42 protein-coding genes, 1 tRNA gene and 1 pseudogene are annotated in these 45,728 nt (G+C 70.4%); 29 read left to right on the top strand and 15 right to left on the bottom strand.

Annotated features, from left to right (window positions below):
• Positions 1-786: 786 nt before the first annotated feature.
• A complete protein-coding gene (locus AC07DS_RS44785) occupies positions 787-2,739 on the top strand; it encodes a hypothetical protein (protein WP_479154484.1) in 1,953 nt (650 codons plus the stop codon).
• Positions 2,740-2,751: 12 nt separating this feature from the next.
• On the opposite strand, the gene AC07DS_RS44780 is transcribed toward AC07DS_RS44785, so the two are convergent.
• The 3 genes from AC07DS_RS44780 to AC07DS_RS44770 all read right to left on the bottom strand — a co-directional run bounded on the left by AC07DS_RS44780 (position 2,752) and on the right by AC07DS_RS44770 (position 6,827).
• On the bottom strand, positions 2,752-3,861 hold the full coding sequence (locus AC07DS_RS44780; RefSeq protein ID WP_479154483.1) for an MmyB family transcriptional regulator: 1,110 nt from the start codon (positions 3,859-3,861) through the stop codon (positions 2,752-2,754).
• Between the two features lie 280 nt (positions 3,862-4,141).
• Complete coding sequence (locus AC07DS_RS44775; RefSeq protein WP_479154482.1) at positions 4,142-5,206, bottom strand: helix-turn-helix transcriptional regulator; 1,065 nt, start codon at positions 5,204-5,206, stop codon at positions 4,142-4,144.
• 1,060 nt (positions 5,207-6,266) lie between these two features.
• Positions 6,267-6,827 carry a hypothetical protein gene (locus AC07DS_RS44770; RefSeq protein ID WP_479154481.1) on the bottom strand — a complete coding sequence of 187 codons (561 nt, stop codon included), beginning with the start codon at positions 6,825-6,827 and terminating at the stop codon, positions 6,267-6,269.
• A 666-nt stretch (positions 6,828-7,493) separates the two neighbouring features.
• Between AC07DS_RS44770 and AC07DS_RS44765 the strand changes: the two genes are divergently transcribed.
• On the top strand, positions 7,494-7,646 hold the full coding sequence (locus AC07DS_RS44765; RefSeq protein ID WP_479154480.1) for a hypothetical protein: 153 nt from the start codon (positions 7,494-7,496) through the stop codon (positions 7,644-7,646).
• A 286-nt stretch (positions 7,647-7,932) separates the two neighbouring features.
• Here the strand turns inward: AC07DS_RS44765 and AC07DS_RS44760 are convergent, their stop codons facing one another.
• Positions 7,933-11,382 carry a hypothetical protein gene (locus AC07DS_RS44760; RefSeq protein ID WP_479154479.1) on the bottom strand — a complete coding sequence of 1,150 codons (3,450 nt, stop codon included), beginning with the start codon at positions 11,380-11,382 and terminating at the stop codon, positions 7,933-7,935.
• A gap of 375 nt (positions 11,383-11,757) precedes the next feature.
• Between AC07DS_RS44760 and AC07DS_RS44755 the strand changes: the two genes are divergently transcribed.
• The 8 genes from AC07DS_RS44755 (at position 11,758) to trpA (ending at position 19,966) form a co-directional block, all read left to right on the top strand.
• Positions 11,758-11,931: a hypothetical protein gene (locus AC07DS_RS44755; protein WP_479154478.1), complete on the top strand. Its 174-nt coding sequence runs from the start codon at positions 11,758-11,760 to the stop codon at positions 11,929-11,931.
• A gap of 12 nt (positions 11,932-11,943) precedes the next feature.
• Entirely contained in the window at positions 11,944-12,894 is a 951-nt protein-coding gene (locus AC07DS_RS44750; protein ID WP_479154477.1) for a hypothetical protein, read from the top strand.
• Positions 12,895-13,290: 396 nt separating this feature from the next.
• Positions 13,291-14,454, top strand: a complete 1,164-nt coding sequence (locus tag AC07DS_RS44745; protein WP_479154476.1) for an MFS transporter — start codon at positions 13,291-13,293, stop codon at positions 14,452-14,454.
• Positions 14,454-15,146 (top strand): HAD family hydrolase, encoded by a 693-nt coding sequence (locus AC07DS_RS44740; protein ID WP_479154475.1) that lies wholly within the window; start codon positions 14,454-14,456, stop codon positions 15,144-15,146. The genes AC07DS_RS44745 and AC07DS_RS44740 overlap by 1 nt, the downstream gene beginning before the upstream one ends.
• Before the next feature lie 302 nt (positions 15,147-15,448).
• Positions 15,449-16,246, top strand: coding sequence for an AfsR/SARP family transcriptional regulator (locus tag AC07DS_RS44735; protein ID WP_479154474.1), 798 nt, complete (start codon positions 15,449-15,451; stop codon positions 16,244-16,246).
• 469 nt (positions 16,247-16,715) lie between these two features.
• Positions 16,716-17,792, top strand: coding sequence for a GNAT family N-acetyltransferase (locus AC07DS_RS44730; RefSeq protein ID WP_479154473.1), 1,077 nt, complete (start codon positions 16,716-16,718; stop codon positions 17,790-17,792).
• A 15-nt stretch (positions 17,793-17,807) separates the two neighbouring features.
• Positions 17,808-19,073, top strand: a complete 1,266-nt coding sequence (locus tag AC07DS_RS44725; protein WP_479154472.1) for an ATP-grasp domain-containing protein — start codon at positions 17,808-17,810, stop codon at positions 19,071-19,073.
• On the top strand, positions 19,073-19,966 hold the full coding sequence (gene trpA, locus AC07DS_RS44720; RefSeq protein ID WP_479154471.1) for a tryptophan synthase subunit alpha: 894 nt from the start codon (positions 19,073-19,075) through the stop codon (positions 19,964-19,966). The genes AC07DS_RS44725 and trpA overlap by 1 nt, the downstream gene beginning before the upstream one ends.
• Positions 19,967-20,014: 48 nt before the next feature.
• On the opposite strand, the gene AC07DS_RS44715 is transcribed toward trpA, so the two are convergent.
• Complete coding sequence (locus tag AC07DS_RS44715) at positions 20,015-21,007, bottom strand: hypothetical protein (RefSeq protein WP_479154470.1); 993 nt, start codon at positions 21,005-21,007, stop codon at positions 20,015-20,017.
• A 223-nt stretch (positions 21,008-21,230) separates the two neighbouring features.
• On the opposite strand from AC07DS_RS44715, the gene AC07DS_RS44710 reads away from it, so the two are divergent.
• The 4 genes from AC07DS_RS44710 (at position 21,231) to AC07DS_RS44695 (ending at position 25,017) form a co-directional block, all read left to right on the top strand.
• The gene (locus tag AC07DS_RS44710; RefSeq protein WP_479154469.1) at positions 21,231-22,271 is read left to right on the top strand and encodes a competence protein CoiA family protein; all 1,041 of its coding nucleotides are present in this window, start codon (positions 21,231-21,233) and stop codon (positions 22,269-22,271) included.
• 668 nt (positions 22,272-22,939) lie between these two features.
• Positions 22,940-23,413 (top strand): MarR family transcriptional regulator, encoded by a 474-nt coding sequence (locus AC07DS_RS44705; RefSeq protein WP_479154468.1) that lies wholly within the window; start codon positions 22,940-22,942, stop codon positions 23,411-23,413.
• Positions 23,410-23,718: a replication initiation protein, RepL2 gene (locus tag AC07DS_RS44700; protein WP_403826085.1), complete on the top strand. Its 309-nt coding sequence runs from the start codon at positions 23,410-23,412 to the stop codon at positions 23,716-23,718. Before AC07DS_RS44705 ends, AC07DS_RS44700 begins: the two co-directional genes overlap by 4 nt.
• Positions 23,719-23,925: 207 nt before the next feature.
• Positions 23,926-25,017, top strand: a complete 1,092-nt coding sequence (locus AC07DS_RS44695; RefSeq protein WP_479154467.1) for a hypothetical protein — start codon at positions 23,926-23,928, stop codon at positions 25,015-25,017.
• A gap of 294 nt (positions 25,018-25,311) precedes the next feature.
• On the opposite strand, the gene AC07DS_RS44690 is transcribed toward AC07DS_RS44695, so the two are convergent.
• Positions 25,312-25,443, bottom strand: coding sequence for a hypothetical protein (locus tag AC07DS_RS44690; RefSeq protein ID WP_479154466.1), 132 nt, complete (start codon positions 25,441-25,443; stop codon positions 25,312-25,314).
• Positions 25,444-25,754: 311 nt separating this feature from the next.
• On the opposite strand from AC07DS_RS44690, the gene AC07DS_RS44685 reads away from it, so the two are divergent.
• Positions 25,755-26,354, top strand: coding sequence for a hypothetical protein (locus AC07DS_RS44685; protein ID WP_479154465.1), 600 nt, complete (start codon positions 25,755-25,757; stop codon positions 26,352-26,354).
• Between the two features lie 40 nt (positions 26,355-26,394).
• Complete coding sequence (locus AC07DS_RS44680) at positions 26,395-26,547, top strand: hypothetical protein (protein ID WP_479154464.1); 153 nt, start codon at positions 26,395-26,397, stop codon at positions 26,545-26,547.
• Between the two features lie 122 nt (positions 26,548-26,669).
• Here AC07DS_RS44680 and AC07DS_RS44675 read toward each other — a convergent pair whose 3' ends face one another.
• Positions 26,670-27,125 (bottom strand): hypothetical protein, encoded by a 456-nt coding sequence (locus AC07DS_RS44675; RefSeq protein ID WP_479154463.1) that lies wholly within the window; start codon positions 27,123-27,125, stop codon positions 26,670-26,672.
• A gap of 368 nt (positions 27,126-27,493) precedes the next feature.
• On the opposite strand from AC07DS_RS44675, the gene AC07DS_RS44670 reads away from it, so the two are divergent.
• From AC07DS_RS44670 to AC07DS_RS44650, 5 genes are all read left to right on the top strand, one after another.
• Entirely contained in the window at positions 27,494-27,952 is a 459-nt protein-coding gene (locus AC07DS_RS44670; protein ID WP_479154462.1) for a hypothetical protein, read from the top strand.
• Positions 27,953-27,981: 29 nt separating this feature from the next.
• Entirely contained in the window at positions 27,982-29,124 is a 1,143-nt protein-coding gene (locus AC07DS_RS44665) for a hypothetical protein (RefSeq protein ID WP_479154461.1), read from the top strand.
• 455 nt (positions 29,125-29,579) lie between these two features.
• On the top strand, positions 29,580-30,725 hold the full coding sequence (locus AC07DS_RS44660) for a hypothetical protein (protein WP_479154460.1): 1,146 nt from the start codon (positions 29,580-29,582) through the stop codon (positions 30,723-30,725).
• Positions 30,726-30,772: 47 nt separating this feature from the next.
• Entirely contained in the window at positions 30,773-31,204 is a 432-nt protein-coding gene (locus AC07DS_RS44655) for a hypothetical protein (RefSeq protein WP_479154459.1), read from the top strand.
• Between the two features lie 97 nt (positions 31,205-31,301).
• Entirely contained in the window at positions 31,302-32,402 is a 1,101-nt protein-coding gene (locus AC07DS_RS44650; RefSeq protein WP_479154458.1) for an NYN domain-containing protein, read from the top strand.
• An 87-nt stretch (positions 32,403-32,489) separates the two neighbouring features.
• Here the strand turns inward: AC07DS_RS44650 and AC07DS_RS44645 are convergent, their stop codons facing one another.
• The gene (locus AC07DS_RS44645) at positions 32,490-32,975 is read right to left on the bottom strand and encodes a primase-like DNA-binding domain-containing protein (protein ID WP_479154457.1); all 486 of its coding nucleotides are present in this window, start codon (positions 32,973-32,975) and stop codon (positions 32,490-32,492) included.
• Between the two features lie 105 nt (positions 32,976-33,080).
• Between AC07DS_RS44645 and AC07DS_RS44640 the strand changes: the two genes are divergently transcribed.
• The 6 genes from AC07DS_RS44640 to AC07DS_RS44615 all read left to right on the top strand — a co-directional run bounded on the left by AC07DS_RS44640 (position 33,081) and on the right by AC07DS_RS44615 (position 39,157).
• Positions 33,081-33,154 (top strand) — tRNA-Met (locus AC07DS_RS44640).
• Positions 33,155-33,463: 309 nt separating this feature from the next.
• Complete coding sequence (locus AC07DS_RS44635; RefSeq protein ID WP_479154456.1) at positions 33,464-34,510, top strand: GNAT family N-acetyltransferase; 1,047 nt, start codon at positions 33,464-33,466, stop codon at positions 34,508-34,510.
• Positions 34,480-35,685 (top strand): aminotransferase class I/II-fold pyridoxal phosphate-dependent enzyme, encoded by a 1,206-nt coding sequence (locus AC07DS_RS44630; protein WP_479154455.1) that lies wholly within the window; start codon positions 34,480-34,482, stop codon positions 35,683-35,685. Before AC07DS_RS44635 ends, AC07DS_RS44630 begins: the two co-directional genes overlap by 31 nt.
• Positions 35,686-35,913: 228 nt before the next feature.
• On the top strand, positions 35,914-36,936 hold the full coding sequence (locus tag AC07DS_RS44625; protein WP_479154454.1) for a translation initiation factor 2: 1,023 nt from the start codon (positions 35,914-35,916) through the stop codon (positions 36,934-36,936).
• A 170-nt stretch (positions 36,937-37,106) separates the two neighbouring features.
• Positions 37,107-37,517, top strand: coding sequence for a hypothetical protein (locus AC07DS_RS44620; protein WP_479154453.1), 411 nt, complete (start codon positions 37,107-37,109; stop codon positions 37,515-37,517).
• Positions 37,514-39,157, top strand: coding sequence for a hypothetical protein (locus AC07DS_RS44615; RefSeq protein ID WP_479154452.1), 1,644 nt, complete (start codon positions 37,514-37,516; stop codon positions 39,155-39,157). The genes AC07DS_RS44620 and AC07DS_RS44615 overlap by 4 nt, the downstream gene beginning before the upstream one ends.
• A gap of 306 nt (positions 39,158-39,463) precedes the next feature.
• On the opposite strand, the gene AC07DS_RS44610 is transcribed toward AC07DS_RS44615, so the two are convergent.
• Positions 39,464-39,985 (bottom strand): hypothetical protein, encoded by a 522-nt coding sequence (locus AC07DS_RS44610; protein ID WP_479154451.1) that lies wholly within the window; start codon positions 39,983-39,985, stop codon positions 39,464-39,466.
• 382 nt (positions 39,986-40,367) lie between these two features.
• On the opposite strand from AC07DS_RS44610, the gene AC07DS_RS44605 reads away from it, so the two are divergent.
• Positions 40,368-41,135, top strand: coding sequence for a hypothetical protein (locus tag AC07DS_RS44605; protein ID WP_479154450.1), 768 nt, complete (start codon positions 40,368-40,370; stop codon positions 41,133-41,135).
• Positions 41,136-41,226: 91 nt separating this feature from the next.
• Here AC07DS_RS44605 and AC07DS_RS44600 read toward each other — a convergent pair whose 3' ends face one another.
• The 4 genes and pseudogenes from AC07DS_RS44600 to AC07DS_RS44585 all read right to left on the bottom strand — a co-directional run bounded on the left by AC07DS_RS44600 (position 41,227) and on the right by AC07DS_RS44585 (position 43,690).
• On the bottom strand, positions 41,227-41,907 hold the full coding sequence (locus AC07DS_RS44600; RefSeq protein WP_479154449.1) for a hypothetical protein: 681 nt from the start codon (positions 41,905-41,907) through the stop codon (positions 41,227-41,229).
• Positions 41,907-42,575, bottom strand: a complete 669-nt coding sequence (locus AC07DS_RS44595; protein WP_479154448.1) for an RNA polymerase sigma factor — start codon at positions 42,573-42,575, stop codon at positions 41,907-41,909. Before AC07DS_RS44595 ends, AC07DS_RS44600 begins: the two co-directional genes overlap by 1 nt.
• Before the next feature lie 2 nt (positions 42,576-42,577).
• Positions 42,578-42,889, bottom strand: coding sequence for a hypothetical protein (locus tag AC07DS_RS44590; protein ID WP_479154447.1), 312 nt, complete (start codon positions 42,887-42,889; stop codon positions 42,578-42,580).
• A 583-nt stretch (positions 42,890-43,472) separates the two neighbouring features.
• Positions 43,473-43,690 (bottom strand): annotated as a pseudogene (locus AC07DS_RS44585) (DUF6207 family protein).
• Positions 43,691-43,860: 170 nt separating this feature from the next.
• Between AC07DS_RS44585 and AC07DS_RS44580 the strand changes: the two are divergent.
• The gene (locus AC07DS_RS44580) at positions 43,861-44,586 is read left to right on the top strand and encodes a hypothetical protein (RefSeq protein WP_479154446.1); all 726 of its coding nucleotides are present in this window, start codon (positions 43,861-43,863) and stop codon (positions 44,584-44,586) included.
• 91 nt (positions 44,587-44,677) lie between these two features.
• On the opposite strand, the gene AC07DS_RS44575 is transcribed toward AC07DS_RS44580, so the two are convergent.
• Positions 44,678-45,055 (bottom strand): toxin Doc, encoded by a 378-nt coding sequence (locus tag AC07DS_RS44575; RefSeq protein ID WP_479154445.1) that lies wholly within the window; start codon positions 45,053-45,055, stop codon positions 44,678-44,680.
• The gene (locus AC07DS_RS44570; RefSeq protein WP_479154444.1) at positions 45,055-45,297 is read right to left on the bottom strand and encodes a hypothetical protein; all 243 of its coding nucleotides are present in this window, start codon (positions 45,295-45,297) and stop codon (positions 45,055-45,057) included. Before AC07DS_RS44570 ends, AC07DS_RS44575 begins: the two co-directional genes overlap by 1 nt.
• Positions 45,298-45,728: the final 431 nt, after the last annotated feature.

Below are 45,728 nucleotides of genomic sequence, written 5' to 3'. Positions count from 1 at the left end.
TCTCAGCGCTAGCGTGGGGGGGGGGTGCCCTCGCCCCCCCCCCCCCCCCCCCCCCCCCCCCCCCCCCCCACCCCCCCCCCCCCCCCCCCCCCCCCCCCCCCCCCGCTTCATGCCGCGGGCAGCTGACCAAGGGCGCCAGGGTCTATGCCGGCGGCTACCGGCAGACGGACATCATCAAGCAGCCTGGCTCTATATCAAGGTCAACTCCGGTGCCCACGCTGGTCAGCACGGAGTCAGTGATGGCCAGGCGGGCCGGGACAGCCCACACTGGCCCGTCTGCCGACCCTCTCAGCACACTGGCTGCCCGCCGGGCGGGAGTGAGACGGCCACCCCGTCAGACCGCCTTGGAAGCAGCCCGGCCTGCTGCTGAGATCGATCCCGTACCAGCCCGCTGCACCGCTGAACCCACGAGGAGTCCTCATGACCCGCCCGTGCAAGTCCCGCCCAGCCCTGATGTCCGTGCGTCCGGCGTCCGAGCGTGCGGTGCGTCTCGCCCAGCGCCCGTTCCGCCCGGAGTCGGAGCTCGACGCCCGGCCGTAACCGCCGCCGGCCTTCCCGGCCTCCCCCTGCGCCCGCCTGGTGCCCCGATCCCCGGCGGGCGCACCGCGTCGTGAGCCCTGGGTCGTACGCCCTGCCCAGTGGCCCGGCAGAAGCCGGCCAGGCGGGAGCCCAGCGCATCCGTAGCCCGCGTGCCGGGCTACGGGAGACAAAGACCTCGCGTCCTCTTGCAGCCGGTAGCAGGCGCCAGCCAGGCTCCACGGCACCGTCTGCCAAAGGAGCTCTGGCGTGCGCCCTTCCCCCGACCTCGCAGGCAAGATCGAGCGTGCCGACGCCGCAGTCATCACGTTCGTGCAAGCCCGTTCCCGGATGGAGGATTTCGAGGCTGCGAACCGGGCGGTGCGCCGCTATCCCGGCCTCGACCCGGAGAGCCGCACTCGCGCAGGCGGGGTGCGCCGCGACTACGCCGCGGTGGTGCTGAGCGATCTGCTTGCCGACCTGGCACTGTGGGAGGACCTCCACGGGCATGGCGGCCACGAGATGCTGCGCGAGCTGCGCATTAAGTGGCCCTTCGGCGAACTCGACGGGCCGGCGAGGCACCTCGCTGCCGAGCTCGTCTCCTTCGCCACCGAACACAACGTTTCCCTGCGTGAGGCAGTCGACAAGGCGCTGTCGGTCTACACCGAGGAATGGCGGGACGCCGAGAGCCACTGGAAACAGCAGGCTGCCCATGGAGCTGTTCCCGCTGATACCACCGGCCTGAGCTACACCGTTACACCCACCACTTCGGCCTCTCCCAGCGGGTCGGCGGCCGAGGAGCTCAATCTGCCCACTGCCGCGGCGGCGCTCGGTCTCTTCCTTACCCGAGATCGCCCCGACAGCCCGGTGCAGATGACTCAGCTTCAGGCCGACGGCAGCCACAAGCCGCTCGACCACACGGCACTGTGGGCGGACGTCCTCGAGGAGACAGGACCGACAGGGGAGTGGGACTACGTCCGCGCTGCCTGGTTCGATCAGGCACACATGACGTGGAAGGAAGCCGCCCACCGGGTTGATGAGCACTACCTCGACCGGGTCGAGCAGGCCACACGGGACGAGAGCCGCTACTCGCCGGTGATGCTCTTCCGCCTGCGGGCCGCGCTGATCGCCAGCCATCAGTACGAGTTCTGGCAGGAGGACTACGGCAAAAGCCGGGTCGAGGCCCTGGACGAGGTGCTGAAGAAGTTCGTGGAGCAGACCGGCCTGCCTCATGAGGCCGGAGAACTAGAGACGGCCGCTGCGCTCCTGGCCAACCTGGCGCTGATCCTCGACACCCAGGGGCTGCCCGGCCGTCTCCTTCTGCAGCCGGCCAACACCGCTGAGCCCGTGTGGCCGAAGCAGACCGGGCTCGCGGGCGACCTGGCTGTCCTGCTGCACGATCGCTTCCGCAGCCCTGCAGGGCTCTTTTCCTCGCTGCTTCAGCAGGCTCAGGCCATCCACGACGCACAATGGGGGGCCGAAGCCGACTATCTCGCCGAGCAGGTCCGCAGCGGCCACCTGAATGCCCGTACTCCCCTGCGGTACACCCTGTCCTCGCCCGCGCGCGCATCGAATCCGGCATTCGAGCAGGAATGTCCGAACGCGGCTGTGGCGTGGCTGGAGTTCCTGCAGCACGACACGCCGCAGCGGCCGGCCGAGATCACCGCCACTCTCACTGACGGCCGCCGGGCACCGGTGGACCTGGCTGCCCTGGCACACGATGCGCACATCGAACTCCACCACGAGGACGGGTGGAACTGGCTCGACGGGGATCTGGAGCAGGACCGCACCCGCCGGGAGGAGCAGGCCCAGGCCGTCTGGCTGCGCCGGCAGTTGGCCGACACGTCCGTGCGGCCCGACCGCGCCGCGCCACGCCGTGAGCGGATCGAAGCCGTCCTCGGCTCCTCCGGCCAGGCGCTGGCCTTCCTCCGTCGCCGAGCCGGACATGCCTCACCGGCCCCGTCGATTCGCGAGCAGGAGGCCCTGCGCCGGGCAGAGGCCGCCCTTACCCGCCTGTTCGCCCAGACACCCGACGCGGGTCGAACCGACCGCCTGCGCACTGCCGCCCTGGCGGCCATCGCCGAATCCGCCGCCCGGCAGGAAGATCTCGCCGCCGCGACGCCGCAGACCCCCTCCCTGCCCGCAGCCGCAGAACAGACCGACCACCCCCAGCACCACCATCAGGCGGCGCAGACGCCCGGCACCGCCGCGCAGCGCCCGTGACGGCGTCTGCCGTCACGACGCAGGAAGCCAGCAGAAGTCCAAAGCAAGCCCGGCGGCTGTCGAGGCGCCGCCACCACGCGTGACGGCGACGCTGGCCACCCAGCTGGCCACCAGTTCCCGGCGCGCGGACAGGGGCATCTGGTGCCGCCACTGATACAGCGCGTGCTGCACGGAAACCGGCGCGGGCAAGGCCGGCTCGTTGCCGCCGGCCATCACGACCTCCTGCAGCCGAGCCAGCCCAGCCAGTGCCCCCTCCGTGTACACGCGGGGCAGCACCACCTTGGCTACCTCATCCTCCAGGGCTGCCGCGTCCACGGCCTCGCAGCAGTCCCGTGGGCAGCGGTAGACCGGGCCCCACTCGTAGACCATGTCCGACTGGCAGGTGGCGCAGCGTGCGATGCCCGCCAGTACGGCTTCTGACCACTGTGCGGCGTCCGGGTCCTGGCCCGGCAGCAGCAGCGGCTCGATGTGCAGAGCAATCTGCCGCAGATCCGGGCGGCGTGCCGGCACGGACACGAACAGGGACACCATCTGGTAGGGCCCGCTCTCGGTGCGCCATACCAAGTCCAGTCCGTCGACGTCCGGCCGTCGGGTCCAGCCGGCCTTCCGCACGTCTCGCTCGATCTCGTCGGCCAGGGACCACAGGTCAGGGTCGAAGGGGGCCATGATGAGTGCGTCGTACAGCACTGCTGCGAAGGTTCCCGCGACGTCGGCGGCGTTGACCAGATGCCGACGGGCTTCGGGCGAGCACAGTACCCAGCGCAGCAGGCTCCGACCGGGCTGGAGGACTTCGGGCAGCAGGCGAGTAGCTTTTGGATTGGCCTCGACCACGCGCCAGCCGTGGTCCACCACGATGGCCGGCACGGTGAAGCTCCGCAGCGTGGCGGCGAGGGCTGTTCCGAGGGGCTTGCCGCAGAAGTTCAGGCCGGTGCGGGCCTCGGCCGGGATCTGCAGAGCCTCAAGTGCCGCCGTGTAGGCAGCGGCGCCCGGCCATCCTGAGCCCGTCTCCAGAGCTTCGTACTGCCGGGGTGTCATTCCTGCGGCGGACGCGACGTCCAAGGTGGACCGGCCGGATCTGGTGCGGTAGCCACGCAGGGTCTGCCCGACCGTCGCTCCATACATGCCCTGTTGTCCTTTTCCGGGTGCCATCCCAGCCTGCGGGGCCTGTTGGTGCACCACCATAAGGGCCGGTGCCACGCTGAGTCACAGGAGAAGGAGGGGTCGAGGCATGGAACCGGACACGCTGTACATCTGGTCCGGTCCGAGGCCTTGACGCTTCGGTGATCCATGCATGTATTGACGGTCTGTCACAAACGTGAATGTGGCATCTTCTTCGTCGGCCCGGCGGGCGCGGCCGTGCCCTGCCCGGGGCGGGAGGTGGGCTCGGCAGGCCCGCGTCTGCCTACTGTGAGGCGGGATGGGACCCCGAGAGCGTCCCGCTGGGGCCCGTCTCACGCGCGGGGCAGGCCCGCATCGGTGGGACGCGGCAGTCGGCGTCGGAGACGTCGAGCAGCCCGGAGCGGGCCAGCTTCCAGCCCAGCTGGAGACGGCTGTTGCTGCCGCCGACCGCGTCGCTCAGCTTGGCGATGTGGTTGCGCACCGTCCGTTCGTTGATGCCGAAGCGCTTGGCGATGATCGCGTCGGTGTGTCCGTCGACCAGCAGTTGAGCGATGGCCCGCTGGCGATCGGTGACTCCGTCGACGCTGGGCTCGGGTGGCGCGTACAGCGGGGTCGCGGTGAACCAGAGCTGGTCGAAGACCCCTGCCAGGTAGTCGATGAGCGCCGGCTGGCGGACCTCGAGAGCGACCTGGCGGTCCGCCTGCGCCGGGATGATTGCCACGCTCAGGTCGAACAGCAGCAGCCGCTCGGGCAGTTCGTCCAGGATCCTCGCCTCGGCCATGCCGTCGAGCGCGGAGTAGTACTCCACCAGGCCGCGGCCGTAGCGGGCGGAGGGCTGGTAGAGGGTGCGCATCTGCACGTTCCGCTCCGCCAGCTTGAGCGCGCGGGGAAGCGCGTCGGCCAGTGCGGACTCGGAGCGGATCCCGCCGGGCTGGATGGCCAGCATCCGCTCCTGCGCGTTGTCTACGGCCTCGTCGATGGCGGCCTTGATCCGCGGCAGGCCCTCCAGGATCGTGAACGGCCCGCCCTGAACGCACGCCACCTCCCGGCGCATCATCGGGTTGAGGAGCTCTGCCAGGCGGGCGCCGCGCTCGCGCTCGACCGCCACCCGGCGCTCCAGCGTGTCCAGCAGCCGAGGCAGCACCACGGCGGCCTCCACGGCCAGGAAGACGTCCTCGCGGTCGGGATCGGGGTGCAGCAGACCCAGGTCGATCAGGCAGGGTGCCCGCTCGGCCTCGGCCCGGGCAACGGATCCTCCCGACCGTAGAGCGCGCTCGTAGATCTCGGCACCGTCTGCACAGACGTCCTCTTGCTCGGGGTGCTGGTGCGGCGCTATGCCCCCTGCCACTGCTGCCCCTCTCACCGGTGTTGGTCAGGCCGGATGCGGAATCCTACGGCCCGCCAGGGTGCGGACTGCGAACCAATTTTCGGCTCCGAGAGGCGGAGTGCCTCCTGCGCACTGGCCCGTCCAGTATCCGAACAGCTCGCGACGGCGCGCGATCCCGGGCGTGTCCCCGCGACCCGGCGGCGCCTGTGTGCACGAAGATCCGCGCGCGGCCGTCCCCGTTCTTCGGTTGCCTCGCAGAGAGCCTCTCCGCCCCTCACCAACCCCGGCGGTGGCGCGGAAAGGCCCGCCGGATCCCGGCGTAGCTCGATTCCTCGGCGTTGTCCAGCCATCGGTGCACCGCTATCTCACCGGGGAACGAGAACCCACCTTCGCCGACCTGCAGCGCCTGCTCGCCGGTATGGGATGCGGGCTGGAACGCTGGTGCGCACTGGCTGTGTCAGTGCGCACGGGAGCCGTTTCGAGGCCACTTCGGATGCCGCTGCGACCCTTCCTGGCGGGCCGATTGTGGCCGTCGCTCGCCGCCCGTCCACGTCGTACGTCCTCGCTTCGCTGCGGGCGCTCCACCTGGGCCTGCGACTCTCCGACGGCAAGAGCCCGATGCAGTCGTGGAAGGGACCAGAGTGGTCGCAACCCGAGCTGCCCGAGCCTGGTCGGCATGACATCCACAGTCACGCATGTGCTCACAGGGCGCGAAGCCCGGCGTCCTCGGGTTCCCAGCGCACCGCGAGCTCCAGCTCCTTGCGCGCCTGCGTGTCTCCTCCTCGCCACGGGGCCAACGCCAGTTCCTGCGGCAGGACCCCAGCACGGCTCAGGGCGCCGGCCTGCTCGCTGCGCAGCGCCCTTCGGCAGGCGCAATACCGTTGGCTCCGACGGACCTGTGGTTGAGCAGGTCCCATTCGAGCAAGTCGTTGATGGAAGCGGCCAGTTGCCTCCACGGCAGCCACCCGCCCGTGCCTGGTGAGCGTGTGTGCGCACGGGCCACGCGCCGCAGCCCGTCCTCGGCAGAGTCGATGCTGACGTCTCAGCCTCTTCGAGCGGCCGATGCTGTCGGGCCGAGGGGTCATGACGAGGGCCTGTTAGTCCGCAGGTGAGCGGAACCCTGAGCGAGGTAGGTGCTGCAGAACTGGCTTTCCGAGGGTTCCCACACACCGTCCGCCAGGTCATGCCAGGCACCGGTAGCGAGCAGTTCGCCCAGCGTGGGTCGGAGCAATGCCACCGGCCCGTTCTGCAGATGCTCGTCCTCGTCGCCGTCGTCGATGAACGGTTCTTCGTACCGATCCACGCCCAGCCATCCCTGGGGGGTGCACAGCACGGCGGTGAGGCAGAAGTCACCGAGATCCTCGTTGCCCCGGCTGCGGTAGGCATGCAGGGTGACGGGCTGACGGCGCAACTGCCGCACAGAGCCTCCGTCGTTGGCGAGGTAATGGGCAGCAAACTCGATCTCGCTCTGGATGTTGCTCACCGCGAACGAGGCTTCGAGCCGGCGCCAGTCCGGGCCCGGGCTGATCAACCATTGGGTCCGGGTACTGTCCTCCCACCCCTCCGCGGACCCGAAGAGGTCCATGCGCTCCCCCTCCATGGCGGGATCCGGGCCCAGCCATCGTGGTGTCTCTTCGAGCATCGAACCTCCTGAGGGCTCCGGGCAGTTCGTCATGGCAGCCCCGTTCATACCGCTGTGGTCCCGGGCGTTGATCCGGGACCACGCCCACACTTGTGGGTAGGAGCCTCGTCATCACGCGTGCTCCCGGCGGGCGCACAGCAAGGTTCCGACTCTCCCGCCCGGCGGGCACTTTGCCGCCCAAGGGGGCACCTGTGGCGGGCAAGCCGCCGTGCTCCGTGGGCCGACTGAGGGGAACGTCGACAAGGGCCGTGTCCCGCCGGGCGGGCCGGTGGCGCTCGCGGCTGCCCGCGGGCAGGAGGCGGCGCGCCGCGGTGACCACCGCCGGATAGGAAGCAGGGATCTTGCCGCCGGTGGCCGCACTAGCTTCGCGCCTGACCACCGCCAGGCCGCGCGCCGCACACTCTCCAGGTGGCTGCCGAACCAAGGAGCCCCCGCACAGGCGCCTTCGCCCCGCTCGCGTCCGGCGTCCATCGCGGGCCGCCAGGTATGCGGGTCCACGGCGAATGGGAGACCTACTGCGCCGCCCGGAGAAGGACCGCGTGAGACCCATCAGCCGCCGCCTGGCTCGCTAACGAGCTGTGGTGGAGCGCCTTCCGGGACGAGATCCTCACCCAGCTCGGCACCGCACCCGCGCTGCGGGCGGATGCCGCCGCCGAAATGGACCGCATGCGCCGACGCGGGCTGAACGCCCTCCGGTACGGCCTGACCAGCGACCTAGCCCCGTTCTTCGTGAAGATCCAGGACGCCGAGCAGTCCGCAGAGTGCCTGCTGACCCTGCGCGTCATCATGCCTGCCCGGCGCGGGCCGACCACCGGGTGAGGCATGACGAGCCTGGCTGACCTCGCAGCCGAGAGACTCACGGCACTCGGCGTCCTTCGCGAGGGCAGGCGCGGTAGGCGCCCCCTGCGACGGCGCCGCCGACCGCGCCCGGCCTGAAGAGGGTCAAGGGACACAGCCAGGCCGGTGTCTCTTGTCGGCCCTCCGTCCTTGAGGAGATAACTCCTGGTCTAGGAGCTTTTGCCGGTGGGGCGGAGGGGCGCGCAGGGACACACAGGGACGGATTTCTCGGTCTTGCGCACGAAACCGGGTCCCCGGACCGGCGCGGTCAGCGGATCGTGGGCGACTGTGACGAGGAGGGCGGAAGGATCCCGGTCTGCTGCTGGGCGGCGTCGAGGGCCTGCCGAGGCTGTGCCGTCGGCGGCACAGCGGCGTCTGTGACCGCTCCGGGCTGGGTGTGCAGGTCGTGAACTCGTGACGCCGCTTGCTCCCGCGCAGCCTCCGCCACGGACTGCAGGAAGAACGCCTGGGAGGCATCGCGCGCAGCAGCAGCCCGCTCTTCCCTGACCCCCGTGGGGTAGTCGCCGTACAGAGGCTCTAGGACCTGATGGCCGACGGCTCGCTCCGCCGCGCGCAGGAGTTGACGGGCGGCATCGGGCTGTTCGAGCAGCCGTCTCGGCAGGGCGTCGAGCGTGGAGGAGAGTTCCAGCGGCCCAGGAGTGGGGCTGGCGACCTGGCTGAAGACATCCATGAGGTTGCCCCGCTCCAGCTCCCGGGAGAGGTACCACAGCCACGCGCCGTGCTGCCCCACCTGGTCCCCGGGGGCTGGCTTCGGGGCTGCCGGATCGAGACTGATGAGCCGGTCGAGCGCAGCCCGGGCGTAGGGCCGGGCCTCCTCTGTGTTCACGGACGCGCCGGCGAGCACGGCCCAGTGGCGGCGCATCTGGTGTTCCGACGTGGCATGACTGCCTGCATTCGCCGCCCGGGCGGCTCGCAGGGCGGCCGTCGTCTCCACGGTGCCTTTCTCCACCGCCTCCCAGGCGCGGATGTCCAGGTGATCGGTCACCAGTGACGGCAGTTCGTGATCGACACGAAGCGCCCACGCCGCTCCTGCTTGGCCCCAGGCCACCGGGTCATGCCCGGGTTCACTGTGTGCGGCAGCGCCACGGTGCGTCTCCCCGAGCCAGTCGGCCAGAGCCTGGCCGAGCCGCTTCTCCTGGCCAGCTTCCACCCCATCAAGGGCCTGTGCGAGCACCCTGCCGACCGGTAGCTCGGTGCTTTTGGTCGAGCCCGCGGTGCCGGTGAGGATCACGTACCGCTGCATCGGCCGGTCGCGCTGTGCCCACTGCGCCACGGCCTCGAGCGGATCGGCGGTCAGCGTGCTCCAGGCGGTGTCGTCGTCGGCGACCCGGACCGCGTACCACCGGCGAAGGCCGCCTGCCTCGAGTGGGGCGCGCCCCTCCAGCACCGGGAACAGTGCGTCCCACAGCGGTCCTGCCTGCTGCGCGTACCCGTCCGTATCCAGTTCGCCGCTCTGCACCTGCTCAGCCAGCTCGTACAGTTCCAGCTGCAGATCGGACCGCTGCTCGGCCCGCCGTGCCGCATTCCACGCCTGCCCGGCGGCCTCCAGCGCGGCTAGCTGCGCCGCACTGGTTCCCTCGGCGGCCTCCAGCGCCCGTCCCTCCGCCGAAGTCAGCCGCTCGAACAGCACGTTCGTGTCGGTGGGCTGGCTGTCGGTGAGCCGGTAGGGGGCGGGGAAGCCGTCGGCGGAGTAGGCCACCACGGCCTGTCTTGGCGGCTGGGTGAACTCCGCGAGCGCGTAATGGGTGTTGCCGACCGTGGCCGAGGCCAGGATGGTGGCCCGTGGCGCCGGTTCCGGGCGCGCCCCCAGGTCATCGGCCGCCGGCCCGAGGTAGACCTCCTCGATGTCGGCGTCGTCTACTTCCGCTTCCGCCAGGTTGACTGCTTCCGCGAGTTCGTCCTCAGAGCGGTAGACGGCACGCCGCTGGCCGAAGAAGTTGCCTCCCCCGTCGAGGGCTGTCTGTTCCTCGGCTGCGCCCTGCTGGATGCGGGCCAGCATGTTGGCCTCCTTGGCCTCCTCGGGGAAGCCTGCCAAGCGGCTCACCCAGGCGAGGACCGGGCCCCGGGGCGGGACTTCGGACAGGTACCGGATCCAGCGCGCCCCCATCTCCTCCGGGTGCAGGCCCTCGGGTTCGTCGGCCAGCAGCCACTGCGCCAGTTCGCGGTCCACCTCCCAGTGCTCACGGGGTTGCGACAGGGCCGCGCGGACCTGCTCGACCAGGCTGCGCGCAGTGCGCTGCCGCCACCGCCCGCCCCCTTCGCTCTCCTCGATCCGGACCGGGTTCGCGGGGAACAGGGTGTCCGGACCGGGCCGGTCCTGCTGTGTCCACGCCGACAGCGCCTGCCGGGGATCCGCGGTCACCCGGTACGGTCCGCCCTCGGGCCCGATGCGCAGCAGCGGTGGCGCCAAGGCCGGCACCGTCGCGGGCTCGTCGGACGGCACGGGCTGGTTCCAGGTCAGGGCCCGCAGTGCCTCCTCGACCCGGCCCAACGCCATCCACCTCTCCACCTCCTGCCGCTCCTGCGGGCCCAGCAGATAGCCCTGATCCAGCGCGTCCGGCACATCGAGCACCTCGTCGAGCACGCTCAACTGCCGTGCCGCCTCCAGCCGCGCCTGCTGCTCACTGGGGAATGCGCCCCGCAACAGGCGGCGAGCCTGCGCCACCACGCCCTCGCCCGTGCCCGTCGGGGCCCGGGCGATGATCTCCTCGTGGTGCGCGGCGAGGAACGCGAAGGCGGCGTCCTGAGCCGTCTGCTGTTCCTCGGCTGCCGCCCGTCGGACCCTGCTGTGCTGCCAGAACTCGCGCTGGGCGTCCTCACCGTCCGGTTCCCAATTACGCCCCAGGCCTGGATTCCGCTCGCGCGGCCAGCGGTCAGCCCAGGCCCGCTCATCAGCGGTCAACGAAACAGGGCCCGCGGTGAAGTCGCTATACAGCCGGGCTGCTTCCTCACGGCTGGCCCAGAAGTTGTTGTCGTCCCCGTCGCGGCGGATCAGCTCGTTCTCGTTGCCGTACCGGTAGGCGGCCCGCGCCCACTGCTCAAGTCCGGGATGCCCGAACCCGAGAAATCCTTCGACGAAGGCGGCCCGCTGGTCCCGTTCCAGCGCCATTGTCAGGAAGAAGTCTGCTGTCGTCTCCAGGGCGGACGCGCTCTCCGCGTGTGCCCTCAGCTGCCGCCAGGCCTGCTGATAGTCGCGAGAGGACCACTCGGGGTAGGAGGCGCGGGCCGGGTCACGCCACTGGCTTTCGTGCTCCAGCAGTTCCAGCAGCTGGCTGACCCGCTCGTGCGCCAGATCCCAGCCCCGGCCTGCGGGTTCGGGCAGGGCAATGGCGTCCTCGATCCCGTCCGGGAGGGGGGCGCGGAAGGCAGCGGCCCACCGGGCCGCGGCCCCGTCCCAGTCCGGGCCCGGGGGAACGTTGGGGTCGGCCGGGATACGCAGGTGATGGCTCAGCCAGGACACCCGGGCGTTGTGCCACATGTCGGCCACCAGGCCGGGGGAGGGCTCGGTGGCGGCGAGCTCGGCCAGCGACGCCTCGCGGGCCCGATCGTCGTCGACCGCGAAGACCCGGTGGGCAAGCCCCTGCTGGTCGGCCCGCAGGATGTAGAGGGCGGCGTCCAGCGGGTGCGCGCTGACGTACTCCGTGGCTTTCCCGTCCGGGCCTATGGTGATCACGAAGTAGCTGGGGTCCTCCGCCATGCCGCCTCCTCCATCTGCTGCTCGAAGGGCACAGCGTGCCTGCGCCAGCAGGGAGACAGGGGCGTCTGCCGTGAGCTTTGTGCGCCGCTCCCGCCCCGTGCAACACCATCGTGTTTTCCGTCCCGCCCCACGGTGGCCGCCGCCTCCGGCGACGTCGCCGCCCACCTCGCCGTCACCGCCCGCGTCACGCTGCGACAGACGACACGGTGGTGGGACACGGAGGAGACGGGCCCGTTCTGTGGGCCCTGCACAGGGATTTCCTCCCACCGGGCGGGAGCCGGTGCGGCAGGCGCCCAGTGGGCATTGCCGCGACTGCAACCAGCGTGGTCAGGGTGATGGAACCGCTTCCGGATCATGACGCCAAGGAGCCCCGCCATGCCAGCACGCCCCTCTCCCACCCGACTACTGCGCATCGGGACGGCGGCCGCCATAGCCGGGCTCGTCCGGGTTCTCACCGACCTCTTCCACGGCCAGACCGCCGCCTATCTGCCTGCCCGCGGCAGCGCCCGGATCCTCGGATTCACCTACAGCGTTGTCGACGCCCACTGACCGGAGGAGACTGTGACGACCGCCCTGACGCACCTGACCCGGGCCCTGGCTGGCGTGCTCGCCGACACAGCCCGCCAATCCGGGCACCGGATCGCCACCAACACCGCTGTGTCCGGGCTGGATTGGCCAGCCGATGTCCTGGCGACCTCCCCGAGCCGCCGTCCCACCATCCTGCAGGTCGCCCCGCTCGCTGCCGACAGTGAGGAGATCGGCGCGCAGACCGCGCAGGCGCTCAAACACGGCCTGGACATCGTGTGGTTCACCCCCGAAGCCCACGACCCGCCCTGGCTGCCCCGTGTACCCGCGGTCCGCGTCACCGCACCCGCACGCCCTGGCGAAGAGTGGAACGCGCAGGCCGCCATGCAGCGGCTGACCGCTGACGCCTGTACGTGCGGCCCGGCCTGGGGCCACGGCATACACCGCGCCTGGGCACGGCCCGAGACGGTCCCTCTCGCCGCCATGCTGGACGATCTTCTGGCTGGCCGCCTCGTCCACGCCACCGTCCAACCCGACCTGCCCGGACGCCGGTTCACCGCGTGGGCGAGGAATCAGGACGTACGCGCCGAAGCAGACCACCTGCGCACCCTGGCCGCCGGCACCCGCGCGCTCACCGACGCCGCCCACGCTTCAGCGCCCTACATCCCGCTCCCCGAGGGGCGGCCCGCCGCGCCGCTGGGCCGGCTGCTGGAGGCCGCCCGCCGATGGGCCCGGCACAAGACCGGAGTGGTCTGCCACATCGAAACCGCGAGTGCCGACTGGATGGCCGGCGGCTTCGTGGTCACCCCCAGCCGCCGCCCTCCAGGCAGCGCGCTGCCCCAGGTCACAGCCCTGGTGCGCCCCCTGCCCCACAAGGCCGACTGGACCGGCGAACTGAGCACCGTCCCGGTGCTGGTCGGATCGCCGGAGGAGTACTTCACCCTCCGGCGCACCGCACCCGCAGCCGCTCAGATCCTCATCCTGTGACCTGGCCTCCTGCCCTGCGCTTGCGACGCCCCCATTCGGTGGCCGGCCATCGTGTCATCTGGGAGAGCACCTGCAAGACGCCCGCCTCATGGGCCCATTGAGCACTCCGTAGCCCGCCGGGCGGGACCGCGGCAGGCGCCCACTCGGCGGGCATTGCTGGAGTACCACACCGGTGACAACGCTGATGTCCCTTTCTCCGGCCCCTGCCCGCCTGCGCCCCCGGCGGACCAGCCACGGGGCCCCGATCCCCCCTTGGCGAGTGAAGGTCACGATGACACCCGACACCCCTTTGTCCGTGCCCAGATCCATCCCGGCAGCGTCGCGCCGTGCCGTCGCGGCACGGGCGTCCGGCTGGCGGACTCCCGGCTCGGCCTCACCGGCCCAGGCGGCACGACGGTGACCGCGACGATCGCGGTCGATGCGGCCGCTCCGCCTCGGGCAGCACGGCGCCTGCTCACCGGCTGCTTCGTCGGGCTGGGTGTGGTCATGGCGGTATGGGGGGCGCGGATGCCTGCCGTCCAGACAGCGGCCCACCTCGGCCCCGGCCGACTGTCCGTGGTGCTGCTGGCCGCAGCGGCAGGCATGGTCGCCGGTCTGCAGATCGGAGGCCGCCTGGCTCAGCGGCACGGCCCCGCCCGGCTGCTCGTGGCACCCGCCATCGTCTTCGGACTCTCCCTCGGCGCCCTGGGACAGTGCCGCACCCTGACGAGTCTCTGCGTCGTCGCAGTGGCCTTCGGCCTGGCGCATGGTCTTCTCGACGTCGGCGTCAACGCAGCAGCGGTGCAGTGCCAGCACGGGTACGGCCGCAGCATCATGTCCGGGCTCCACGCCGCGTACAGCCTGGGCGCGTTGGCCGGTGCCGGCCTTGCCGCGGCCACTACCTGGGTGTCCCACCAGGTCGTATTCGCCGCTGTTGGCGCAGCAGTTGCCCTGGCGGCCGCAGCAGCCGGGCCGAAGGTGCGGCACATACAGGCGCTCGACGAGCACACCGCCGGCGAAGAACACAGTGACTCCGGCGGGCCCAAGGGACTGAGCCGCTCGACGATGTGGCTGCTGGGATCGCTTGCCGCGGCCTGCCTGCTCGCAGAAGGAGCGGCCAACGACTGGGCGGCTGTGCACCTGCGCCATCTGGACGCGTCGGAAAGCACGGCGGCGTCCGCCTACGCCCTCTACAGCGCTGCCATGGCCGCAGGCCGATTGATCGGTGACCGGTTCACCGCCCGCTTCGGCGCGGTCACCGTCGTACGTGCAGGCGCCCTCATCGCGTCCGCCGGCCTGGCCGCAGGACTGCTCGCAGCCTCCGCTCCTGCCGCATTGGCCGGGTGGATGGCCCTCGGCCTGGGCCTGTCCACGGCCGTCCCCTCCTTGATCACCGCCGCCGGACGCGGCGGCCCGCGGGCCGTGGGCACCGTCGCGGCGACCGGCTACATCGGCCTGCTGGCCGGACCCGCCGCGATCGGCGCGCTCGCCTCGATCCTCACGCTTCCCACAGCCCTCGTTCTTCCCGCAGTCCTGGCTGCCGTCGTCGCAGTCACCGCCCGTCGAGCACTGGAGTCCTGATGGCCAGCACACCCACCACCGCTTCCCAGCCCCTGTCCGTCGACGAGCTGGAGGCGGTGATCTGGGACTACAACGGGGTCCTCGGCCTGCAGCCGACCCCCGACATGTGGTCGCGTCTCGCGGTCCTGGCCGGTTGGCCCGCCGCGCACATCGAGATATTCATGCGAGCCTTCTGGGGCAGACGCGCCGCCTACGACGCCGGCGAACTCAGCGATCACGCGTTCTGGCGCGACCTCGTGCGCGGCGGACGGGAAGCGGGTCCCGGAAGCGAGCTCCTGGCCGCCCTGCGCACGGCCGACATCCAGATGTGGACCCGTACCGACCCGGCGGTCCTGGAAGTCCTGCACCGCCTGCACGCAGTCGGCGTCCCCATGACGCTGCTGTCCAACGCGCCGCTCCCGCTGGCCTCCGCCCTCGACGACACCGAGTGGTGCGCCACCCTGATGTCCCGCACGGTCTACTCGGCCAGGATTGGGACGAACAAGCCAGCGGCCAGGGCGTACGAAGCGGCGCTCGTGGCGGCCGGATCACCGGAACCCAGCCGGACGCTGTTCGTCGACGACCGCGCCGACAACATCGAAGCAGCAGCCCGGCTGGGCATGCGGACGCTGCACTATCAGGGGGATGCGGCCGAGCTGGCCAGCCGGCTGCCGCAAGCAACCATGCCCCGGACGTTCTCCCCAGCAGCCTGATTCCCATGAGCGCGGGCGGTGCCGCAACACGTGACAGGCATCGGGATTCTCAGATGCAGGAGTCAATGCCGTCGACCGCGAGCGCCCGGGAAGCTGTGAACAGCACGGGGAAACGGAGCCGGGAGCGAGGAGAGCGCCCGGGCCGGATCTCCCGTGACCGCCGCGTCCTGGCGGGGCAGACGCCCCGGCGGGCCGCTGCAGGAGCTGAGGCTGGCTTGGCCACGGCGTGTTCGGTCACCCTGTCTTTCGCCGCAGCGCCGCCTCAGAGCCACCGTCGCCGAAGAACTGTCAAGGGGGAAGACATGCTGAGGTTCTCCGTTCTCGGGGCACTGGAGATACGCACCGACGCGGGTCCGGCGGACGTCTCCGGCGACCTCCAGCGCACCCTGGTGCAGACACTGCTGGTCAGTGAGGGGCGGCCGGTGTCCGGGGAGAGCCTGGCCGAGGAGATGTGGGGCGAGGCCGTACCCGACAACCAGGCCAACGCCCTGCAGGCACACGTGAGCAGGCTGCGGCGCAGGCTCCGTGCGCTGGAGCCGGCCCGCCCGGCTTCCCGGGTGACCATGCATCCCGCCGGGTACCAGCTCTGCGTAGGAGAGGGCGAGCTGGACGCGGCCGAGTTCGTGCGAGCCGTACGGCAGGCGGAGTCGGCGTCTGCCCGGGACGCTGCGCGCACCGCCCGACTGCTCGGCGAGTCCCTTGCGATGTGGCGCGGGCCCGTCTTCGGCGGCATTCCCGGCGGCACCCTGTGCCAGCTGGCCGGCGCCCGCTACGAGGAGTACCGGATGCGGGCGATGGAGTTGCGCTTCGACGCAGAGCTGCGCCTCGGCCACCACGCGGCCGTCCTCGCGGAACTGGCCGAGACACACTCCCACCACCCGCTGCGCGAGCGGTTCTGCGAGCAGTTGATGATCGCCCTGTACTGCTCGGGTCGGCAGGTCGACGCGCTCGACGTCTTCCGGCGCATGAGCCGCCACCTCGACGACGAACTTGGCATCCAGCCCTCCCCCTCGCTGCGCAAGGTCGAGACCGCGATTCTCTCCCACGACCCGGCCCTCATCGGCGCCCCGCGCATCCCCACGCCCCTCCAACCCGTCTGAGGCCTATATCGACGGCGATAGCCCCCGCCACACAGTTGGTTGTCTGACCTCTCCACACCCGAAGCCGCGATGAGGAGAGCTGGCCGCTGCGCAGGGCAGGACCAACAGTCAAAGCGGCATCCGTTACCCGTCCGCAAGGACCGTACGTCTTCCGAAGGCATCGCGCTGTCTTGGTCCTTTTTCCAGAGGTTCCCCACAGTCCTCGGCGCCGGCCTCAGCAGCTCCTGAAGCCCTCTGCCCCTGCCAGACGCCTTGATGCCCGCCTCGCGGGAGGCACACCAACAAGTTGGCCGCCAGGCGGGAGCGCACCATACGCCCTGGCCCAACGCCTCGCCGCGGCCTCGGCACGGTGCCCAGACTGGCTGCGCACCCCGCCCTGACCCGAGGTGCGCAGGCGGGTGGACGGACGGGCGAGATGGGCACCTGCTCCGTCCACCCGCCTCATTGCCCCATCACCTAGAGAGCCCTGATGACCGCCACCTCGCTGTCTGCCGGTGTCCGCGCCCGCTGGCACCGCACCCTCGCCTCGCTGCCCGAGGACCGGCCCGCCGTCACCCCCTTCCACACGCGGCAGTGGGCTGCGGCCTGGCAGAGCCCGCAGGTCGAATCGGCGCTGGCGCACCGGCACTTGATCCTCAGCGACGGCCAGCACAGTCACCGGCTCTCCTACCTGCTCTCCGACGCCAGCCCGCTGTGGAAGGACCTGGAGAGCGACACCCACCGCCGCGCCCCCGTCTTCTCCGGCCCCGTGGTGTATGCGCCCAGCCTCTACAGCCAGTACGGCGGGCTGCCCGGCGCCTCCGCCCTGGTCCTGGCGGAGGCCGTCGACAGGGGCCGCCAACTCGCCCTGGAATGCCACGCCCAGGCCCTCCTGGTGCCCAACCTGGCACCTGTCGAGCTGGAGCAGTGGACCCGGATCCGGCCGCCCGACGCCCATGTGCGCCTCTTCTACGCCCACCGCACCCCGGTCGGCGCCGACCTCGCGGAGTTCACCGCCCGCATCCCCAGCAGCCAGGCCCGCGAGGGGTTCCGGCAACAGCACCGCCGCGGCGCCGCCGCCGGCCTTCGCATGCGCGCGGTGACCGGCGCCGCTCTGCCGCCGGTCCTGCCCGCTGTCCACGCCCTGCACCAGGACGAGGCCCGCAGACAGGGCCGCCCCGCCCTCTACAACCTGCCGATGCTCACCGCTCTGCCCCGCATCCCCGGCGCGCTCGCCCTGCTGGCCGAGGAGACCGACGGCACCCTTGCCGGGGCCTTCCTGGGCTTCCGCCACGGGACCACGCTCTATCTGTGGGCCGAGACCGTCGCGCACGGCCGAAGCGGTGACCACACCCGGGGGTGGCTGCTGGCCGAGAGCATCCGCCACGCCGCCGCCACCGGCGCCCGCGTCCTGGACGCCGGACGCGGCCACTACCAGTTCAAGCGCCGGATGGGCTTCACCCCCGTCCCGCTGACCACGGCCGTCTACCTCACCGCCCCCGCCCCCCGGGTGATCAGCAGCCTGCGGGAACTGGACACCGCCCTGGACGCCATCCGCCGCCCCTGACCCAAGGAAGTGGACATGACCGCACGCGAGGGCGCCCCCGCCCTGCTCCTGATCGGCACGGGGGAGAGGCACTACCGGCAGGACGCGCTCACGTCCCTGGCCGACCGCTACAGCGTCCTCCTCCTCGACGACACCGCCCCGACCTGGCAGCAGCCCTTCCTGGCCGGCCACCAGGTAACCGACCTCAGCGACACGGCCGCGCTGCGCGCCGCCACCACCAGCCTCGCGACCGCCCACGACATCGGGGGAGTACTCACCTGGAACCCGGCCGCCACCGCCCCCGCCGCGGCCATCGCCCAACTGCTCGACACCGCGGGACTGGACCCGGCGGCCGCACACGCCAGCCGCCACCAGGCGGCGGCCCACGCCGTGCTCGACGCCCACGGGGTGGCCGCGCCCCGCTGGGTCCCGGTCGGTGACCCTGGCCAGCTCCGCATCGCCGCCAAACGCCTCGGCTACCCCCTCGTCCTCAAGCCCGCCATCGCAGGCAGCGCGCGAGCAGTCCGGGTGGACGGGAGCGAACAGCTCGATGCCGCCTACGCGTTCACCGCGCAGACCGCCGCCCGGCACAGCAACGAGAGCGCGGGCCTGCTCGCCGAGGAGTACCAGGGCGGTCCCGAGGTCGGCGTCGAAGTGGTCTCCATCCCCGGCCGCCACGTCGTGGCCGCTATCACCCACACCCAGCGCGGCGAGGCCTTCGAAGCGACCGACCGACTCGTCGCACCCGCCCTGCGCTCACCGCTCACGGACGCGGCCGAGCAGACCGCCATCGAGGCCCTCGAGGCGCTCGACATCACCCACGGCGTCTCCCACGTCACGGTGCGGCTGACCTCCAACGGGCCGCAGGTCACCGCCGTCACGCCGTGCCTGGCCGACGACCTGATCCCGCACCTGGTCCAACTGGCCACCGGCATCGACCTGGTGGCCGCCGCCGCCGACCTGGCCATGGGCCTCCTGCCCGACCTGCGCCCCAGCCACCTGCGCGCGGCGGCGGTCGGCTTCGTCCACCCGCACACGGCCGGAGAACTGCGGTCGCTGACCGTGGATCCTTCCCTGCCCGCCCGCACCTGGTGCGACCGGGCCGTGCTCGAGCAGCAGCCCGGCACCCACCTCGCCCCACCGGCCGACGGACACACCGCACGCCTCGCCCACCTGGTGGTGACCGCCGACACCCCGGCGCTGTGCCGCAGACACCTGGACCGGGCGCTCGCCGCCGTCCATGCCACCATCGCCCCGGCCGCCCCCGACGACCAGGCCGACGAGCAGGCGGCCGCCGCCTGATGCCCGCCCACCAGCCGCTCGCTCCCGTCCCGGTCCACGTAGGAGCGCCGGCGGCGGGCGGCCCGGCGTCCGCCGGCCACCAAGGCGGGCACGGCGGGGCGGCACACGCCCTCGACGCAGCCTTCCGCACCCGCAGCCCGCTGCTGGCCGCCTACCTTCCCGCCGGATATCCCGACCCTGCGACCAGCCTGGACCTGCTGCACCAACTCGCTGCCAGCGCCGACATCCTGGAGGTGGGCTGGCCGTACACCGATCCGATGATGGATGGCCCCATCATCCAGGAGGCCGGAGCCCAGGCCCTGGCAGCCGGGTTCACCGTCCGCCACCTCATGCAGACCGTGCGCTCTCTCGCGCCCATCACCCACGTGCTGGTGATGGGCTACTACCAGCCTCTCTACCGCTACGGCCTGCGGCGTACGGCAGAAGAACTCGCCGCGGCCGGGGCGGCTGGCGTGATCCTGCCCGACCTGAACATCGACGAGGCCGCCCCCTGGCTTGCCGAAGCGCGCCGAGTCGGCCTGCACACGGTCTTCGTCATCGCCCCCACGGCCAGCGACGAGCGATTGCGCCGCATTGCGGCGGCCGGGGGCGGCATGCTCTACGTCCCTGCCACCGCCGGGGTCACCGGCACGACCGGCACCTTGAGCGCGTCGCTGCCGTCCTTCGTCCGTCGGCTGCGGACACTGACCAGCCTGCCGGTTGGCGTCGGGATCGGAGTCTCCCGGCCCGAACAAGCCTCCTACATCGGGCAGTTCGCGGACGCGGCCATCGTGGGCTCCGCCTTCATCCGGGCCGTACGGGGTGCCCCGGGGCGCGCGGGGATTGCCGCTGCCACCCAGTTGGCAGGCGAACTCCGCCAGGCTCTGCGCGTTCCGGCCGTGACAGCGGCCTGACCGGCCGATACGCGGCCGTGTCCCTGCTGCAGGCCTGCGGGCTACCGATTACCTGACAGCAGCTCGGCCGCGCTGAGAGGAAGAATCCGCGCTGTTCTGGGGGGAGGCTTGCGCCGGGATGACCGGACCGCTCGCCGGGGACGGCGCTGCGGCGGCCGGTGCCGGCCGCGCGACGTCCATCGTTTTCACACGCTTGGCCGATTCGCGGGTCAGCCCCCACAACGCCACAGTCTGGGCATGCGTCAGGCGCACCGCCGCCTTCCCGAACAGCTGGCCCGCTTCAGGCAGGGACTCGGCCTGCCTGGCCACCTCAGCACTGTAGGACTGGTGCTCGGCGAGCAGCGGCCGCATAGACCGGTGCGCCATTTTCTCGATCGACTCCACGCTCGCCTGGTCGAGGTCGACGGCGGGCAGGTTGGCCGAGACCGCCATCGTGCGCAGCAACTTGAGCTGGGCCGGCGATGCTTCCCGACCGGAATCGAGCACCGACTGCACCGCCGCCGCAACGTGCGCCACCGCCTTCAGATGCCACAGCCGTGCACTGTCCGGGGTCACGATCCGCTCCTCTAACGGCCACGTACTGGAGGCGTGGTAGCCCGCTACCGCCTGCAGATCGGCGTTCAGTACCGAGCAAACAAAGAAGGGGCGTTCCGTTGCCTGGTGAGACTCGAGCTCGCGACCGCGCAGTGACCGCATGTTGTCCGCCGACAGAGCATCGGCATGGAAGGCCTCGTAGACCCGGGATATCAGGGTGGGGCCGGCCGGAGCTTGGAGGATGAGGAGAGCGGCGTGAGCCTTCTCTCGGATGGTGCGCGGCCCCTGCAGGCCGGATTCGGCGGCGAGCCCGGGACGGGGGACAGGCTGATGGACAGCCTGATGGAGCAAGAGGGACGTCTCAATCGTCCACTGGGTGAAGGCGCGCTCGGACTCCTCCCGCAGCGCCCGGATCTCCTTCTGCCCAGCACCGTCCTCTACGGCACGGCGGGTGGCCGCCAGGAGCCGGACAAGCTCCTCTTCGCGGGCCTGGAGGTTCTCGGACATGAGGGCACGCTGCCACGAGGGCGCGCTGCTGCAGAGGGCATAGCCCGCCGCCCGGGCACGGCAGGCCGATGCAGCCCGCCGGGCAGGAAGGACGGCAGATATCCGACCGCGGGACGGGAGGCCACGAGGCGGCGGTGCCAGGACCTCTCGTGGCTCGGTCCGGCGCCGCTCATGCTCGGCAGCTGTCGGGTGCAAGCCACAGGTCAGGCCAGGGGAGGGGTGGGTGGACGGCAACACGGATCTGCTGGTGGTCGGCTTCGACCTGTGCACCGGTCGCGAAGTCCACGTCTTAGAACAGCCGGCGCAGTACTGGCGCGCCCGCGGCTACCCGCACGGTGACGCCACCCTCATCTGCTGTTACTGCTACCGCGGTATCGACGCCCCTCGGGGCACCCGGATCCCGCTCGTGGTCCGGGGCCGCCTCGGGGGACAGGTGCGTACGCACTTCGCCCACCCACCGGGCCAGGCCCCCGCCGCGGGTCATCACCCCGAGAGCGTGTGGCACCTCACTTCCAAGCACACCTTGGCACGGTGGGCCCGCACCCAGCCCGCCGTCGCGGCCGTCCACATCGAGCAGTGGACACCACAGCGTGAACGGCGCGCCGACGTCCTGGTCACCCTCATCGACGGCACCCGCCTGGCTCTGGAAGTGCAGAAGGAACTGCTCACCGACGCCCACTTCCAGGCGCGGCACCACGACTACGCCGCTCAGGACGTCCGCGACGTGTGGTTCTGGCGGCCCGGCCTGCAAGTGCCGCACGCGGTCCTCGCAGAAGGACTGCCCGTGTGGTTCCTCGACGCGGCCGCCGTCCAGGTCACCATCCTCGTCGCCCGTCCCCACGTTCGCCCTCACCAGTGGTGGCAGCTGTCCGACCTCGCGCCCTTCGCCCGACACCACCCGCCCTGCGCGCTGGAGGCCACGGAGAAGGTCATCTTCGCGCTAAACGCCCTCGGCCTTGACCCGCGCGGGGCCTCGCTGCCCCGTGCACTGCGAGAGATGCTGCGCGAGGACCACCGCAAGGTCCAGGCGCTTGCCCGGCAGCGCGCCAACGAAGCAGGCCGAGCTGCGCTGGAGCGCTTCGCTCGCCAAGGCCGACCGCACCGCCTGACACCGCGCCTGCCGGGTCAGTCTGTCCCCCGGCGCCGCCCGGCGCCCGCTGCAAGGACACGGCCGGCGCCCAAGCCAGCCAAACCGCAATGCGAGGTCTGCAGCAGACCCCTCGACCCCCGCCTCGTCCCCTACGGCCGCCACCTCTTGTGCTGACAGCCCCGAGCCCGGGCCTCGCGCGTCTTGCCCGGGGCCGGGCCGGTGGGCAGGGGCGCGGTGGCTGAGCAGGCTTCGCGTGCGGCGCCGTGGTCGGGTGCGGGTCGTGGACGGCACCAGCGGAGCTGCGTCCCGGGTGGCACAGGCCCTGACGGACAAAGACATGGAGGCGTGGCTGATACCGGGAAGGGGGCCGCCGCTCGGCCGTGGCCGGCCGCCCGGCTCCGTACCTCCGCACGCCGCCGCGTCCCCGCGGCGCCGCCGGAGCTGACGTTCGTCGGCCGAGGCATCACACCGCTGGGGATGGGCGAAGCCGGCCGACACGCGCGACGCGCCGGGGCGCGTGATCGAAATGCTGAGCGGATTGACGGATCAGCGCCCACGGCCCGCAGCTGCTGTACAGCATGCAGAGAGAGACACGCTCTCACCCCGGCTGACCTGCCGTTTTCGCTGACCGATACCGCTCCCAAGATCGGATATGCCGCTTCCGGAGCCGTGTTATGCCGCTCCTGCAACCGCGTTATCCCGCTCCTGGAGTCTGGATATCCGGCTCTCCGGAGCGGCAAGCATGAACTATGAGTACATGTTGTGGGAGTTCAGGGATCCGGACTCGCGTTAGGGTGTGCATGTACTCATGGTTCATGTAGCACGACGACCGGAGAGACGGTATGGCGCGCTCTGCGCAGCAACCGGGGGAGAACGGCGCCCACGGCCCGGAACCGCGCACGCGCTTCGGCTACATCAGCGGCTACAGCACGGTCGACAACGAACGCCTGGAAGCACTGGCAGCCGTCCCCAAAGAGGACGGAGGGCTGACCGACCGCGAGTTCCGCATCTTCATGTGGTTCGTCGGCGCCACGCCCTGCCCCGGGGAGCCGGTAATGAAGACCACCGCGTACATCGCCAAACGGACGGGGACGTCCCCCGACGCCCTGGGCCGCATCGTCCGCAAACTGGTCAGCCGACGGCTCCTCTTCCTCGCCGACGAGTTCGGCCGTCAGCGGTTCTACAAGGTCAGCCCGTACTTCGCGAGCCAACTGTCCTCCGCGGAGCAGCGTGAGGCGATCCGGGCCTACAACCCGCCGGACATTCCGGGACTCCGGGACCTGCAGCGGCCCAGGTTTGTAAAGGGGGATCAGTGACGACCAGCGGTGACCCGGTAGCGCGCGAAGTTCTGCGGCGCACCAAGGGCCTCAAACCCAACCAGCGGCTCATCATGCAGCTCTACGCCGTCATGCCCAAGGACTTCAGCGGCGCCGTCAAGCAGACCGCCACCAACCTGGCCGGTGAGCTCGGCATGACACCCACCCTGTTCAGCCGGGTGCGTGGAGAACTCGCCAAGGACGGCTGGCTCGAAGAGGTCGAACGGATCTCCAACAGCCCCATCTTCCGCCTGGGCGAGAAGGCCACCGGAGAACGCACCGTTATCCCGCTGCGTTCGGCCTGACCCACTCCGGCCCCCACCGGGCAGCGACCAAGCGGACCCAAGCGACTGGGATTGAGGCACGCCCGCCGCCGGCGCCGGCTGCAGCGGGACGACAACAGCCCCAGGCGCCCGCGCGGCGGGAAGCGGCGCACTCGGCAGCCCGCGCGGCGGGAGGCCGCCGGGTCCGCCGCAGTGAGGGCTGGCTGCGTCCGGACGGCAATAGGCACGGTGGAGACCGAGGCCGCCCGCACGCGATCGGCGCGGGGCAGTATCCCGGAGGAGACCGTCATTCCCGCCATACGCAAGACCCTCACCGCCACAGCCCTGGTCGGCGCCATCCTGACCGGGGCCGCAGCCTGCGGGACCACCGAGAAGCTCTCCGCGGCACAGAAGATCGACCGGGCCGTCGACAAGCTCGGCGAGCAGCGCTCGCTCTCCATGGAACTCGACCTGGACACCGACGCCGCCACGCTCAAGGCCCTGGACACCAAGGCCGACCCCGGCACCCCGATGCCCACCGAGGCCGCCCAGCTGCTCGCCGACGCCCGCGTCTCGCTGTCCGTGCAGTCGAAGAAGCCGCTGAAGGACTCGGGGGAGAAGGACCTCATCGGCACGGCCGTGAAGTTCTCCAGCGCCGACACGGACCTGATCGAGTACCGCATCGCCGGCGACTACGCTTACCTGCGCGCAGACGCGAAGGCGATCGCCGCGAAGACCGGCAGCCCCCTGCCGGCCGCCGAGGACCTGCCCGAGACCGCCACCGCCCTCAAGGCCCTCCTCAGCGGACAGTGGATCAAGGTCTCCACGGCTGACCTCAAGGACGACACGGGCACCGGCGCCAGCGCCGCCCCCAGCCCCGACGCCAGCACCCAGCGCAAGCTCACCGAGGCGCTGCGCACCGTGCTGGCCCGTGAGGTCGCTCTGAAGGACACCGGCGAGCGAGGCGGCGCCGACCACATCACCGCCACCGCCTCGCTGAAGACCCTGCTCACCGAACTCGTCGACGAGATCCGCCCGTTCGCCAAGGATCTCCCCCCGGGCGCCGCGCTGCCCTCGGCCAAGGACCTCAAGGACGTGCCCGACGAGAAGGCGACCGCCGACTTCGCCCTGAAGAACGGCCAGTTGACGGAGGTCACCGTCAACCTCGCCAAGCTGGCCGAGAACGCCAAGGTCAAGAAGTTCGACCTCGTCGTCCGGCTGGGCAAGGGCGAGACAGCCACGGCCCCGTCCCCGGCCACCGAGGTCACCATGGAGGAGCTGAGGCAGCAGTTCCTCGGCGGCCCCGCGACCGGGAGCCTGGAGCAGACCCCCACCGCGTGACCCAAGCACGGGGCGGCGCCGCCCGGCCGCGCCGCCCCGGTGTGCACGAGCTGACCGTCTTCCGTCCGCGCGATCAGCATCACCTCGTGCGGTTCGGCCTCCCCGAAGTCGGCAGAGATGATCTCCTCCCGCAGCCGGCCCTCGAACTTCGCGCACGGCGGGCAGTTCTCCAGATGGATCAGACACCGGGCCGGAGCGCGAACTTTGGCCTGGCCAGGCGGCTACTCTGCCTCCAGTACGTGGGCTTGTTCCCCGTGAGATGCCACCCCATCCGCCCCGGGACCCGGTACAGCATCAGCGGACGGCTGATGTGCTGGGCGCCTCGAGCAGCGAGCCGATGGCATGGACCACGTCCCCACGGCCGAAGTGGCCGGTATCGATGATCCGTTGGTGAAGCGCACTGGTGCTCAGATCGTCATCTGACATGGCCGCGACCGTAGGGCGACGACCGCAGTCCGGCATCACCCGCCCCGCCCTACGGGCAGCGATCCGCGCCCGGCGCGCCCAACGGACAGCTCCCACCGGCCGCAGCCCGCTCGACGGGCCGGCCAGCACCGTGCGACGGGACGCTGTAACGGCGACGTACGTCGGCGGCCTCACTGCGTCGCGCATCGCCATGGTCCCTCACGCGGCCTAATAGACGCTCTCGATAGCTGGCACGAGGTCAAAAGCACCTGCACCCTGTAAAGAAGAGCAGTTCAGGGGCGTAGCCATTACCGAACAGGATAGAAAAGGACATGACGCCTAGCGTCTGGGTTAGTATCACAGCAGCGCTAATTTCACTAACTTCCCTGGCTGTCGCCCTGTCAACTTATCGACGCGCCGGGCCAAGAGTGAAGATGCGCGTTTCAGTAAAGCTCGACCCCACTGGGGGAGACCATAGACACCTGCTGTCAGTCCGCCTGAACAACGCAGGACTGTCCGGTGTGCAGGTCCGCCGACTCACTATTTTCAGCATCTTCGGCGCCCTTGACATCCGCGCGGAGGACCTAGAAAGCGGCGATGGTATTTTCGGAAAATTGGATGGGGGATCCGAAATCGACGGAACCTATAAGCTCGAACGGGGAGTTCAGGGCTGGGCCGATGTGAACCTGACCCCGATGAGACTTGCTTTCAACATGCTCAACAAGCGACCCAGCAGGTGGGCACTCCTGAATCTTGCAGGCCTATATCATCACTTCTTCATAGACATTGCAATCGTGGACTTGGGGAACGGCGTGCAGATTCGGCGGCCGTCGATTTGGCTGACCCGAGCTCTATGGCTACAGCTGGAGCAGAATCTAAAGGAAAAGAAGGCTAGCTCTTCACAAGCCAGCAGTGGTGATGGCGTGAAGTGAACTGGCTCAGCCTGCTCAATCAACTGGCGGGCAAGAAGGGATGACGCAGCGGGAACACCGGGCCCTGCTGCGCAGCCGCCCCAACGTCACCTCCTGGCGCCACCTGCTGAAGAACGCCCAGGCCGCAGCCGAATTGGAAGCGGCCACCGGCGCCCGGACAGCCACCTGCCGGACCCGAGCCAAGGCGAGCTGAACACCGGACCACCGCGCCGCCCAGGGACACAGGGACGCCCAGGGACACACTTCCCGGGAACACTCCCGGACTTCGAGCAGCTCGCGCCGGGGCAACCGCCGTATCCCGCGGGCGCCTTGAGTTCAGAGACGAGCCGGCCGCAGCCGCCACGGGCTGACCACCCCCAGCGCCAGTGCGAGCCCCAGCGGCTGCAAGACCAAGCCGCCCGACCGGCCCGCCGGGTCGGTGACCCTCACCGGCTCCCCGACCGGGCCATGAAGACGGCGCTGCCAGTCCAGCACCGCCGCCTCGGCCTCCTCCCGCCCGGCAGGCAGCGCGGGCACCTCGGCCTGCCGAAGCAGCTCCACATGCCCCGCGTCACGGACGTACAGGGCCAGGAGCCCGCACACCTCGGTGACCAGCACGCGAGGATAGGACAGCGACAGGCGGTAGGTCCGCCCCGCGCGCCCATCCGGGCACAGAAGAGGCGCCTCCTGCAGGAAACCGTCCGTCCGCCACACCCGGGTGTCCACCACACGGACCAGGCGCGGCCCATAAGCCGTCCGCCCCCGGCAGACCTCAGCACTGGGTACGCGCATCGGACCCCCATACGGTAGGCAGGGCCAGATCGGCCCCGCCACAGCAGCCTACGCGCCGCTGCGCGATGCACCGTTACGCGTCCAGGCTGGTCTCCCAGCTGTAGACCCAGCCAGACGCGCTGCTTCAGCGCCCGCCGGGCGGGAGGCGTCGACGAGCGGCGCCCGACGGTGGGCTCCGCAAGACACGGCTCCCGCCAGGGTGGTGCACCGGGCGCATCCCGCCCTGCGGGAAGGCCCCACACCGGGGTACCGCCCACCGGTACGCGCCCCAAGCGGCGCGCTGGCAGAGCGCGGCCGGTGCGCCATGACCGGCAGGATGCCCAGCATCCGCTCCCAGCAGACGAGCAGAGCAGAAGGAGAACGCGGCGATGCCAATGGACATGGAGTTTCCCGTCCCGGACTTCGAAGGGGCCGCGCGGACCCGGGCCATGCAGCACGAAGGCGTGCGCCGGGCGGTGGGCCAGGGGCGCCTGGCTCCCGATATCGGCGCAGCGATGACCTCACCGGACGCCGGGGGCTGGCTCGCCTCCCAGGGCTTTGAGGTGGTGGCCTCCCTCGACGACCTACAGGGCCCCTCCAGCGGCCCCGTGGAGGTCCCCGCCCGCCTCGCAGACCGCGAGCTGTCCGGCCACGCCGATCTCGACAGCGCCTGGCAGCGCCTCCAGCTCTACCGCAGGCTGCTGCTCATCGGCACCACCGAGCAGCAGCGCCAGCTCCTCAACCGGGAACTCCTGCAGCAGATGTGGCCGCACAGAATCGGCCCGCCCGCCCTCCTGAGGACCTGGGAGGACCGCTTCCCCGAGCTGCGTCACACCCCCAGCCCGTGAGGAACGAACAGCAACTTGAAGTCGCCCGCGTGGCACTCGCCGCATGCGGCAGCCGCGGCTACAGCCTGGCAGGCAGCCTGGCCATGCAGGTGCACGGCGTCGCCGGCGCCCGGGACTCCGACGACGTGGACCTGTTCGTCAACCAGCTCCTGGACGACGCCGACACCGTCCGCCACGACGTTACCCAGGCGTTGCGGGCGGCCGGCTACCACGTCGAGCAGGCCGCCACCTGGGGAGTGACCGACGGCGTGGCGGCCGCGCAGAACGGCGAGATGGCGGTCAGCCACCCCGACCACGGCACGGTCAACCTCCAGATGGTCTGCGTCATCCGGTACCTGAAGCCGGTCGACCGCGACGGGATGCCGGTGACCGCGATCGGCGACTGCCTCTACAGCAAGCTCGAAGCGCTGCAAAGCCGCCTGGGCGCCAAGGACTTCCTGGACCTGGCGCTGCTCCAGACGCACATGGGCCAGGCCAACGCCGACCGCTACATCGGCATGTACGTCACCGGCCTCGCCCAGCACCAAGGCCGCCCGGAAAGCGAACTCCAGCAGGACCTCTACCAGGCGCTCGCCCAGGTGGCCCAGGTACCCGACGATGCCTTCGCCGCCTACGGCTACACCCCCGCCCAGGCCGTGGAACTGCGCACCGCCATCCTGACCTGGGCCGACCGCCTGGCATCCGAGTCCAACCCGATGCGCCGCGATACGGCGATCGCCTCCGGCCACCTGCCGATCACCTACCAGGACGCGCAGGCCGCACTGAACCGCATGGCCCACAGTCCCTCGATGACCCGGCTCTCCGACCAGCAGCTCAGCTCCTGGCGCGCCGAGGTCACCTCCAGCCTCCTGCAGGCCATGGCGGCCCGGCAGAGCACCCAGCACGCCCAGCAGCAGCTCCACCCGATCTCCGGAGAGCTGGAACGCCGTGCCCAGCTGACCCCGCACGAACGCGCCGCAGAGGACGCCGTACGCAGAGCAGAGCAAGCCGAACGGATGGCCGGCGGCGACCCCGGCCGCCTCGGCCCGCTCGGCGTCCTCGTCCGTCTGAGACCGCCCCCGGCCGCGCCCCCGCTGTCCCGCCCGCCCCAGGCCCCGTCGGCCGAGGCGCTGCTGCGCCAGCAGCATCTCCAGGCCCACCCCACCCAGCCCGGCACGGGCAGGCAGGCGTAGGCAGGGGCCGGTCCCGCAAAGGACGCCAAGCCCGTCGACGACACTGTGGCTCCGTGGAGCGGGGCGACGGCGACCAGGCGGAGGGACACACAGGGACACAGGCAACGGCAACGCGCCGCAGGCCTCCCCGGCGGGCGGGCAGGGACACAAGGGACACAGCCTCCGGCAACAACCAAAGAAGATCAGCCCACAGGCCGACCACTGGGCGGGCACGTCACTGCCCCAGCTTGCCCGCCGGGTGGGAAAGCCGCAGGTAGCTGCCCGCCCCACGGGCCTGGCATTCTCCGCCGTCCGCCCTCTTCGCGATCGTGAGATTCCTTCGCCAGGTGCACGAAGGCGCGCCAGCAGCCACAGGGGAGTTGACGGTGGGAAAGGCGAGCAGGGGCAAGAGGCAGCGCAGTCGGGACAACGCGGCTCGTTGGACGGCGTCCAAGGCCGCCGCGGCAGCACACCGGATGCGCGAAGAAGCGCTCCGGCTGCTCCCCGGCAACCCGCGGGTGCAGGCCTGGCAGGCACTCGGTTTCCAGGGCCGCCTGAGAGAACTCTTCTCCCTACTGTCCATGGGCGCGCCCAGCAAGGAAGCGGCGTGGGACCGAGCCTGCTCCATGATGCTGGGCAAGTCCGGATACCGGCCGCCGTGGCCCGCCACACCGCACGAGGCAGGCGCGTGGAATATCGCGCAGGTCACCCAGCTCCTGGAGCAGGCCGAGGTGATCGTCCTGTCGCCAGAGTCGCATGCCGCCGTGATGGCAGCAGCCTCCACTCTCGAACCCGCCGATGTGAACACGCTGCAGCGGGACCGGGACTTCACCGCTCTGTGCGGCCTGCTGGTTCTTCCCGAACCCGTGGTGACCGTCAACCGGGGTGGTTCCCTGTCCGACATCGTCGCCTTCGGCTGGCAACCCATCACCCAGCACCAAACCCAGCCCACGGCTGAGCACCCCGGCGTGCAGATCGTCCCGCTCATCGACCGTGACGGCCCCATCCAGCCAGACGGCTGGACGGCGATGCTGGCGCAAGCACGGGCCCAGAAGATGCCATTCCCGCGCCTACTCCCCGACGGCTTGTACTCTCTGCCTCTCGACGGCCCGATGGTGAAGGCTGACGAAGCCGAACGTGCCCAGTTCGCCGAGATGCGGCACACCTTGCACGACGCCCTCAACGCGGTCGCGACCCCCGCCGATCCCTCGGATATCGGAACCTGGGACGGCGGCCGCGTCGACGATTCCCAGGACGACTTCGCCACGCGCTACATGTTCGCCTTCTGGCGGCTGACCGCCCAAGGCACCATCGTCGACCGGACGCCTGCCTCCCCTGACCAGGCCCAGCAGCGCGACGGGGTTGGCCCGGCCACCCCCGAGGTCCCCGAGGTGCGAGTACTGCAACTGGCAGCACGGTTCTCCGCCTCCGCCGGGGAACCGGGTTCCGAGGGCCAGCACCGCTATCACCACCGCTGGCCGGTTCGCATGCACAAGGTCCGCCAGTGGTACCCCAGCCGCCAGGTAAATGAGATCCGCTGGCGCGGCCCCTACATCAAAGGCCCCGCAGGAGCACCACTGCTGCCTTCCAAGAAGGCATTCATCGCGGACTGCGCTGCATGACGGCCGTCCCACCCGCACGATCCCCCTACTCACTCAGAGGAGAGCCCGTGACGCCTGGCACAGTCTGGATCTACACGGACGGTCACCGGGACGGGGACGGCGCCGCGCGTCTGCTCCGCGCGGACAAGGCCGACGAGATCTTCCAGCTGGGCTTCTCGGCCATGCTGGTCAACGGGACCGACACCGTCTGGGACCCGCTCAGCCCTCCGTCACGGCCCAAGGACCTCCCGCCGCAGTTCCTGATCGACCTGGCCCGGGCCGTTCAGACGGCCCGCCACAAGTGCGCGGACGGCAACGACCGGGTCGTGACCGCCCGGCACACCGAGACCACCGGGTGGCAATGGCAGGTCTACCTCCTGCACGAGATACCCGACCCGCCCCAGCGCGAGCCCCTGCCGCCGGCCCTCACCGCCGCGACACGTCCGGTGCGGGGGATCCCCTCGCCCGCAGGACCGGAAGCGGGCAGCCCCGCCGCCTAGGGGCAGTCAGGGGGGCTTCGTAAACGGCAAGTCCGCGAAAGCGGCATGTGATGGACTACCGACTGAGTAGGGACTGCTCACGGTCGAGGGGGAGCACGTGGACCGATGCACCGTCCTGGTGGACGCCGGATATCTGCTCGGCGCGGCTGCGACTTTGCTGACGGGCGACGCGACACGGTCGCGCCTGTCCGTCGACCACGGGCAGCTGATCCACCAGATACGCCAGCGCGCCGAGGCCGACACCGGGCAGCCGCTCCTGCGCATCTACTGGTTCGACGGGGCTCCCGATCGGGTACCCCAGCCTGAACACCGGCGGCTACGGGTGATGCCCCGGGTCACCGTGCGCCTGGGCCTGCTCACCCGCATCGAGGGACGATTCCAGCAAAAGGGCGTGGACGCGGCCATGCACGCCCAGCTGACCGAGCTCGCCCGCAACCACGCCTGCTCCGACATCGTGCTGATCACCGGCGACGGAGACCTCCTACCCGGAGTGATGGCGGCCAAAGACCACGGCGTCGCCATCCACCTATGGGCCGTCCAGGCCGCCGACGGCGAGTACAACCAGTCCGAGGACCTGGTGGCGGAAGCCGACGAGCGGCACCTGCTGAACCGCGCCTGGCTGACCCAGGCCATCAAAGCCGCCGAGCCGTCCGCGGCGGAGCAGGAGGCGCAAGTACCAGCCCCGCCCGCGCTCGAGCACGCCGAGACGGGCGGCGAGACGGGCGGCGAGCCCGAGCGTCCCCTCCCGACACCACCCCGAATCCCCACACCGAGCACCCTGGCCCAACGCCCCGCACCGGCCGCCGCCTTGCGCTGGTCCTCGGACACCGGCTGGGTCGACCCCGACGCAGGGTTCCCGCTCCTGCGTGACCTGACCACCCCCGAACAGGAGTGGGCAGACCGAGAGCACGACATGACCCAGGTCACCGGCGAACCCAGGGAAGTGGGCCGAACCTTCGCCACCCGCTGGACCCAGCGACTGCCACACGACCAAGCCGCACAACTCATCGACGCACTTGCCGAGGCCAACCCCCGCATCCCCCGCTCCCTCGACGGTGAACTCCTGCGCTACGCAGCCCGCTTCGGAATGATCGGCAACGCGATGCTGGAGATCACCGAAGACGACAGGGTGGACCTGCGTGCCGGATTCTGGGACGGCATCACACTGAACACCGACCAGCTGACCGCCACCCGCTGAGAACACGGCCACCCCGACGAGATACACGCGCGTCAGAGACGGCAGCCCGCGCAGGATCAGCGACGGCACCGCACAAGTACCTCTGCGCTACACGATGCTGGAACTGCGCAGAGCCAATCCCGGGAAGCACCGGTACCCACCGCTTTTGATCACGTGGCGGGCTTCCAGGGAATCCAGGACACGCAAGGCCGCCTCCCGTACGCTCAGCGGCTTCAGACCGTTGTGCTCGCACCAGTCGATGTACGCGGCGTGGAGCAGGTCCTGGCGCACGAGGCCGGCGGCGTCCGGCACGCAGCGCTCCGCCAGGAACCGGCTGACGCAGTCGGTGTGACCCGGAGCGGGCAGCGCCGCGAGAGGGGCGGGACCGGTGGGCTGGTGGCGGTCCAGGTAGCGGCGGGTTCCCTTGAGCATCCACTGAAGGACGCCCGGGCCTTCTTCCTGCACGACCCGCAGGGCCAGATCGGGATCGGTCCTGGAAAGAGGTCGAGTGAAGGCGATCGACCGGAGCCGGGCCTGCAGGCTCGTCGGCTGCGGGCCGAGCGCGGCCGCGGTGTACCAGACATGGTGGTCCAACCGGATCCTGTACGAGGGCTGGCCCAGAACGCGCACAGCGAGTCCACCAGGTGCGCCTCGTCGATGCCTTCCCCATGGGTGCGTGTAGGGTGGCTGCACCGACGACGCGGGGTGGAGCAGCTCGGTAGCTCGCTGGGCTCATAACCCAGAGGTCGCAGGTTCAAATCCTGTCCCCGCTACGAAGCAGGAAGGGCCCGGTCACCCGGGCCCTTGCGCTTGTCCACGGAGCCTGCGGCGACTCGCCGTCGCCGTATCCGGCTGCCGCTGCCTCCTAGCCCGGCAGCCGACTCGCGGCTTGCTGAAGAGCGAGGCCAGCAACAGCCCACACGGCCTTCGCTGCTGGGACGGGTTGCCCGTCAGACGGGCGGCCCCTGTGAAAGCTGCCCGCCAGAAGGGAGCAGGCGGGGCAGATCCCAGCCACATCCCCCTGCGCACCGTGATGGCCGAAAAACTTACGCCCGCCGACCCCTCTCGTCGACGGAGCCAGCATGACCCACGCAGTGATCACCGCTTCACTGACGAACCTGCCCAGCGGCAGACTTCCCCGCCGCTCCCAGGTACAGGTGCGGTGCCTCGGCGGCTCGTCCGCGCTGGCCTACCTCGACGAGCACTGGCCCGCCCTCTATGCCGGAGACGACCAGGCCACGCCGTACCAGTCCCGGGCCTGGCTGGGAGGCTGGGCCGTGCGCCAGCCCACCTGTACGGAACCTGTCGTCATTGTCGCCCAGGAGGGCCCGGACACGGTTGCAGCCATGGCCATGGCACGGGACGTTGCCGACGGCCGTATCCTGCGGCTGCGCCCTCTGTCCGCACCGACCGCTGAGATCATCCGTCCGGTTGGCCCGGGTGCCGAAGACCCATCTGTCGTGGCGGCGTTGATCAGGCACCTGACGGCGCATGGCGAGCACGGCACCGAGGTCGTCCTCCCGGACATCCCAGCCGACAGCATGCTGGGCCGGCACCTGCGGGCGCAGTGGACGGGGCACCTCACGGAAACCCCTTATGCCACGGTCGCACTCCCCGTCGACTACACCGCTCTCTCCCGCTCCACACGACGCGAGCACCGGCGCCGCCAACGGACCTGGGACGACCTCAGCAGCGCCCACCGAGTCCTCTATCGCCGTACGCACAGCCCCACAGACCTCCTGGAGACCTATCCCGGTCTGCTCCGTCTCCACCGCCTGGAGTGGCCCCAGCAGGAACCCGACGCAGAAGACGATGCGGCATGGCACACCGTGCTTGAGCGGTGCGGACCGGGCGCTTTCATCGCCACCCTGGCCGTGGACGGGCACATGATCGCCGCACAACTGTGCCTGCGCCGAGGCACCCGGGCGTACTCGCTCCTCCCGGCCATGGACCCGGCGTACCGGAGTCTTGCTCCGGGGCACGCCCTGCTGCGCTACCTCACCGCCGACCTCGCGGCTACCGGTCACCGGACCCTCGACCTGGGCCGGACCACCTCCGATCCCGGACAGCACGGCTACAAGTCTCAATATGGAGTGATATGGACGGCATCGCTGACAGCCTCCACCTGAAGGACCAGCCCCGGCCGCCACGCGACCCCAGCACGGCACAGGGCGGTGACCTCACACACCTGCCGGACGGCCTGATCAGCCTCGACCTGAGCCTGTGCACCAACCGGCTCGGCCCGCCGCCCACCGCGATCAGCGCCCTCCACGACTTCCTCGACAAACACCCCGACCGACTGATGCCGCCTCCGTACGAGGCGCCGCAGCCGCCGTACCGGGCCGAGCGCCGCTACCTTCAGGCGTTCGCGACCTGGCTGGGCGTGGACGAGCGGCACATGCTCGCCGGCCGCGGCGTGACGGAATTCCTCGTGATCCTCGGCCGCCTGCTACGACTGTGCCGTGTCGCCGTCGTCACCCCCGAGTACACCGAGACGATGCGGATCTTCTCCTACGCCCACTTCGAGCACCCCGACACCCCCGCCCAGGACACCCCCACGGCCCGCCTCGACCGGGTGCACCGCGCCCTGGACAGCCACGACTACGTCATCCTGTCCAACCCCAGCAATCCGCTGGGCCACTACATCCCGCGCGAGCAGCTGCTCGAGGCATGCGCACAGCATCCGTACAGCGTGCTGATCGTGGACGAGGAGTACATCGCATTCCAGGGGGAGGGCCTGAGCCTGGCCGGAGCCGAGGCCACGAACCTGGTCGTGCTGCAATCCACGGGCAAAGCGTTTGGGATCACCGCGTCCCGAGCCGGGATGCTGTGGACCCGGCACAGCCGCCTGCACCAGGCCGTCGGCCGCGAACTGCTCTCCTGGCCCCTGTCCTTGCTGGACATCGTCCTGGCCACTGCTGCCCTGGAGGACGGCACATGGCTGCAGACCCATCTCGCACAGATCAACGACGACGGCGGCAGGCTGGAACAGATGCTGACCGACTGCTTCGGCGCCGCAGTTGTCCCATCTGGCATCCACTATCGGTTCGTTCACCTGTCCAACCCCTCCCCGGTCCTGGAGCACCTGCACATGCACGGCATCTCGGCTCGCCTGTTCACTGCCGCCCCCCGCGGCTGCGTGCCCGGTCTGCGCCTGGCCGCTCCGAACACCACGGAGGAGTTCGGGCAGCTGCACACTGCGCTGGCCTCCCTGCCCGCGGCTGCGCGATCCGGCCCTGTGGCACCTCACCGGCCCCCGTACGCAGGGAAATGGGTGCTCGAACCTCTGCCACGCGGCGCCTGACGACCGGGAAGAGACCACCGGGGCCACCTCGGACACCCGGGACTACCAATTTCCTGGCGAGGTGCCCGCGGGCCTCTATGCCTTGCACCCGGCCGCGGTCCGCCCGGCCACCGGGCGTCTGACCACCGACGGTCCGGTCCCGGAAACGCTGCCGGACATCGTCACCTACTACCGCTCCACCCGGCCGCTGCGCCTGGTCGTCACGCTACTCGACATGGGGGAGAATTCGTGGAATCGCGCGACCGCATGGCCATCGGGAATTTGGTCACGGACTGTCACATCTTCGAGGGAGACGGCACCCGCCCGATCCCGAAGGAGAATGTGCAGATCATTTACGAACCGGGGCTCCGCCGCGTGGAACTCCCCGTCGAGGTCCAGCGGTGGCGGGAGGACATCGAGGCGGAGATGCAGCGCCGGCAGGCGGCGGGTGAGCCGTATGCCTGGAACAACCCTCGTTTCGCCGTCGAGAGCATCATCACCTCGCGGAGCGACGAGACCGAAGAGCCCATGGTGCGGATGAGTCTGTGCGACGCGGACTACTACGACTTCATCGCCACGTCCGTGAACCTCGACGAGCCGCTGCGCGAGGGGGAGTCCGCCACCCTGCGCTCCCAGTACCTGGAGAACGCCGACCCGGTGACCGCGCCCGCGTTCCTGTCCTGCAGCTTCGGCGTCAACGTGGCGGTGGAGACGGGACCCGACCGGAAGATGGTCTTCGCGCGGCGCAGCGTTCAGGTCGAGGGCCACAACAAGGTGCGCTGGAACTCCTCGGTCAACGAGGGGCTCGCCGCCATCCACGACGTCCCCGAGGACGGCTCCCCCATCAGCCTGCACGCCGTGGCGCGCCGCGCGCTGCGGGAGGAACTCGCCGTCCAGGACGAGGACGAGGTCGAGCTGGAGCTGCTCGCCTTCGCGCTCGACGTGCGCAACCACCAGTGGGCGGCCTTCTACCGGGCCGTGCTGCCGGACCTGACGGCCGACACCCTCGTGGCCCGCCGCAGTCGCGGGATCGAGGACAAGTGGGAGCACGACCGGTTCGACTTCGTCCCGGCCGACCCCGACAGCGTGCTCGACTTCATTCTGCGCAAGGAGCCCGAGGAGTGGACCCCGTGCGGGCCCGCCCTCTTCTACCTGGCCCTGGTCCGCGCGGCCGTCGTCGCCCGCGGCGGCAACCGGTCGGGCCGGCTGGACGTGGAGGCCGCCGAGTGCCGGGCGGTGGAACGGCTCGCGACGCCCGCCGCCCGTCAGTAGCGCCGCCGCGCCGGGGGCGGTTCGTCAGAAGACGTTCCGCTCCCGGTGCTGCCGGCGCAGCTCCAAGAGCTGGATGACACAGGCGGGGACCGTACCCGGCGCCCCGTTTCCTCCTTCGCCGGTGCCGCTGGCCTCCGGCCGGAGCAAAGGCCGGGCGTAGACTGGCAGGCATGGCTGATGCAGATGTTGTCCTCGGCGCGCTGGCGAATCAGCTGGCCAGCGATGACACGCAGCAGGCAACCGCTGCCGCCTGGGACGTGCTCAGCCTCGGCGAACGGCTCGCGGACACACTGACGTGGCAGCAAGACACCGACGCGGTCCAGGCCCTGGCGGCATCCCAGGCCTGCCGTGAAGCCCGCAGACACCTGCCAGCACCAGTCTCCGGCCGCCCGCCCCAGACCATCCCCGCAGACACGTCCGCCGTTGCCGACTTCGCCCGACTCCTCGCCCTCCTCGCCGACCTGCTCCACAGCGATGCCGAGAGTCGTATTCAGGCGACGCCCACGGCACGCCGCACGGCCGCCGTGCACACCACCGCAGCACACCAGGCACTCTCGGCACTCTCACGGAAATCGGCGTGAGCACCGAGCTGGGGCAGTTGTTCGACATCTCCGTAGACCACATCCGCGCGTCCCGCGCCCTGGCCCTCAGCCGCGCGCACACCCCCGCCCTGCTCGCCGACGCGCTGGAGATACTCGTTCAACTCGACGTCTACACCCGCGAATTACGCTGGGATGCAGACACGGAGAACGGGCCTCCGACGATCATGGAAACAGCCACCGCAGACCTGCGCTCCCACCTTGCCCAGGCGACCACTCACTTGGCCATCGCGGACCGCCTCGCACCGGCTCAATCGGCGGCTGCGCCCACTCCGCTGCGGGAAGCACAAAAGGCACTGACCGCCAGCCGCGACCTGCTGCACACGCACCGCGGCCCCGATCGGCAGCTGATCACTCCTTACGCGCTGCTGCTCGCCCGGGCCGGAGCCCAGCACTATCTGGCCCGGCGAGTCACCGATGTGACATGGGAAATGAGCCGCCTTTTCGCGGAGTTGGCCGGAGGCAACGAGACGCCGTCCTGGCTGGACGAGTTGCTGCAGGACGTCCGCCGCGCCCTCGAACAAGCCACCGTGCTGGGCCGCGCAGGCGCGCATGCTGCGGCCGAAGAGACGGGAGCACTGCCCGCTGCGGGCACTCTCCTCCCCACCCCCCACACCCCAGAAGAAACCCCCGCTGACTCCATCACCCACCTCGAAGACGCCAGCGAGCAACTCCTGCGCGCGGGCTTCGAAGCCTCCCGCACATCCACCGAGCCTCCGACCGGCACCGACCTACCCCAACTCGCCCGCTCCCTGGCCATGACCCGGCTCCTTTCGGCCCAGCTGCTCGCGCACGCACTCCGGGACGATGCCACCACCAAACTGAACGCGGACCTTGGCACCGCAGGGCGGGCCTGGCACCGGTCCGCCGAGGCCTGGCACCACGTCGTCGACCTCACCGACCCAAGCGCGCACCCGCTGCTGCCCCCGCACAGCTATCTCGCACGACGCCGCGGGCAGGCGTCCCCGCTTCCCCAGCCCAAAGCCACCCATCCCGCCTGCCAGATCGCAGCCACCATGGCACTGCGCACCGGGCGCCTGCTGTACGGCCCAGCCTGGCAGCCGCACGAAGGGACCAGCAGCCGGGCACGCCAGCCGCGAGACGCACTCCTTGCAGACGCCAGGGGAGAAGAGCGGCTGCTCCACGCCCTGTACCGGATGTCCACAGCGGGCCGCTTCCTGGCCGCATCCCTGCCCACCCTCGTGGAACGGTCGGCCGGCAACCTCGTCACCGACAGCCTTGAGCACCGACCCTCGGGCACTCCGGACACCGTGCGCTTCTATCCAGCCCACCACCGGCAGATCGAGCAGATCACCGACCGATACCGCACGATCGGCCTCGCCGAGGACAGCCTCTGCACCCGCCTGATCCACCGCGCCCAGGCCGCCGGTTGGCCGATCGCCCGCGTGGGCCTCGACAACGCGATAACCGGCCTGTACCCACCCGCCCCACCGACGCTCTCCCGACGGCAGGAGGAGGTCCTCGAGCGCATGATCGCCGACTCACAGCAGCGCACAGCGCAGTTCACGGCGGCTGTTGCCCGACGTACCCAACCGGCACAAGCCCCCCGGCACCAACAAGGGCCCGGCCCGGCCCGGACCCCGCACCTTCCCGGCCAATAGGGGAGCATGATGGAACCAGCCCGGCGCCCACTACAGTGACAGCCTTGACGAGCTCTTCGGTCTCGCCCCAGTCACCACCAACGGGAAGTCTCTGACGGACGCACTGCGCCGCGCGGCCGTCTGAACGCCCGCTCCTCACCCGGCTGACGCGTACGCCGTCGAGGACCGCATCCATCGCTCGCAGGGCGCCATCTCGCCGGCCACATCCCACCTGCGCCCAGGCTCGCGCCCGCAGATCGGCCGCATGCATGTGCACCGCCCGGCGGCTGAGCACTGGGAGACGGAGACCATCGCCGCCGGGCGGGATCACGCGGACAGAGAACGGCCGCTGCTCGCGGCACGGGCAGCAACCGAGAAGGCGGGCTCGCCGCCGCGCAGGCGCTGCTTCACGCGGACGCCGTCCAGGACGACGTCCATCGCGGACAGGGCGATCCCGGCCGTGTGGCAGTCCCGGACGATGGCGGCCTCCACACCGACAGCGCCGATCCACGCCTGCATCTCCTCGGGCCACAGCCCCAGCTGCGCCCAGGCCCGCGCCCGGGGGTGCAGCTGGGCCGCGCGCAGGTGCGGGGCCTGGCGGCTGAGCATGGTGAAGGCGTAGGACTCCAGCGAACGCCCGTCCGTGCGGCGGGCCTCGCGGTCCGTGCGCCGCTGCGGCACGGCTGTGCGAGCCGTGCGCCGGCGTACCGCGGCCAGCTCGGCTGCCAGGTCCAGGCCCTCGCGGGCGGCGATGGCCTCGGCGGTGTCGGCGGTAGCGCGGGCCGCGGCAGGAACGAGGCAGTCGTAGACGGCCTGCAGGTCGGGGTCGGTGAAGTGGGCACGGGGCATGACAGTTCTCCCTGGAGGGTCTGCAGACATGCCGAAGGCCCCGTTGCCGATGCGGGCAACAGGGCCTTCGGGAGATGCGGAGGATGAGGAGAAGTCCACGCTCGCGGCTCTCAGCGGAGCGGGCGAGGAAGAGGGACTACCCGGCGTGAAAGAGCGGGGTACACCCCGCACTTGAGCGGGCAGTGTAGCCAACGATCAACGCACGCACGCCAGTTCCCGTGAAATACCAGGTCAGCGCACTACCCTCACGAACTCTGGAAAGGGAAAGACGGTGACAAGGAGCTGTCACCGACAGCGCGCAGCCACCGGTGGTACACCCCGACCGGGGACGGCAGGCAAAACCGCTACCTCCTCCTGGTCTTGCGTTCTACCGTGGCCGGGCATGAGCACGCAGGCCTTCAACGGCGCCTATCTCCTGCCTCTTTTCCACGAGATCGAGCAGGCCCGCGCAGACGGCGCCTACCGGCAGCTGCCCGCCCCGGCCCCGGCGAGCAGTCTGGCCGCCGACGACGCCCCGCTGGGCCCGTACGCGGCCGCGCACCTGATCCACACCTCCTACACCGCAGGCCTGGCCCACGCCGACGCCCTGCGCCGCCTGGCGGTGGCCGGTGAGATCGACCCCACCAGCCCCTGGACCCTGCTACGCGGCGCCCTGGAGAACTTCGCCACCGGCCTGTGGCTCCTCGACGGCTCCGGCCGGCCCGAACGGCGGCGCCGCGCGCTGTCACTGTGGGACGAGGACATGCGCAACCGCCACCAGCACGAACAGGACACCGGGCACCTCCCGTCGGGGGCAGGCATGACCGGTGCGCAGCGCCGGGCCGAGATCCGCGCCATCGCCGACGGCCTCGGCCTGGCCCCGCTGACCGCACCCAAGACGAACCAGATCCTGCTCGCCGCCGCGCCCGCCGCGGGCCTCACCGCGGTCAAGGTGTGCGCCGCCTGGCGCGCGGCATCCGGGTTCGCACACGGCCGCTACTGGCCCAACCTGAGGGCCTCCCAGCCCCGCGCGGCCATAGAGGGGGCCGACGGCATCCACACCGTCGCCCTCGTCATCGACGAAGACCAGCACCGGCCGCTGGCCGAGTACTGCCACACCATGCTGCGCCGACTACAGGAGCACTACACCGCGCGCGCCCAGGCCCGCTGAACAGGGGCGACGACGCTACGACGCGGGGCCCGGGGGGCCTCCCGCACGCGACCGCGCAGGAGGCCACCGACCTGTTTGAACCTCTTCGGCCTCACCCTGTTTTTGGCGTCGGACTCCGGGCGGCGCGGGCGATGTCGATCCCGCGGACTACGGCATCGCGCCAGACATCCCCTCTGTAATTGATCTCTGCCAGGAGCTCCTGGTACTCGGCGAGGGCGTCGGGGTCGCACCCGGGGCGTGAGGGCCGGGTGGGGTGTGCCTTGGGATGGCGCGCGCGCCACTTCTCCAGCTGCTCCCTGGCCTCCTTGGACGTGTGCCAGCACGCGGCGTACACGGTGTTGACGAGGTCGGCGGGCAACCGGACGGCGACCGGCTCCTCCCAGCCGCCGCCGGGCGATCCGGGAGAGCGGCCCCGGGCCATGGCCTGGTACGGAAACGCGCCCCACTCCCGGTTCCAGCCCCGCTCCTCGATTACCTGACACAGGCCGCCGGTCACCAGCGCGTTGAGACTGTCGATGAGCCGGCCCTGGCGGCGCAGCTCGTCCTTCTCCTTGCCCCACCGGCCACGCCGGGCGTCGGCCGCGCGGCAGTTCATCCCAGCGAGCGAGGCCGCGAGCTGCTCGCGCGCCGAGGCCTGCTGTTCCTTGAAGAACGGCTTGAAGCCGTCCAGCTCCTTGCGGGTGCCGAACGAGACGTGCGCGGTGACTGAGACGGTGCCCAGGACAGAGCCGGCGAGGGAGACCGGGATGAGGGTGCGCAGACTGTCGATCATCAGGTCCCTGCCTCAGGGCTTGCCTGCGGCCTGCGGGGCGCATGAACGTACATGTTGCGCAGCGTCTCCAGGGCGCGGAGGTGGTACCGCCGAGTCGTCTCGGAGCTGATGGACAGCCGCATGGCCGTCTCCGAGACCGTCAGATCCTGGAGGTACAGGAGTTCGATCACCTCGCGCTGGCGGATGGGCAGACTGTGCACCTTCGCCAGGAGCTCCTCGTTCAGGGTGCCGGTGACTACGTCCTCGGCCGACCGCTCGTGGCCCAGCTCCGACTCCAGCACGCTCCACTCGGCGATGTCCGTCGGCACCTCGCGCCTGTTGCTGGCCTTGCGCAGATGGTCGACGGCGGCGTTGCGGGCGAGGACGTACAGGTAGCTGCGGGGATGCGCAGGGGCCTCGGCCCCCTTCCGCAGCGCCCGCAGCCATCGTGCGCGGGCCTCGGCCGCCACGTCTTGCGCGGTGTGCTCGCCGAATCCGTACTTGAGGGTGAGGAAGCGGCACAGCTGCGGCTCCGCGTCCAGCATTTCCTTCATCGCCTTGGCCGGGCAGACGGACGGCGAGGACGCCGTCGCACGCGGGGACGGCGACGGCTCGCCATCCGAAGGTAGGGCCGGTGCCCCGGACGCCTGCGCGTCCGGGGCACCGGTGACACGCTCACCGGCAGGCATGACTACCAGCCGAACGCCAGCCGGCGCTTGCCGTTCTTCCGCTCCAGCACCACCCGCTCCGGCACCATCCGTCGCAGCATGTGCACGAGGGCGCGCACCGCCTCGTCGATGGTGTCCAGCGCCAGGAGGCCGATCGCGGCGACCAGCGCGCTCTCCAGCGGGTCCTGAAACGGCACGTCGCCGCGCACCAGCCGCACGATCCCGACCACAATGATCGTGATCGAGATCGTGCGGCGGCCGTGGCGCCGCCACGGCCGGGGATCTTCCACACACGCGGCCGCCCGGGCGACACGCGGCAGAGATCGTGAACTCATAGCGCCTACCTACGTTTTGGGGGCTCGCCAAGTTCGGGAAGAGCCGTTGAGCCCCGTATCGACTGATGGGAACACTCTGCCCCGGTTTCAGCGGCAGTGTCGAGACAGGCCAGGTCAACTGGCCCCGCAACATGCAAATTTGAGGACCGCAGGTCAGAACCGGTGAGGCGTTCCAAAGCCGCCTGCAGACACACCCGCTGGGGTGGCCGACGGCACATCCTTCGCGCAGGAGAAGACTTTTCGGGCCCGCCGCCTTCGGCTCTTCCCAAAGCGGCGACGGCGGGCCCCGGTAGGACGCCAGAGACGTCTTCACCCTCTTAGACGTAGAGGGTAGAGAAATACCGACACCAATGTGATGCAGATCACAGATGGTCAGGTGTGGGGGGCGTTGACCTGGCACTCTGCCGCGCCATAAACCTGCGATCCCCCTTGGCGGGAGTGGCACACAGCCTTCCTCACAGGCCAAGTCGACGGCGTCCCCGTCCTCTTCTGGCCCTGCCCGTCATAGCGGAGGACGGAATCGTGGGCGGGCACGACTGCCCCAACCGGGGATGACCCGGCCACACCGCTGCAGACCCCTGGTTCACGTGCCGGGGCGCTGGCGTATGTCCAGATAGCAGCGCAGTCGTACTCCTGGCTGCCCGACATCCCGGGGCGTGCGTTCCACTGCGGTGGTCGCCCACATCGAGGCGAGGACTGCCTGGAGGCGAAGGCGGTCCGGTCGTCGTCGGCCGCGATGTCGACGACGACCAGGCCCGGTTGGGACACGTGTACCTCGTTGATCGCTTCCACGCATCGCATGACGCCCCGCAGCGCCGGCGCGGTTCTTCCGGAACCAGGCATTCACCTGGCTGGCCCACATGCGGGTGCCCTCGACCCCCGGGAGCCAGGCACTGCCCGGGTTGGCCTGCACGGGAGCAGCGGCAGCCACTACGTTGGGGCGGTGACGACTGCCTCCACACGTTGGGGCGGTGACGACTGCCTCCACTGATCTGTCCCGGCTGCCGGCCGACCCGTCTCTGATCAGCCTCGCCTACCGCCACGAACACCCCCTCCAGGCATTCGAGTTCGACGACACGCTGGAGGTCTGGACGGTGAGCGCGCGGATCGACGCGGACATGCTGGCCGAGGACATGGCCGCCCACGGCGACGCCGACCAGGAAACGCTGGACGCCATCACAGACGTGGCGGTCGGCCGCATGTCGTTCGTGCGGGTGCGCATGTTCGGCCCCGACGATCCCTTCGAGGCCATGGACGCCTACACCGGGGACGTCTCCTGCATCGGCGAGACCGTGCTGGACATCGGACGAAGCGAATTCGCCCGCGATTTCGAGGAAGCGCTCGCGCACCCCGTCGGCGACCTGCTGGTCATGGACCGGGTCGTCCTCGAGCCCGCATGGCGCGGATTCGGCCTGGGCCCCGTCCTGGCCGGTGCGGCCATCCGCCGCCTCTCCCAGGGTTGCACCGCCGTTGCATGCGAGCCGGGATCGGCCGACGGCCGCAAGATGACCGGCGACCAGCACCACGAGGCGGCCGCCAAGCTCGGCCGCCTCTGGTCCACCATCGGCTTCGAACCCTTCCAGGACGGCGTGCACATCCTCGACTGCCACCTGCAGCGCCCCCAGGACCTCCTGACCGAGAGTCAGGAAGAGTTCAGCGCGCTGTGCCGCTCCTGGCGCGAGCACCGCCGATCGTGACCTGTCGCGGTCCTCGACCGCACGTGATCAGCGGGCCGTCGCCGGTCGGAGCCGGGGTGGCTACTCGGCGGGCATAGCCACCGCCCCGACCTCAGACCTTCCAGGACCGCAGGGCCTCGGAGACGGCGTAGACCGTCAGACGGGTGTCCCGAACCTTGCGGACAAGATCAGACAGAGCACCGTAGGGCGGGTCGATACCCTCGCCGGACTGATCCATGTACTGAGCCGCCACAAAAGCAGCAAACAGGGCATTACGGTGTGGAAGTGGCTCAAGCCGAACAATCGTGTGCAGAAGTGCAGCCGCACGCCAGGCGGCATCCGGATCAGACGTCTCGAGCGTTGGCATCCGGGTCTTGTGCCGCGCCACGGTAGCCACCAGCGCCGAGTAGTCACTCACGGACACGTCTTCATGCCCGAGGGCAGCCTCCTGGACGTCGAGCAGCCAGGAGACATCGATGTACAGAACCATCAGGCAGCCGCAACCCCGCCGTCGCCACGCTGAGAGGGCGGGACCTCCTCGGGGAACGCCTCGTCGAACTCCTCGCGAAGCTTGTCAGCCCAGGCGGCGGCGCCGACGACGAACCGCTTGCGATGCATCTCGCGCACGCCGAGATCATGCAGGTACTGCTTCAGGCTCTTGCCCTCCGCAGAGGCGGCGGCACGGACGCCTTCCATTTCCTCATCAGAGAAGGACACGTTCAGTGATGGCATCTTCCGATGGTACCTAGTTGGTGCCAGGTCCGCCAGACCACACTCGTGATCACTCAAGGGGGTACCTAGCGAGTCCCCGAAATCATCCAAATCGACAAGCGAATGCAACTTGACAGAGCGTCAGCCCCGGCAAGGTCAATTCTGACGGCCGGTCAGTTTCGGCTCGCCAGCACCACCCACCCCCCTCTTCTTGCTAGCCAATTCACCGGCATTACAAGCGACCTGACGCCCGCTAAACCTACAGGCAGCACCGTGCCACCCGACGCGGGGTGCGTCGCGCAGCAGAGCGCCCACCCCATGGCGCAGCATGGGGGCTAGGGTGCGCAGCACCCTAGCTTTCCGTTGTTGGGGGCACCGCCCCCACCACGGCGGCTATGCCGCCGCCATAGCGAGGGACGCAGTCCCTCGTACCCGCTCCGCGGGAGGTCGGA

The organism is Streptomyces sp. NPDC044064 (assembly GCF_056434245.1).
The sequence above is the reverse complement of the archived record's forward strand: the minus strand, read 5'-3'. Positions and strand labels throughout refer to the sequence as shown.

Coding starts and splice junctions, on each gene's coding strand:
- AC07DS_RS44780 (WP_479154483.1), bottom strand. CDS start 3,861: ATGTATGGAGCGACGGTCGGGCAGACCCTGCGTGGCTACCGCACCAGA.
- AC07DS_RS44770 (WP_479154481.1), bottom strand. CDS start 6,827: ATGCTCGAAGAGACACCACGATGGCTGGGCCCGGATCCCGCCATGGAG.
- AC07DS_RS44765 (WP_479154480.1), top strand. CDS start 7,494: ATGCGCCGACGCGGGCTGAACGCCCTCCGGTACGGCCTGACCAGCGAC.
- AC07DS_RS44760 (WP_479154479.1), bottom strand. CDS start 11,382: ATGGCGGAGGACCCCAGCTACTTCGTGATCACCATAGGCCCGGACGGG.
- AC07DS_RS44755 (WP_479154478.1), top strand. CDS start 11,758: ATGCCAGCACGCCCCTCTCCCACCCGACTACTGCGCATCGGGACGGCG.
- AC07DS_RS44740 (WP_479154475.1), top strand. CDS start 14,454: ATGGCCAGCACACCCACCACCGCTTCCCAGCCCCTGTCCGTCGACGAG.
- AC07DS_RS44735 (WP_479154474.1), top strand. CDS start 15,449: ATGCTGAGGTTCTCCGTTCTCGGGGCACTGGAGATACGCACCGACGCG.
- AC07DS_RS44730 (WP_479154473.1), top strand. CDS start 16,716: ATGACCGCCACCTCGCTGTCTGCCGGTGTCCGCGCCCGCTGGCACCGC.
- AC07DS_RS44725 (WP_479154472.1), top strand. CDS start 17,808: ATGACCGCACGCGAGGGCGCCCCCGCCCTGCTCCTGATCGGCACGGGG.
- trpA (WP_479154471.1), top strand. CDS start 19,073: ATGCCCGCCCACCAGCCGCTCGCTCCCGTCCCGGTCCACGTAGGAGCG.
- AC07DS_RS44715 (WP_479154470.1), bottom strand. CDS start 21,007: ATGTCCGAGAACCTCCAGGCCCGCGAAGAGGAGCTTGTCCGGCTCCTG.
- AC07DS_RS44705 (WP_479154468.1), top strand. CDS start 22,940: ATGGCGCGCTCTGCGCAGCAACCGGGGGAGAACGGCGCCCACGGCCCG.
- AC07DS_RS44690 (WP_479154466.1), bottom strand. CDS start 25,443: ATGTCAGATGACGATCTGAGCACCAGTGCGCTTCACCAACGGATCATC.
- AC07DS_RS44685 (WP_479154465.1), top strand. CDS start 25,755: ATGACGCCTAGCGTCTGGGTTAGTATCACAGCAGCGCTAATTTCACTA.
- AC07DS_RS44680 (WP_479154464.1), top strand. CDS start 26,395: ATGACGCAGCGGGAACACCGGGCCCTGCTGCGCAGCCGCCCCAACGTC.
- AC07DS_RS44675 (WP_479154463.1), bottom strand. CDS start 27,125: ATGCGCGTACCCAGTGCTGAGGTCTGCCGGGGGCGGACGGCTTATGGG.
- AC07DS_RS44670 (WP_479154462.1), top strand. CDS start 27,494: ATGCCAATGGACATGGAGTTTCCCGTCCCGGACTTCGAAGGGGCCGCG.
- AC07DS_RS44660 (WP_479154460.1), top strand. CDS start 29,580: ATGCGCGAAGAAGCGCTCCGGCTGCTCCCCGGCAACCCGCGGGTGCAG.
- AC07DS_RS44635 (WP_479154456.1), top strand. CDS start 33,464: ATGACCCACGCAGTGATCACCGCTTCACTGACGAACCTGCCCAGCGGC.
- AC07DS_RS44630 (WP_479154455.1), top strand. CDS start 34,480: ATGGACGGCATCGCTGACAGCCTCCACCTGAAGGACCAGCCCCGGCCG.
- AC07DS_RS44620 (WP_479154453.1), top strand. CDS start 37,107: ATGGCTGATGCAGATGTTGTCCTCGGCGCGCTGGCGAATCAGCTGGCC.
- AC07DS_RS44610 (WP_479154451.1), bottom strand. CDS start 39,985: ATGCCCCGTGCCCACTTCACCGACCCCGACCTGCAGGCCGTCTACGAC.
- AC07DS_RS44605 (WP_479154450.1), top strand. CDS start 40,368: ATGAGCACGCAGGCCTTCAACGGCGCCTATCTCCTGCCTCTTTTCCAC.
- AC07DS_RS44600 (WP_479154449.1), bottom strand. CDS start 41,907: ATGATCGACAGTCTGCGCACCCTCATCCCGGTCTCCCTCGCCGGCTCT.
- AC07DS_RS44595 (WP_479154448.1), bottom strand. CDS start 42,575: ATGCCTGCCGGTGAGCGTGTCACCGGTGCCCCGGACGCGCAGGCGTCC.
- AC07DS_RS44590 (WP_479154447.1), bottom strand. CDS start 42,889: ATGAGTTCACGATCTCTGCCGCGTGTCGCCCGGGCGGCCGCGTGTGTG.
- AC07DS_RS44575 (WP_479154445.1), bottom strand. CDS start 45,055: ATGGTTCTGTACATCGATGTCTCCTGGCTGCTCGACGTCCAGGAGGCT.
- AC07DS_RS44570 (WP_479154444.1), bottom strand. CDS start 45,297: ATGCCATCACTGAACGTGTCCTTCTCTGATGAGGAAATGGAAGGCGTC.